We start from the raw sequence: 57,671 nt of genomic DNA on the forward strand, positions 1-57,671 counted from the left end.
ACTAACCATCGATTTACAATACGGAGATAGCAAACAAACAGAAAACTCTCCCGTAACCGTAAATGGTGCGCCTTCTGAAGACAATTCACAAATTACCAACTCTAAAGAAAAGTTATTACAAATAGATTATGTATTACCAATTGGTGAAAATAGCCAGTTTGAAATCGGGCACAAATCAACTTTACAAGATTTAGATTCAGATTTTAGAGTAAACCTATTAGATCCTCTTGCAACTTTCGATCCTTCAAATGCTATTACTTTTAAGCAAAATGTGTATGCTTTTTATACACAATACGGAAGTAAAATTAATAAGTTCTCTTATTTATTAGGACTTCGTACAGAAATTACTGACATCGATTTAAGTGTATTAACAACCAATCAAAAATCAGACAAAAATTATACTGAATGGTTTCCTACAGTAAACCTTGGTTATGAGTTAAACGACAACGAAAATGTTACTTTAGGCTATAGCAGACGTTTAAGAAGACCACGTCACTGGTTTTTAAATCCGTTTGAAAGTCGTAGTTCTGCTACCAATGTATTTAGAGGAAATCCTGATTTAAACCCAACCTACACAAGTTCATTCGATTTAGGTTACAATACAAAAATCAGAAAATTTAACTTAGGTGCATCTTTGTATTACCAACTTTCAACAGATAAAATTCAACGAGTTTCTATAATTGAAGAACGAAGCGGAACCAATGTATTTGTTAGTCAACCTTTAAATTTAAATGACGAACAACGTTACGGTTTTGAATTTACAAGTAATTACAATCCAACAAAGAAAGTACGTTTATCAGCAAGTTTTAACTACTTTAAGTTTAATACTGATGCTTTTACATACACATTTACTGCACAAGACGGAACACAAGAAATAACTAATTTAAAGGAAGTTAACGAAGACAGTTGGTTTGCACGTTTTAACGCTCGCATTACCTTACCTGCAAAAATTGAATGGCAAACACGTTTAATGTATCGCGAATCGCAAAACAGCGCGCAAAGTGATAGAAGCGGAATGTTTATGGCAAACTTAGCCTTTAGTAAAGATATTTTAAAAGACAAGGCCTCGTTAGTATTAAATGTAAGCGATTTATTAAACTCACGTAAACGAGAAAGCACCACGTATTATGGTGGTAGAGATAACCCATCAACAATTTCTAATGGTGAATTTCAATGGAGAGAACGTCAAATATCATTAAGTTTTACGTATCGTTTTAATCAAAAGAAAAAAAGAGAAAGACCACAAGGCGGAGGTCAAGATGGTGGAGAAGGTTTTGAAGGATAATATTATTTTGGGCGTTCGAGCGGGCTTTCATTACTCGCTTTATACTTTGTGTATATAAAAATACACACAAAGTATAAGAGCTCAAACAAACCATTCAATCCCTAACGCAATTACCGTTATTTTTTTAAAAAATAGTGTAAATTATAAATACAATCAAATTTACTCTATATAGTAACAGACCTCACAGGTTTTAAAAACCTGTGAGGTCTGTTATTATAGGTTAAACTGCGCTACAACTGATATAGCAACTACTTAGCATTTTATAAAAAAAATAGTTCTTTAAAATTGTTTTTAAATAATAGTAGTTCATCGAAAAAAGTAAACTCTTAATTAATAGCCTAGCCCTGATTGTAGCAATTGTTTGAGCTCTTTTTTGATTTTTTTCAAAAAAAGCGAGTGCGGAAAGCAGGAAACAGCTTCAAAAAAATTATAAACACAATAAAAAGCTCGTTCAAATAAATGAACGAGCTTTTTTTTATATTTACTTTAAAAACTACTTACCTTCAGCAGCTCTTTTTGCTTCTCTCTTTAATTTTATGTTCTCTAAGATTGTACCACCGATCCAATAAGGAACCACAAATGTTAATAAGAAAATTAACAACCAAAATCCGGTTGTAAAAATAAACATGAATAATACCAATCCTGAAAATTCTGAAAAATCTAACATTTGTTTCCTATTAATAATTGTTGTGATGCAAAATTATAACTATTTTTCTTTTCAACCAATAAAATCTCATAAAAATCGACACTAAAAACTATAAGAATTTGTAATTTTGAAACTTAGTTAAAATATATACTTTTAAATCATTTTATAATGACAAAGTTCAGAATCGAAAAAGACACCATGGGGAACGTTGAAGTTCCTGCTGATAAATATTGGGGAGCACAAACAGAACGTTCTCGCAACAACTTTAAAATTGGTAGCCATCTGGCTCTATGCCTTTAGAAGTAGTATATGGCTTTGCTTATCTTAAAAAAGCTGCTGCCTATACCAATGCCAAATTAGGTGTTTTATCAAATGAAAAAAGAGATTTAATAGCTCAAGTTTGTGATGAAATTTTAGCTGGTAAACACGATGATCAATTTCCGTTAGTTATTTGGCAAACAGGTTCGGGTACACAAAGTAACATGAATTGTAACGAAGTTATTGCTAACAGAGCTCATGAAATTACTGGAAATGTAATTGGTGAAGGTGAAAAAACCATTCAACCAAATGATGATGTAAACAAATCGCAATCATCAAACGACACTTTTCCTACAGGTATGCACATTGCTGCTTACCAAAAAATTGTAGAAGTAACCATTCCTGGAGTTGAGCAATTACGTGATACTTTACAAGCAAAATCAGAAGCTTTTAAAGATGTTGTAAAAATAGGACGTACGCATTTAATGGATGCTACTCCCCTAACCTTAGGTCAAGAATTTTCTGGTTATGTTGCACAATTAAACTTTGGTTTAAAAGCTTTAAGAAACTCTTTAGCGCATTTATCGCAATTAGCGTTGGGTGGAACTGCTGTAGGAACAGGATTAAACACGCCTGCTGGTTACGACGTATTAGTGGCAAAATATATTGCTGAATTTACAGGTTTACCTTTTATTACTGCTGAAAATAAATTTGAAGCCTTGGCTGCACACGATGCCTTTGTTGAAACACACGGATCTTTAAAGCAATTAGCGGTTTCTATTAATAAAATAGCCAACGATATTCGTATGATGGCTTCAGAGTCACGTAGTGGAATTGGAGAATTAATTATTCCTGCTAACGAACCTGGTTCTTCTATTATGCCTGGAAAAGTGAATCCTACACAAGCAGAAGCTATTACTATGGTTTGTGCACAAGTTATGGGTAACGATGTTGCGGTAACTATTGGTGGTACACAAGGACATTACGAATTAAACGTATTTAAACCAATGATGGCGGCAAACGTATTACAATCTGCTCAGTTAATTGGAGATGCTTGTGTATCTTTTGATGTTAACTGTGCTGCTGGTATTGAACCAAATCACAGTAGAATTACTGAGTTAGTAAACAACTCTTTAATGTTAGTTACTGCTTTAAATACTAAAATAGGATATTATAAAGCTGCTGAAATAGCAAACACTGCACACGCAAACGGAACTACTTTAAAAGTAGAAGCTGTTCGTTTAGGCTACGTTACTGAAGCTGAATATGACGAATGGGTAAAACCTGAAAACATGACTGGCGGGTTAAAATAAAAACTTACTTTTGTAATCACTAAAAAGCTGCATTATTTGCAGCTTTTTTTTAGCTAAAATAACTAATCATATTAAAGAAATGAAGATGAACAAACACGAAGAATATATGAGCGAAGCTGTAAAAGCAGCTTTAAAAGGAATGAGTAATAACGAAGGCGAATCATTTGGTTGTATTGTTGTAAAAGACGGTGAAATTGTTGGTCGTGGTAATAATAAAGTTACCTCAACAAACGATCCTACAGCGCATGCTGAAGTTACTGCAATTAGAGATGCTTGTAAAAACTTAGGTTCTTTTCAGTTAGATGGTTGTATCGTTTATACTTCTTGCGAACCTTGCCCTATGTGTTTAGGTGCAATTTATTGGGCAAGACCAGATAAAGTATATTACGGAAGTAACCAACAAGATGCTGCTAACATAGGTTTTGATGATGAATTTATTTACAAAGAAATTCCGTTACCATACGAAAAAAGAAGTATTCCGTTTGAACAAGTCGGACGTGAAATTGCTTTAGAACCGTTTGAAAAATGGTCAGAAAAGAATGATAAAATTGAATACTAGCAATAAAAAATCCCAAATTAACCTTTGGGATTTTTTATAAATAAGATAAAATTTATCTTTAAATTAAAACATATAAGTTCTAATATTTAATATTAAGTAATTCTTTATAAAATACCTAATTCTAGGTATTGCTCTCGTTATTAATTATTTATAAATTTAAATTCTATTTAATTATAAAATCATACAAGATGAAAACTAGAATTTTATTATTAGTAATTACTATTTTTGGAGCCATTAGTATATCTTTCTCTCAGAACGTTGATGGTTACACATTTCATGAATCAAGTAAAGGAGTTTCTCTTTATTATAAACAACATCAATATGGTGTTACTTTTCGTGCCGTTAATAAAAGAAAAAAATATGTATACGTTAAAGTCTTTAATGTAGTTAGCACCTGGAGTAATGGTAAAACACGAAGAAAAGATGTTAATATTGGCTTTGTAGCAAGTAATAAAGCTTCTAATGGAGGTGGCTTAAATAATGATAATTATGCCAAAATTAAATCTTGGCGTTTTGATAGTTGGAAATGGTCTGAGAAATCTTTTAGCTATTAAATAATTTATATTTAAGTGATTGTATATATATTAAAATAAAAAGCTCCAAGTTTAAAACTTGGAGCTTTTTTGTATCTAAAATCTAATTATTTAGTTTTTCTGAACATCAACCAAAAACCAATTAGTACTAACGGAATACTTAATACTTGTCCGGTGTTTAATGAGTTAAATACCCAGTCTTCTCTTCCTTGAACTTGTGCTTGTTTTAAGAACTCAATAAAGAAACGTAACGACCATAAAACCACCATAAATAATCCGAATAAAAATCCTGATTGATTCTTTTTATCTGTTTTCCAGTAAAAATACCATAAAGCAAAAAACAATGCTAAATAACTAAATGCTTCGTATAATTGTGTTGGGTGTGAAGGAACCGTTTCTCCTGCTCTTTTAAAAATTACTCCGAAACTGCTTCCTGTTGGTTTTCCATAGATCTCTGAGTTAAAAAAGTTTCCTAAACGGATAAAAAATCCTGCTAAGGCAACCATAATTCCTAATCTATCTAAAATAAATAACCATGGTTTTTGTAAATGTTTTTTTGAATAAAAGTATAAAGCTACAGGAATACCAATTGCTGCACCATGACTTGCAAAACCAGTAAATCCTGTGAATTTCCAAGATCCATCTGCCATTTCTTTCATTGGTAAAAATATTTCTAACAAATGATTCTGATAATAATCCCAGCTATAAAAGAAAACATCTCCTAATCGCATTCCTACTAGCATTGCTACAAACACATACATGAATAGAGGATCTAGTTTTTCAACAGGGATCTTGTCATTTATATAAATTTTCTTCATTAAACGAAGTCCCAATACAAAGGCTGCTACAAACATTAAACTGTACCAACGAATACCTAAACTACCAATTTTTAATATTTCAGGATCTAAATCCCATACTATAGATAAAAAATTCATTTATTCTTATTTAATTTGTCCTTCCGAACATAACAAAGTAATCTTAAAAAAAAGAGTACTTCGTCATTCTTCTTCGTAATGACGATTACTATTTCTTTTTTTCTGGCACAGGATCATAACCGCTTCCACCCCATGGGTGACAACTAAATATTCTTTTTGTTGCCAACCAACCTCCATAAAACAAACCATGTTTTTGCAATGCTTCAATTGTGTAACTAGAGCATGTTGGCGAATACCTGCATGTTGCTGGTGTAAATGGTGAAATGGCTGTTTGATAAAACCGCACCAATAGTATAAACGGGTATGTGAGTATTCTTTTCAATTAATTAACAGAAAAACTCGTTCCTTCTTTTCCGTCTTTTAACTGAATTCCTAATGCCAATAATCTATCGCGAATTTCATCTGATAAAGCCCAGTCTTTGTTTTCACGTGCTTCTTTTCTCATTTGAATTAGCATTTCTACTACTCCACTTAATTTATCAGAATTATTTCCATCAGCTATTTCATTCATCAATCCTAAAACATCAAAAACAAAAGCTTTTATTGTTACAATTAATTCCTCTAAATCACTTGAAGTTAAACTTGCTTTTTGTTCTTTTATCTGATTTACAGTTTTAACGGCTTCAAATAAATGAGAAATTAATACAGGTGTATTAAAATCATCATTCATGGCTGCATAACATTCTTGCTTCCATTTCTGAACATCAAAAGTTGAAGTATTTCCTGCTTCAATTTTATCTAAGAAATTTACAGCATCCATTAACTTGCCATGTCCTTTTTCTGATGCTTCTAAAGCTTCGCCAGAAAAATCTAGAATACTTCTGTAATTAGCTTGCATATTAAAAAAACGTACCACACTTGCTGAAAATGCTTTTGGTAAAATTTCGTTTTCACCAGATAAAATTTCGTTTGGTAAAATAAAGTTACCTGTTGATTTTGCCATTTTCTGGCTATTTAGCAACAACATATTGGTATGCATCCAGTAATTTACTGGAGTAACACCACTACAAGTTTGAGATTGTGCTATTTCACATTCGTGATGTGGAAATTTTAAATCCATTCCACCACCATGAATATCAAATTGCTCTCCTAAATATTTTGTACTCATTACTGAACATTCTAAATGCCACCCCGGAAAACCATCACTCCAAGGAGAAGGCCAACGCATAATATGGCGCTCATCTGCTTTTTTCCAAAGGGCAAAATCTTGTGGGTTTTTCTTATCTGATTGTCCGTCTAAAGTTCGTGTATTGTGAATTGCATCTTCTATTTTTCTACCAGATAGGATTCCGTAGTTACCAGTTTCGTTGTACTTTAAAACATCAAAATATACAGAACCGTTAACTTCATATGCGAAACCTTTTTCCATGATTTCTTTAATCATTTCAATTTGTTCAACAATATGACCTGTTGCGGTAGGTTCTATACTCGGTGGTAAAAAATTGTAGTTTTTTAAAACATCATGAAAGTCTACAGTATACTTTTGTACTACTTCCATTGGTTCGATTTCTTCTAAACGTGCTTTTTTAGAAATTCTATCTTCTCCTTCATCTGCATCATTTTCTAAATGACCAGCGTCAGTAATATTACGCACATAACGCACTTTATAACCTAAATGTAGAAAATAACGATACACCACATCAAAAAACATAAATGTACGTACGTTTCCTAAATGGGCATTGCTATATACCGTAGGCTGCACAAACGTACATTCCTACATATCCGTCGTTTACAGTTTTAAAAGGCTCTTTGGTTTTTGATAAAGAGTTGTATACTTTTAATTGATTTTCTTTATATAATTTCATCGAAAAAGTGGCTATTTACAGATGTTAAAGATAGGCACTTTATAAGGAATAATGAAATGGAATTTATTAGGAAAGTAATAAAATTTTAAAAGGTATTTTTTTATTACAATCTATTATTTTTGAAGTACTAACTGACTGTATTTACCAATGATTTTCACCATATTGTCTTCTGTTGAGATACTAAAATTACCATTTACTTCTTTTTTAGAATCGTTAACCGAAAATTTTATTACTGGTTTATTAGGATAATTTCTAGCTTTACCTTCTATAACATAGGCTAATTTTTTATTAATATTAGCTATATTAATCAAAGCTTCTGATGAATTTAAATCAACTTTAAAAGTATGATAATTTGGATGAATTTTATTGATTTTTAAACCTCCAAATTTACTATTTACCTCTACATCATTATAAACGTTAACAAGAACAACTTCTGACGAAGTTGAACTTATTTTGGTATTGGTAACCGATGCTAAATTAGCATCGGTTACGTTATTTAAAAACAAAGTACTCTTATTTAATGAATTGATGGTTACAGGCGAAAACGATAGGTTTAAGTGACTCTCGCTTAAATTATCAGCTTTAAAAGTACCATAACTTACTTTTCCTGAAGCTTTTGTTTTTGGTAATTTAACTTTACAGTGACGTGTATTTAAATCGAATGTTGCATTTTTGGGTACTTTAATAATAATTTTCTTGGTTATTTTCACTTTCTTTCCATCAATTGTAAATTCACCATTTTTAGAAAAAAACATATAATTAGCATGTACTTTTTTTATTTCTTTTTTAGCACTGTGTATTTCTTCTTTTGCGTTAGCTAATTCTCGTTTTATTTCTTCTCTATTTATTTTTTTTATTTCTGCTCTTGCTCTTGCCAATTCTCTTTTTAGCTCTTTATCATGTTTAACACGATTCGCTTCAAGTTTTTTAAGCTCTTTTTTTAGTTTTTTCTGTCTTTGTTCCTGCGTTTCTTTAAACTTTTTATATTTTTTTGTTTTCTTAAATTTTTCCCATTCTTTTTTAGATTTTATGGTGATGTCATTTACACCATCTTTCCATTGAAAAAAGTAGTTTTTACCATCTTTCGTGTATTTATCAAAATCAAATTCAATGTTTTCTAAGCCTGTAACAATTTCTTCAAAATTAATTTCTGGTATTTCAATTTCTGGTATTTCTGGCATTTCAGGAATCTCTGGTATTACAATAACATTATCGTTTGTACCGTATTGATAAACTTTTGGTAAGTTATTTTTAGAGGAATTAAAAAATACAAAATTATTATTATCAAACGAATGAAAATTATTTGTGCTTGCATTAATTTGTACTTTATTCTTATTCCCTAAAGCTTCAAATTGCCAGTTTTTAAAATACTTTTCTGCGGCTTTTTTATCAAGCCCTTCTACTTCAATAACGGCTTCTATAGACACTTGATTTTTGTTCCATGTAGTTACATCAATATCAGCATTTGAGGCATTTATTTTTACAACAACATCTTTATTGGTTGTAAAATTTTCACTAAATTTTTTATCGTATTTCTGAGCAAAAACAACACCTGTTGTTAATAATGAAAAAACGGCTATTTTAAATATTTTGAATATCATTTTGAGTTGGATTTTTAAGTTCTTTTAATTGTTTTTGCATACGTTTTAACAGCTGTAAACGCATTTGCAGGTTTCCAATCAATGCATTGATAGTATTATCATTAATCCCTTTTGTATTGAGCTCTCGGGTTAAGGTTTTATATTCTTTGGTTAACTCGCCTATTTCGGCAAAATAACCATCAAAAAATTCTTTAGTATCGTCTGTTAATTCTAACTGACTTAATTCGTAGTTTATGGTATTTACATAATATGACTCAACCGTTTTTAACTCGGGCGAAATAGTACCTAAACTTATATTATTTTTATATTCTTCTGGTATTTCTTTTATAGGTGTTTCAATTGTATTCGTTGGGTAAAATCGAACTCCTAAACTTACCAATAAAACTATTGAAGCTGCAACATACAGCCATTGATATGATTTTTTAACAGATGGTTTTTCATGTAATTCTTTCATTAACCTATCTTGAAAACGCTGCCTGTGGTTTGTTGATATTTCAACATTTTTTTTGCCCTTATTTTTTAATACTTCTCTAATATCTTTAGACATAGTGTACATTTTTTAATTGTTCTTGCACTTTCTTTTTACCTCTTAATAAATGAGTTCTTGAGGTTACTTCTGAAATCCCTAATATTTCTGAAATTTCTTTATGATCATATCCTTCTAGCAAAAACAAGGTTAATACTACGCTGTATTTATCTTTTAATTTTTGAATACAGTTTACAATTTCTTGGTACGTAATTGTATTCGACACACTCCAGTCATCGTCATCATCTATAAGTATATTTGTTTCTTCATTTATCAAAACTAAATCCAACTTTTTCTTCTTTAAAAAATCGATACTTTGGTTTATAACAATTCGTTTTAACCAAGCACCAAATGCAACTTCTTCGGTATATGAATTTATATTTTTAAAGGCCTTTATAAAAGCTTCTTGCATTATGTCTTCAGCAATAAATGTATCATTTACAAAACGAACAGCAACTAAAAGCATCGCTTTGTAATACAAATCATACAATTGCATTTGTGCCTTTGCATCATTATTTTTACAACCATCTATTATAGGTTGATGTAACTGTTTGGTTAATTTCATTATTGATTTCTTATACTAAAGACGATACTTTTTATACTTCGTTGCAGTTTGCTTACTTTTTATTTTTAAATTTACTTAATATTTAGTTTTTACTTTATAATGATTGATAAAAAAAAATCTGCTCTTACCGAAAAAGACGGGGTTTCTCAACCAGAAACTACCAGTAAATCATCCGCAGAAAAAATAAAATTCAGCCGAAGAAAAAAAACAACTACCCAAGAATATATTACACAAATATTGGCGGGTAACATTCCGTTTTTAAGCAAAGCTATTACTTTGGTTGAAAGCACCAATACCAAGCATCAAAAACAAGCTACCGAAATTATTGAAGCTTGTTTGCCACACGCCAACAAATCTATTAGAATAGGTATTACTGGTGTTCCTGGCGTTGGTAAAAGTACTTTTATTGAGGCTTTAGGAAAACATTTAACATCCTTAGGTAAAAAAGTAGCCGTTTTAGCTGTAGATCCAAGTAGTTCTGTAAATAAAGGAAGTATTTTAGGTGACAAAACACGGATGGAAGAATTAGTTACCGACAAGAATGCCTTTATTCGTCCGTCTCCTTCAGGAACTTCTTTGGGTGGAGTTGCTCAAAAAACTAGAGAATCGATTATTTTATGTGAAGCTGCTGGTTTTGATACCATTATTATTGAAACCGTTGGGGTTGGGCAATCTGAAACTGCTGTACACTCTATGACCGACTTTTTTTTATTACTGAAATTAGCAGGCGCAGGCGATGAATTACAAGGTATTAAACGCGGAATTATTGAAATGGCAGATGCTATAGTTATTAACAAAGCAGATAGCGGAAACGAAAAAAATGCTAAAATTGCTAAAGTTGAATTTAACCGAGCATTGCATTTATATCCGCCAAAAGATAGTGGTTGGCAACCGAAAGTTTTATTAGCTAGTGCTTTGCATCAAAAAGGTGTGGATGACATTTTTTTAATGATTCAAAATTATATTAACACTGTAAAAAACAACGGTTATTTTCAGCAGAAACGTAACGAACAAAACAATTATTGGTTGCTTGAAACTATCAATCAGCAATTAAAAAGTAATTTTTATAACAACCCAAAAATTAAAGAATTACTTAAAAACGAAGTACTTAATTTAAAAAAAGGAAAAACAACTCCGTTTACTGCGGCGCAACGCTTACTAAACATCAATTATGGAACAGAATAAATTAACTTGGAGCGATTTTGAAAAAGTAGAAATGCGAATTGGTACCATCCTTTCTGCGGATATTTTTAAAGAAGTTAAAAATCCTGCGTATAAATTGCAAATCGATTTTGGCGACTTTGGGATAAAAAAAACCTCGGCACAAATAACCAAATTATATACTACTGATGAGTTAATTGGTAAACAAATTATTGCAGTAGTTAATTTTCCTAAAAAACAAATAGCTAATATTATGAGTGAATGTTTAGTATTAGGAGGTTTAGGAAACGATAAAGAAGTTACTTTATTATCCACAGATAAACCTGTAAAAAACGGAACAAGAATTGGATAAGTTTATTTCTTTATCTTTCTTACCTAGAAATGACCTAACAATTAAATACCTTTTATATTCATAACTAACTTTAAATAAAAAAACATGAAAAAAATTTTTATCTTACTTACTGCTTTAATTTATTTATTACCACAAAATATAAATTCTCAAAATAATGGAGCAATAGCTGCAGCAGGTGCATTAGTTGCTATTGGTGCCGGAATTGCCGCTGTTAAACAAATGGAGGAAAGAGCTGAGTTAACAGCTACTCAATGGATATTATCAAATAACCCTGAATTAACTAGTTTTTCTTTAAAAACGCTTTCTTTTAATGGTAAAAAATTAAAAGACATGTCGTCTACCTCTGTTATTACTTATAAAATTCAAGAGTTTACTCCTGCTAATAAACCTGAACTCAATGGAAAAAAACAAGTTTTATTTGGTTTTACAAGTCAGGGATGGATTAATCAATATGGAATTGATTTTGATAAAGTGAAATGGTTTTTAATTGACACTAAAGAATGGATGAATATGATGGTGTCGTATGTAAAAGTGTCTTCTAGCGAAAACGATGAAGAAACACTTAAAAAAACATTAAAAGAAGGTAAAGTTGTAAATAAAGGTGTAAAAGTAAAAAGTAAACTAGTTATTCCTTTTTACAAATTAAAAGGAGATATGTATGTTGTGACTGACTATTCAAATGATTTAAAGCTAGTATATAATGAAAGATCTTTAGGTATATTTTTAAAAGAAACAAAAAATCTTGTACAAATGGGTAGAGGAGATATAATTGATATTCATAATTTCTTTTTTGACGAATAATAAAACTTAGTTTTAACCTTTAACTAAATAATAAAAACAGTTTAAATTCATAAAATTTAAACTGTTTTCTTTTTTGGTATATTTGTTTGTAATCAAAAACAATACCATGAAAAAAATAACCATTCTTTTATTATTGATATCATCAACTATGATAAGTCAAATTCATACTGAAGTTTACTTGTTTGATATTGAACAAAAAAATGACAAATGGGAAGTTACGAATGGAGAAAATATTTCTAAAAATTTAGGCTATGACAATCAACCTCATTTTTATAATGATACTACATTAATATTTGTATCAACAAGAAAAAAACAAACAGATATTGTTAAGTATAATACAAATACTAAGAAAAAATATTTTTTAAACAACAGTATAAACGGAAGTGAATATTCACCTCAAAGAATTCCTGAATCTAATACTATTTCTGCGGTAAGATTAGATGATGATGGCTTACAGCGTTTTTATGAATACGATGAAGTTACCCAAAAAAGCAAAACACTGATTAAAAATTTAGTTATTGCTTATCCATTTTGGTATGATAAAAACACTTTAATATCGTCTGTGATTGTAAATGATACTTTAGAGCTTTTTATAAGTGATTTAAAAAAGAAAACCAATACTTCAATTACAAAAGAAACAGGAAGATCCATTCATAAAATTCCAAATTCTGATTTAATAAGTTTTATAAAAAAAGGTCAAAAAGGGTGGCAAATTTGGTCATTAAACCCGATTAGCAAAGAAATTAAAAAAATTACAGAAATAAATAAAATGCAAGACATGTGCTGGTTACCTAATGGAAACTTGTTACTTTCTAATAAAAAAAATATTATACAATTTTCACCTTCAAATAACAGCTGGACGTATTTTTATCAATTTAAAGATGAAAACATAAATAATATTTCAAGAATTATTGTAAATAAAAAAGGAACAAAACTGGCTTTAGTAGCAGAAAACTCTCCAAAAATTTTAGCTCAACAACAATTAGAAGCTTATAATAAAAGAGACATTAATGCATTTTTAAAACCCTATGCTAAGAATGTGAAAATATATACATTTCCTAACGAATTAAATTATGAAGGTATTGATGAAATGCGAAAAAGATACACTCCAATGTTTAAAAACACAGCTGACTTACATTGTGAAATTGTTAGTAGAATTGTAAAAGGGAATACAATTATAGATGAAGAATTAGTTACAGCTAATGGTAGTACTTTTAAAGCTGTTGCCATTTACACCATTAAAAACAATAAGATAAGTGAAGTAAGATTTCTTCGTTAATTTAAGTTTTTCGTAAAATGATTTTTTAAAAAATGTACTTGAAAAAAGATCATCAATGTAAAAAAGAAACAAGCATATAACATTGTATTGGATACTGTAATGTTTCCAAACAAATTTGGCATTTCAATTGATGACATATAAGATAAATCTATCTTTGGCATTTTCATCCAAGTAACTGAAGTTCCTTTTGAAACATACAAAATACCACCAACTAAAAACATCACTAAAACACTCCACATTTTATTAGAAATTAACGGAGTAGGTTTATAAATTTTAGCATTTTCTTTCTTAAGAATTTCCATTAAATTAGCTGTAAAATCAGCTGATGGTGACTCTATATCTATTTCTTTAATATACTTTTTAGTAAAAGCATCTAATTCTTCAATATGTTTATTTTCTCCCATAATGTTCAATTAATTCGGGTTCTACATTTTGTTTTACTATACCTAACAACCTTTTTCTAGCCCTGTGCAATTTAACTTTTACATTTGCTTCAGAAAAATCGGTAATTTCAATTATCTCTTTTAAACTTAATTCCTGAAAATAAAACATCCATAAAACGGTGCGTTCATCTTCAGGCAAACTTAACATACATTTATTAATTACTAGAGCGCGTTCTTTACGTTCTATTCCATCTAAAATACTCTCGGTACTCGATATTTTATTAATAGTTACTTCGTTAATAGTATCAGTATTGTATTTTTCTTTATTCTTTTTTAAACTATCTAAACAAGCTCTATAACCAATTTTATATAGCCAAGTAGAAAATTTCGATTCTCCTTTAAACTTACTTAAATTTTTATAAGCCTTTATAAAAGTATCTTGGCAAACTTCTTCGGCCTCTTCTCTACTCTTTAGCATTTTTAAAGCCAACGTAAAAACCATTGCCTTGTAGTTATCTACTAAAAAAGCAAAAGCATTGGTGTCTCCTTTTAAAACTTTGTTTATGTATAGTTGATCGTTGATAATAGTTGTTTTATCTTAAGACTGTATGCTATTAAAAAAGGTTACACTATTTATAAAATAAATTTATTTTCATTTTTTTTGTAACCTTTATTTAAAAACTAAAGTCATACTTGCAAACACAATAAAAATAATCATTTAAATTTTAAAATATGGAAGTAGCAATTGTATTTATGTTCTTATTCGCAGTAATTTTCGGAATCTTTTATTTATTCTATTCAACACGTAACAAAGAACGTTTAGCGTTAATAGAAAAAGGTGTAGATGCAAAAATATTTATGCAAGGAGAACGAAAAAAATCAACATTAACAGGTAGAATCATCGTTTTAAACTTAGCTTTATTATTAATGGGTATTGGCTTAGGTATTTTCTTAGGGTTAGTAATCGATACTTACACATCTATGCAAGAAGAAGCAATTTACCCTGCAATGATTTTCTTAATGGCTGGTTTAGGTTTATTTACAGGATTTAGCTTAACTAAAAAGTTAGACAACGAGTAATCCATATACCAATTCAATTTTAAAAGAGAATGAAACTTTGTTTCATTCTCTTTTTGTTTTGTAAATTAGGCATTTGTTTTTTTGATATAATTCAATCAGAAAAAAATCACAGAACTGAAAGCCTTGTACTTTCCTTTAAAAAAATTATGAGATAGTGTTAGAGAAACCTGAATTATATTTTAAAAATGATATAGAATGGCGGGATTGGTTATTCGAGAATCATAATTCATCCGAAGGAATATATTTAATCTTTTATAAGGTTGAAAATATAGAGGAATCTATGCGCTGGGAAGAAGCAGTTAAAGTTGCTCTTTGTTTTGGCTGGATAGATGCGACTGTAAAAAGTTTAGGCAACGGAAAACGGAAACAATATTTTTGTAAACGAAAACCTAAAAGTATTTGGAGTGCCGTAAACAAAAAACACATTGAAAATTTAATTGCTAATAATTTAATGCACAAAAGCGGGTTAGAAGTTATTAAAATTGGAAAACAAAACGGTTCATGGAATACTTTAGATGTTATTGATAAATTAATAATTCCGGTAGATTTACAAGCAGAATTTGATAAAAATGAAATTGCTTTTCTTAACTACAAAAAATTTGCTCCTAGTTATAAAAAAAACTATTTGTATTGGTTACTGCAAGCTAAAAGAGAAACTACACGCTTAAAACGTATTAAAGAAATTATTGAATATTGTAGTAAAAATATAAAATCAAGATAACATTAAACAATCAATTAAATGCTAAAAAAAATACTTAAATATTTAGGAGTACTTTTAATTTTACTACTTGTTATATATGCTATTGGTCCTAAAGCTAAACAACCAAACCTAACAACTAAAATTTCTAAAAACACAAATAGTTTATTAGAAATAGATGATACCTTTTTACAAGAAAATAAGAATACAAATATACGAGAAGGAAATCATTCTCGATTAATTTGGGCTGATAGTATTCCTAAAAAAACAAAATACTCTGTTGTTTATTTACATGGGTTTTCTGCAAGTCCTGCCGAAACAGAAGTTATTTATACCAATTTTGCTAAACGATATGGAGTAAATTTATATGCACCAAGATTATTTAAACACGGTTTAAAAGATAAGGAACCATTGCTAGAATTTACTGCGGAAGGATATTTAGAATCTGCTAAAAAAGCAATTGCAATAGGTAAACAACTAGGAGAAAAAGTAATTTTATTTTGTGTAAGTACAGGTGCAACTGCTGGGTTATTTTTAGCTTCTGAAAATCCTGAAATTGAAGCTTTAATTTTATCATCACCAAATATTGATGTTTATGATACCAACTCTAACTTAGTAACAAAACCTTGGGGCAAACAATTGTTAAAAATTATTATGGGAGGCGATTATCAAAGTTGGACACCTCCTAATGGTGCAGAAAAGTATTGGTATTCCAAGTATAGGATTGAAGCAATAATTCAATTAAAATCATTGATACAAGCTACAATGAAACAAGAAGTTTTTGAAAAAATAAAACAACCTTTATTTATGGCATACTACTACAAAAATGAAGAAAAACAAGACAAAACTGTTTCTGTTAAACGTATGAAAGAAATGTTTAACCAAATTTCTACTACTGATAAAAACAAATATCAAGTAGCAATTCCAGAAGCTAAAAATCATTCTATTGCTTCTAGCTTCTTTACTGAAGAATATAAAACGGTAGAAAAAGAAATATATCATTTTGCTGATACTGTTTTAAAACTAAAACCAATTTTAAAAAATGAGTAAAATTCTTATAACTGGGGGAACAGGATTAATTGGAAAAGAGCTTCAAAAAAAATTAATTTCTAAAAACCATGAAGTTGTTATACTTTCAAGAAATCCGAAGAAAAAAAATGAGTTCCTTTGGAATATTTCTGATGGATTTATTGATGATAACGCCTTTAAAGATATTACACATATTATCCATTTAGCTGGAGCTGGTATTGCAAATAAAAAATGGACTAACAAAAGAAAACAAGAACTTATTAATAGCCGTGTGAAATCTGCTAATTTGCTTTTTACCAAAATTAAAGAACTGAAAACTGAGTTAAAAGGTTTCATATCTGCTTCAGGAATTGGCTATTATGGCGCGCTCACTTCTGAGGAAATATTTTCTGAGGATCATATTTCAGGTAATGATTTTATTGCTAAAGTTTGCATTGAATGGGAAAAAGCTACTCATAAATTTAGCCAACTAAATATTCCTGTAACTATTTTACGAACAGGTATTGTACTCGCTAAATCAGGTGGTGCTTTACCAAAGATAAATACACCTTTATTTTTAGCTACTTTAGGTAATGGAAAACAATACATGCCATGGATTCATATTGATGATTTATGCAATATTTATTTAAAGGCTGTTGAAAACATTCATTTTACGGGAGTTTATAATGCTATTGCTCCCGAACATGAAACGAATAAAAGTTTTACTGAAAAATTATCAAAAACTATAGCTAAACCTATATTTCCACTTAATGCTCCGTCATTTATTTTAAAAATGGTTTTAGGTGAAATGTCTTCTATATTACTAAAAGGTAGCAGAGTATCTTCTGTAAAAACATCTGCTATTTATTCTTTTATATTTCCTGATTTAAAATCAGCTTTAAAAAACATTTATCATAATGAATGATAAACTAAAAAATCCGGTTTGGTATTCTTTAAATGAAACTCATAAAAACATAGCCATTAAATATGATGGCGTACAATTTTACGATTCTGAAATTTGTCCTTTTGGAGCTTTTATTGATACATCAAAAACAGCAGAGGCTTTAAACGAATATGCAAAATTTACGGATAGTTTCTTCTTAGTTACAGAAAATAAAATTCCAATTCACGATACCAATTTCGTTACTTTAGATAGAAAAATAGAAGGTTGTCAAATGGTGTTACAAGATCTAATTGAGGTAGAAATCAAAGAAGAAATTATACCACTTACTTCTAAACACATCAATGAAATATATGATTTAGTTTGGTTAGTTATGCCTGGATATTTTAAAAAAAGAACTTTTGAAATGGGTAAATACTTCGGTGTTTTTAAAGATAATAAACTCGTTTCAATAGCCGGACAAAGAATGCAAACCAACGATTTTATTGAAGTAAGCGCTGTCGTTACACATCCTGATTACACTGGTAGAGGTTTTGCAAAACAACTAACTACTCATGTTACTAAAGAAATATTAAAAGCAAACAAACATCCTATTTTACATACCACAAAGGGAAACACTGCCATTAGCCTGTATGAAAAGTTAGGCTATAAATTAACAAGAGAAATGAATTGGTGGCTTTTTCATAAAAAATAAAAAACTCAGACAGTACTGTCTGAGCTTTTCTTAGGATAGTGGCAGAAAATAGTGTTTACTTTTTAGTAATACTCATATTCATACTTGTTGTTAAATCCTGTCCTTGAACTTTCATTAACATCTCTATTTTAGAGGTTAAAGCGACACCTGTTTTTTTATCAATATTCATGGTTCCTTTAATATTACCTGTTCCAACTCCTTCTACATTACCAGAAATATCTAACAACACATTTTTAGCTGTAATTGAATTTACTTTATAAACGAAATTCAATTTCATTCCGTTTGCATCTTTATTCATAGACCAAGTATCACCAACTGAAACTGCTTTTTCAGGATAAACTACATTACTAGATTGTTGTGTTAAATTATTTGCATTAGGAATATTAGGCTCAACTTTTGTTTCGATAATCTTACCTAAATTGTCTCCTTTCGTTGTTATTAATACTTTCATCATTGGTGCCATTTGAGCCTTCATAACTTCATCTGTAGGACTTAACTCTTCCTCTTTTTTACTAGAGTCATATGACATTAATTGACCTCCTTGTGAAACATTTATTACCATATTAGTAATTTTCATATCACTTTCGTATGTATCATCAGAAACGACTTTAATTTCTTGATGCATTGTCATTTTTGTATTCATAGACATTAAACCTGCACCCATTTTTTGAGACATTTCCATTTTCATCTCATAAACATCGCCTTTTTCATAATTTAAACGAAGTAATACTTTCTCTTGAGCTACACTTACCATTGTTACTCCTAATAACAATGCAACTAATAAATTTTTCATTTTTAAATTTTTATTTTTAATTATTCTTGTAGCGAATATACACAAAAACAGAAAAGGCTTAGAAAAATTTCCTAAGCCTTTGTTTATTATACTATGTTGTTATTTAAAAATCTTGATTTACATCCCAAGATTCTAATATTTCTTTTAATGTTTTAATAAACATTCCACCTAAAGCTCCATTTACAACTCTATGATCGTAAGAGTGAGCAACAATCATTCTTTGACGAATTCCTATAAAATCACCGTCTGGAGTTTCAATAACTGCAGGTTTCTTAACAATTGCTCCTAAGGCTAAAATGGCTACTTGAGGTTGGTTTATAATTGGTGTTCCTGTAATACTTCCAAAACTACCTACATTTGTAACGGTGTAAGTACCTCCTTGAATATCGTCTGGTTTTAATTTATTTCCACGAGAACGACCTGCTAAATCATTTACTTGTTTAGTCATTCCTACCAAACTTAACTGATCTGCGTTTTTAATTACTGGTACAATTAAATTACCATCAGGTAAAGCTGCTGCCATACCTAAATTAATATTTCCTCTTTTAATAATCTTATCGCCATCAACAGCAATATTAATCATCGGGTGTTTTTTTATTGTTTGTGCAACGGCTTGCATAAAGATTGGCGTAAAGGTTAACTTCTCTCCTTCTCTTTGTTGATATGCGTTCTTTACTTTATTTCTCCAATTAACAATATTGGTAACATCTATTTCTATAAACGACTGCACATGTGCAGATGTTTGAACAGAATCTACCATATGTTTGGCAACTAATTTACCCATACGTGTCATTTCAATAACCTCGTCTTGACCGCTTAAAGTAACTGGTGCTGCTTGCGCTTTTGTTTTCGGCTTTTCGGCTTTAGCAGGAGAAACAACATCTTTAGGTTGATTTCCTCTATTTTCTAAATAAGATAAAATATCTGTTTTAGTAACTCTACCTTCTTTTCCTGTTCCTTTTATAGTTTCTAATTCAGAGAAAGAAATCCCTTCTGTTTTTGCTATATTTTTTACTAAAGGAGAATAAAAACGATCGCTAGATGAAGTATCAATAGTCCCTGAAACTTCTTCCTTTGCAGCTTCTACTGTTTTCTCTACTGCTACCACAGCTTCTTTTATTTCAGCTTTTTTAGGGGTATCGTTTGAAGGGGTATCACCTCCTTCAGTTTCAATAATGGCAATAGTCTGACCTACTTGAATAACATCATCCTTATCAAATAATATTTCTACTAAGGTTCCTTCAACTTCACTAGGCACCTCACTATCTACTTTATCTGTAGCTACTTCAACAACTGTTTCATCAATTTCAATAGTCTCTCCTATTTCTTTAACCCAAGAAGTAATCGTTGCTTCTGCAACACTTTCGCCCATTTTAGGCAACTTTAGTTCAAATCTAGCCATTGTATCTTTTTTAATCTTTCGCGAAATTACTAAAAAACATGCATTTTTCAATATTTTAAGCATTAAAATATTCACAAAAAAACACACCAATTTTAAATTATTCACAATAATAAAGCGTTTTATCAAAGTATTTTATTATTTAACCCCAATAGCCTCTTGTAAAATTATGGATTTATCAAAACAATAATGAATTTATTTATTTTTATCAATAGCTGTATCCTTTAATGAATTAAAGAATAGAAATAGTATTAAAACTTATTTTATTATTTTTACTTTCATAAATAATTTTACTTTTATAAACAACCACTGCGTTACTTGTCAACCTCAATTAAACAACTTAAATTTTTACACACTTGGCGTCCTTACCAAGACAAAATATTATCTAACTTTTCTAAGCACATAGAAGATAATCATTTTCATATTGTTGCTCCGCCTGGCTCTGGAAAAACTATTTTAGGTATTGAAATTTTAAAAAGAATAGGTAAAAAGACTATCGTATTAGCGCCAACTTTAACAATTCGTAATCAATGGAAAAATAGATTGCAAGAGTTTTTTACGGAAGATTGTGATTTTAAAGAATTCTCTTTTGATATAAAAAAACCTGCTGATATTACCTTCTCTACTTACCAAGGTTTATATTCTTTTTACAAAACATTTGATAATAAAGAAGATTATTTTTTATTCTTCACCAAAAATAATATTGAGGTATTACTGCTAGATGAAGCACATCATTTAAAAAATGAATGGTGGAAATGTTTATTTGAGTTAAAACAACAACATTTACAAACAATAATTGCACTTACCGCAACGCCACCATACGATAGTGAGATTTCTGAAATTCAAAAATATTTTAATTTATGTGGTGAAATTGATGATGAAATTCTGGTACCAGATTTAGTTAAAGAAAATAATTTATGTCCGCACCAAGATATCGTTTACTTTTCTAAACCTGAAAATAAAGAAATTAATACTATTGTTGATTTTAGGTTAAAAATTGCCAATTTTATAACTGATCTATTAAAAGATAAAGAATTTATCAATTTTATAAAACAGCATCGATTTTATACCAAAACAGAACAAAATATAAACGAAATTTATAAGTTTTCTACTTTTTTTCTGCAATACTTATTTTTTTAAATGAAGCTGGCATCGTTATTTCAAGAGAAAAATTATCAATATTAGGTTTTGAAAAAGATGAGTTTGTTGAGTTCCCTAAAATAACACATCAATGGATTGAAATTCTATTTCAGCATATTCTTGTTATTGATAGAAACGAATTAATTGTACATGAAACTTACGTTAATTCTTTAGAAAAAAAGCTAAGAAAACTATCTCTATACAGTAATAAAAAAGTTAACTTAATTGGAAATACTTTTTTATATAAATCACTTAGCAATAGTCCGAGTAAATTAAAGAGTATCGTTGCTATTGTAAAACAAGAACAAATCAATTTAAAGGAGCAACTACGCTGCGTTGTATTATCTGATTATATAAGAAAAGAATATCTTGATGTTACTGCTACCGAGGTAAAAAATATTGATAAATTAGGTGTCGTGCCTATTTTTCATCATATAAGAATAAGTACAAAAAATAAACAAAACTTAGCTGTACTGTCTGGTAGTTTGGTAATTATTCATTGTAGTTGTATTGCTAAATTAGATTTAATTGATTCGATAACAAACTACACACAAACTCCTTTAAATTCTGATACCGAGTTTGTACTTATACAATCAAAATCATCTTCTAAAAACACGCTAGTAGCAACTATTACAAAATTATTTGAATTAGGTCATATTAAAATTTTAGTGGGAACTAAATCTTTATTAGGCGAAGGATGGGATGCGCCCGCTATTAATAGTTTAATTTTAGCATCTGTAGTAGGTTCTTTTGTTACTTCAAATCAAATGCGTGGTAGAGCTATCAGAATTGATAATAACGTGCCTGATAAAACCGGAATTATTTGGCATTTGGCATGTATTGATACTTCTGATATTTATGGCGGAAAAGATTTAGAGGTACTTAAAAAACGTTTTGATGCTTTTATAGGGATTTCAAACAATGATGAAAATATTATTTCTAACGGAATTGAACGCTTAGGGTTGCCCAATGTTATTCTTGATGAAAACATAAATATACTAAATGATAACGCTAAGGCTATCTCTAAAAACAGGTCTTTAATATCAGAAAAATGGAAAAACACAGTCCGTTTTAAAAAAGAAGTTTCTCACGAAATAAAGCTGTATCATAAAAAAGATCAAGCTTTTTTAAAACAAAAAAAAACCTATTTAAACGATTTTGTTAAGTATTCAATTCTTGAACTTTTAATTAGTCTCGCCTTATTTTTTCCTCAATTTATCTTCAAAAACTTTAATTTAATAGTGTATAAAGGTTTTTACTATTTTTTATATTCTTTACTAACTACCCTAGGTTTGTCTTTTGGTTATAAACTTTATAAAACCTTTAAAATGTATTTTCACTATGGTCTTGTTCATAAAAAAATACGTAAAATGGCTTATGCAATTTTAAACTCTTTATATGAATTAGAAGAAATAACCACTCCTAAAAAAGAAATTAACATCGTTGTAGATTTACTGTCTATGGGCGATGTTACTTGTACTATTAATGGTGCTAATAGATATGAAAGCAATTTATTTATTAAGACCTTAGAGGAACTGTTACAACCTATTGACAATCCCAAATATTTAATAATTAAAACCAATTGGTTTCGTAAAAAATTAAACACTCAAAATTTTTATCCTGTTCCTGATATTTTAAGCAAAAGAAAAGAACAAGCGTTACTATTTCAAAAACATTGGAATCATCAACTTGGCAAATCTAAACTTATTTACACTAGAAGTATTCGTGGACGAAAACATCTTTTAAGAGCACGATTATTTCATGTTCATAACATACATAATGAAATTACAAGGAAAAATATAATTTGGAAATAACCTTAACCTTTAAGTTATTTAAACCCAATTTTTAGGTTTTTCTAAAACTTCTAATAATTTAGCTTCCTCACTTCCTTTTTCTGGCTCCTGATTATAAACCCACTGAACTACAGGCGGTAAACTCATTAAGATACTTTCGATACGACCGTTTGTTTTTAATCCAAACAAAGTACCTCTATCATGTACTAAATTAAACTCAACATAGCGCCCTCTTCTAACTTCTTGCCAATCTTTTTGTTCTTTAGTATATGTTATATCTTTCCTTTTTTCAACAATAGGCACATATGAGTTTAAGAAACTATTACCTACCTCTGTTACAAAGTTGTAACGATCTTGCATTGAAAACTCTTCCGTTTGCTTTAAATAATCAAAAAACAAACCTCCAATTCCACGAGCTTCATTTCTATGAGCATTCCAAAAATAATTATCACAAGTTTCTTTAAACTTCGGATGAAACTCTTTGCTATGTTTATCGCAAGCATCTTTACAAACCGAATGAAAATGTATCGCATCTTCATCAAACAAATAATAAGGTGTTAAATCCTGTCCTCCACCAAACCACTGTGTAACTATATTTCCATCGCCATCATACATTTCAAAATAACGCCAATTTGCGTGTACTGTTGGTACAAACGGATTTTTAGGATGCAATACTAAACTTAATCCACAAGCAAAAAAATCACCACTTTCAACACCAAATTGCTTACGTAATGCTTCTGGTAATTCTCCAAAAACCTTAGAAATATTTACGCCTCCTTTTTCAAAAATGTTTCCATTTTCTATTACACGAGTTCTTCCACCGCCACCCTCTGTACGTTTCCAATTATCTTCTTTAAATTTTACTCCTCCATCTACAGCTTCTAATTTAGCAGTAATTGTATCTTGTAATTGTTGAATATATGCGTAAAACTGATCTTTCATTTCTTTAATTCTTGAGAAGCAAAAATACTTATTCTATTGCTTTTTTTAGTTGAATATTCTTAATAGTTTCGGTCGTAGCCGCTGTTACCGATAATGGCAATACAAGTATAACTCCAATAACAGGCACTAATAAAAACAGCATAAATATAAGTCCGTTTCCTATTGCTGTACCTTTATTTTTCTTTACAAAACTGATACTCTCTTTGTACTTAAAATGACGTTCTAAGGTATAATCCATATTCCCAAAACCGGCATAATATGCTTGCATAATAAATAACAAAATTGCAGAGAAAAAGCCTATAATAGGTATAAAACTAACAAGTAAAATAGGTATCGTAAAAAACAGTTCTCTTAAAAGATTCCTTACATTTATTCGAACACCTCTTATCAATTGTTCTTGAAAAGAAGTTTTTCTATGTTGATGTGTTTCTCCTGTTAAATAATGTTCTATTTTTTCTGAAACCGGACTCATAAAAGGTGCCGATAATGCCATTACAATATGCTTGTATAAAAGCAAACCAATTACAACTATTAACAGTCCGCTAAAAAAAGTACTAATCATTTCAAATGTTTGCTTCCCAAATTCCCATTTCCAAATTCCAGCAATGTAATGACCTATGTTATCTGATAAAGCATACGCTGAAACTCCAATTAAAAAGGCAGTTAAAACACTAATAATTATTGGAACAATAAAATATTGCCACAGTTTAAGTTTTGATATTAATTGAAACGCACCGAAATAAGCTTGTATTCCCTTTAGTATATTCTGAATCATTTTTATTTTTTTACTAAAATAAAAAACCTCTTTCTGATAAGAAAGAGGTTTTCATACTATATTTTTGTTTTTTATTTAAAGACAGGTTTAATAAAACTATCTAATTCTTTTTCGTTAATTTTATTTACTTCATCCCAACCCATACTTTTAGTTGGTGATACCGCGCCTCTTTTAAAATCTAAAATTCTTTTACTATCAGTTATTAAATATGCTGATGGATAATCTAACTTATGAATAAAACCTGAAGTTCTTATAGTAGCTCTATTCTTTGTTAATTCTTTAGATGCTACCAAGAAAATTCTTTTATCTAGTTTTTTAGCCATTCTTTTTACACCTTTTTCAGTGTCCCAAAACAACATTATAAACTTTACTTTACCATCATACTTTTCAACCATCTTATTTAATGCTGGTATTTCTCCCCAACAAGGTGCACACCACGTAGCTGCAGCCAACAAAACAATAGGTATATCAATAGCGTCTGTACTAATTGTTTCTCCATCTACTGATGTGAAATCATAATTAGAGATATGCTTATCTTTTATACAATTATACACAATATCGTCTAACATTGCTGCATCATTTCCTGAAACAGTAATACAATCATCAACAATATCTTTATAATATATCTTCTTTTGTGAGAAACTTTGTGTGCCTACTAACAGGGTTAATAAAAGTAGTAATTTTTTCATTTTCAATTATTTATGGGGGTTAAATTTTATACACTATACTCTTTCACCGCATCAACAAATGCCTTCGCATTTTCAAGCGGAATGTTAGGTAAAATTCCGTGCCCTAAGTTAACAATATATTTATCTTTACCAAAATCATTTATCATTTGGTGTACCATTCTTTTTATTTCGGCTGGTGGAGATAATAATCTAGAGGGATCAAAATTACCTTGCAAGGTTATATTTCCTCCTGATAAATAACGCGCATTTCTTGCTGAACACGTCCAATCTACACCTAAAGCAGCAGCTCCTGATTTTGCCATTTTATCTAAAGCAAACCAACAACCTTTTCCGAAAGCAATTACTGGTGCTTCGTCTTTTAAAGCATCAATAATTTGTTGAATGTATTGCCATGAAAATTCTTGATAATCTGTTGGAGACAACATTCCTCCCCAAGAATCAAAAACCTGAACAGCATTTACACCTGCTTCTACTTTTGCTTTTAAATAAGCAATTGTGGTATCTGTTATCTTCTGAAGCAATTGGTGTGCCAAAACTGGTTTTGTAAAACAAAATTCTTTTGCTTTGTCGAAATTTTTAGATCCCTGACCCTGTACTACATAACATAAAATTGTCCATGGAGACCCTGCAAAACCTATTAAAGGAACTTCATCATTCAACTTTTCTTTAGTAGCTTTTATCGCTTCCATCACATAACCTAATTCTTGATGAACATCAGGAATGATTACAGTATCTAATCCTTTTTGATCTCTAATCGGATTTGGTAAATAAGGTCCGAAATCAGGTTTCATTTGTACCTCAATGTTCATTGCTTGTGGAATTACCAAGATGTCTGAAAACAAAATAGCCGCGTCCATTCCGTATCTACGAATTGGCTGCACAGTAATTTCCGAAGCTAATTCTGGAGTTTGACAGCGTGTAAAGAAATCATATTTCTTTTTTATTACTTGAAATTCTGGTAAATATCTTCCTGCTTGACGCATCATCCATACTGGTGGACGATCAACAGTTTCTCCTTTTAATGCTCTTAAAAATAAGTCGTTTTTTATCATGAGTATGCTATTGCTATTATTTGTAAGATAAATCCTACTGTAAACATTAATGCTGCCGTTTTTAACAAGGTAAAACGAAAGCTATCATTTATAATTAATTTCTCTAGTAATGGTGTTGAAATTTTTTCATTTAGTAAGGTTCTCATTTTTTTTGAAAAAACTAAAACAAAGACAAAGATAATTCCAAAAAAAATGACAGTTCTAATTTCATATTTATGAATTCCATTTGCAAAAAAATGCCCTATAATTAAACTAATAAACATGAGAATAATATTTGGGATTTTCATAATGGTCCTTTTTATAATTGCTTCCGCTTTTTGTAACCATGCAGTACCCAAAATCTCTGGAGCAGCTAACCAAAAGGAAAGAAATTGCAAACAAAGTGACACAATATTTATCGTTTTAATCCAATCCATTTCTACATTTTAGCCACCGCTTCCATTCCTTTATCAATTGCCTTAGCAATCTTTTGAATATCTTTTTCTGTTAAAGCTGATGATAAAAACCATGCTTCGAACTGAGATGGAGGTAAGAAAACACCGTTATGCATCATTTCCCAAAAGAAAGTAGCAAACTTTTTAGTATCCGAAGTTTGTGCTTCTTCAAAATTAGTTACGGTAACATTCGTGAAAAATGGATTGATCATAGATCCAAATCTATTTACCGTAATTTCTACACCGTGTTTCTTTGCTTTTTCTAATAAGAATACTTCAATAATTTGAGCAATCTCATTAAATTTCTCATACGGATTTTGTTTCTTTAACTCTGTTAAGGTAGCTATTCCTCCTGCCATAGCAATCGGATTACCACTTAAAGTTCCTGCTTGATACATTCCTCCTAAAGGTGCCACTTCTTGCATAATTTCATTACGTGCTCCGTAAGCTCCTACCGGAAAACCACCTCCAACAACTTTACCTAAACATGTAATATCTGCTTCTACACCTAATAATTCTTGTGCTCCACCAAATTTAGAACGAAAACCTGTCATTACCTCATCAACAATTAACAAAGCTCCTTTAGACTCTAAATATGTTTTTAACTCTTTTAAGAAATCATTTTGTGGAATTACAACTCCCATATTACCTGCAATTGGCTCTAAAATAACCCCAGCAATATCGTCGTGTTCTTCAAAATGTGCTTTTACACTTTCTAAATCGTTATACTTTGCTATTAACGTATTTCTAACCGCTCCTTCAGGAACTCCTTTAGAACCAGGCAAACTTAAGGTTGCTAAACCAGAACCTGCTGCTACTAATAAAGCATCTTGATGCCCATGATAACAACCTGCAAATTTTATAATTTTATCTTTCCCTGTAAATGCTCTTGCCAAACGGATTCCGCTTAAAACGGCTTCTGTTCCTGAATTAACAAAACGGACTTTATCCATTCCTGGAAAAGCATCACAAACTATTTTTGCTAATTTAATTTCGTTTTCTGTTGATGCACCAAAAGTATAACCGTTCTTTAAAGCTTTATCTATTGCTTTCTGAACTTTTTTATGACGGTGACCTAAAATCATTGGCTCATAAGACAATACTAAATCTACAAACGTATTACCATCAACATCTGTAATTTTGCTTCCTTTTGCCTTTTTGATAAACAACGGATTCCCTCCTACTGAAGAAAATGCTCTTACCGGAGAATTTACTGCTCCAACAAGGTGCTTTAATCCTTTTTTATATAACTTTTGTGATTTTTTAAATTCCATCTTTTAAAATATTCTGTCATTCCTGCCTTGGCAGGAATGACACAATTAATAATCTTTATTTGTTTTGTAATACTCTTGCTGCTTCTTTTGCAAAATAGGTAATAATAATATCAGCTCCTGCTCTTTTCATTGACAGTAAACTTTCCATCATTACTTTTTCGCCATCAATCCAACCTTTTTCAGCTGCGGCTTTAACCATTGCATATTCTCCACTTACGTTATAACATGCAATTGGTCGGTCGAAATTATTTTTTAAATCTCTAATGATATCTAAATACGATAACGCTGGTTTTACCATTAAAATATCTGCTCCTTCTTGATCATCAAAAGTAGCTTCACGCATTCCTTCATCTCTATTAGAAGGATCCATTTGATAGGTTCTTCTATCTCCAAAAGTTGGTGCAGAATCTGCCGCATCTCTAAATGGTCCGTAAAAAGCTGAAGCATATTTTACTGAATACGCCATAATTGGCAAGTTTACAAAACCTGTATTATCTAAAGATTGGCGAACCATATCTATCGTTCCATCCATCATTCCTGATGGTGCAACCATATCTACTCCTGCTTTTGCGTGAGAAATAACTTGTTTTGCTAAATTTACCAACGTTGCATCGTTATCAACATCGTTGTCATGAATAATTCCGCAATGCCCGTGTGAAGTATACTCGCAAAAACAAACATCAGTAATTACGTATAAATCTGGATAGTTCTTTTTAATAAAACGGATTGCTTGTTGCATAATTCCGTTATCATTCCAAGTTTCAGTTCCTTCTTCATCTTTTTCAGATGGAATTCCGAATAATAAAACAGCGGGAATATTTAATGCAACAACCTCATCTAATTCTTTAGAAATTGTATCTAAAGAAAAACGTTTAATACCAGGCATTGAAACTATTTCTTTTTCAATTCCCGTTCCTTCTTCTATAAATAAAGGATAAACAAAATCGTCTACAGATAATTTGGTTTCTCTTACCAATCTTCTGATTCCTTCTGTTTTTCTTAACCTACGTGTTCTAAACATCAATTTTAGTTAAAAGTGAAAAATTGAAAAAATGTTCTCTATTGACAACTTTTTTCAATTTTTTTTAGATTATAAATATTATTTTACAAAATGTAATTTTACTAATTCGACTACACTTTCTACTGTTGGTAAATTAGCAACTTGTACATCATCAAAATGTTTTCTTGCTTCTTTTGCGGTGCTTTCGCCAATACAAAAAGCTACTTTACCAGCAACATTTTCTTGCATATAGCTTTCAACCCCTGATGGACTATAAAACAAAACTCCGTTTACTTTCTCATCAACTTTAGACGGACTGTACATTGTTTTGTATGCTTCTACTTCGTTTACCGATATTTCGTTTACTTTTAAAGCATTTGGTAAAGTATCTAAACGTAAATCACTACAGAAATAAGTTACTTCTTGTCCTTTTATTTCGTTAGCTAAATAAGCTGCTAACTTAACAGCATTTCTTTCAGATTTTACTACTTTTCCTATTTTTTGTTCGATTAACTTTTTTGTTCTTCGACCAACACAGTAAATATTTTTGAATTTTAATTCATCCGAAGTAAAAGAGTTTGCGATTGCTTCTACACCGTTTTGACTGGTAATAATTACATTTTCAATCTCATTCTTAATTACCTTAGGTGCAATTCTATTAAAACGAATTTTAATAAAATCACTATCTGTAATACTTACAGATGCTGGTAATAATTCTTTTTGAATTTCTGATAATTTCTTCGTTGAGTAGATAGAAAACTCTTTTTCTACCTCAACATCATCAGTCATTAATTCTTTTCCTCCTCTATTAATTACATAATCAGCACAATCTTTCGCTAAATAACGATGACGTCCTACTTTGGCGTTTTTTGTTACTGATATTTTCTTTTTACCGTCTTTACTTAATAATAAACCTTTAAAGTTTATTTCTTCTGTTTTAGCGTCAACATATGCCAAGGCTCCTATTGGCGCTGTACATCCGCCTTCTAATAAGTTTAAGAATTCACGCTCAATCCCCACACAAACTTGTGTTTCGTAATGGTTTAATTGCTCACACGCATCTATAGAAAAATCATCATTCGCTAAAGCAGTAATCATAATTGCACCTTGTGCTGGCGCAGGAATCATCCAAGAAAGATTAATTGCTCCTTCTGGTCTTTTTCCTAACCTCTCTAATCCGGCTGCTGCAAAAATAGCACCGTCCCATTCGTTATTTTCTAACTTTTCTAAACGTGTATTTACATTTCCTCGTAAACCAACAACTTCGTGTGTAGGGTAACGATTTAACCATTGTGCTTTTCTTCGTAAACTACCTGTTGCAATTATACCGTTAGGTTGCCCAAAAAACTCTTCGTTGTCTTTTAATACTAAAATATCGTTGTAGTTAGCTCGTTTTAAAACTGCTGCTTGAATAATTCCTTCAGGCAAAACTGTAGGCACATCTTTTAAAGAATGTACTGCAACATCAATATCGCCATTTAACATTGCGATATCTAAATTTTTAGTAAAAATTCCTGTGATTCCTAATTCATACAAAGGCTTGTCTAAAACAAGATCTCCAGTAGATTTAATCGGCACTATTTCACATTTATACTCTAATTCTTCCAGCTCTTTACGAACTTTGTTTGCTTGCCACATAGCCAATTGGCTATCACGTGTACCTATTCTAATTGTCTTCTGCATGGATAGTTTCTAAATTTGCACCAAACACTTTTGCCATTACCTCTATACTATTGCTTACAGAGGTTTCTTCAGCTTTTAAGTGCTTTACAAATTGTGTAGTTATTTTTTGAATAAATCTCGAAGTAATTACTTCTGCCTGAGATTCATCAAAGTCTTTTATTTTTTTCTTATGAAAAGCTATTTCGTCTTGTTGAATTGTTTTTAACGATTCTTTTAACGCCGTAATAGCTGGTGTAAATTTTCTGTGATGTAGCCATTCACCAAACTCTTCTTTATGAGTTTCTATGATGGCTTCGGCTGTTGGTATTTCTTGCTGACGAATTGCTAATGTTTCATCTGTAATTTTAGATAACTCATCAACATTTATCAACGTAACGTTTTCTAATGCTGCTACTTCTTTCGAAACATTTGCTGGCATTGATAAATCTAAAATCAGCAATTCTTTAGTTGTTAAGATATGTTCTCTTTTGATAGTCGCTTCAGAAGCTCCTGTAGAAACGATTAAAATATCTGTATTTGCTACTTCTTTCGTTAAATTATTATACTTAACTTTTTTTATAGATGGATGCTCTTTTACAAACTCCTCCGCTTTTTCTTCGGTTCTATTAATTAAACTTACTGTTTTATTTTGAGTATATTCAGCTAAGTTCTTGCAAGTATGTTTTCCCATTTTTCCCAATCCAAAAACTAAAATATTTTTCGAATTGTAATTTTGCGAATTTTTAATGATGTATTGAACCGCGGCATAAGAAACCGATGTGGTTCCTGAGCTTAACTTAGTTTCATTCTTTACACGCTTACTTGCTTGCATTACATGATTTAACAAACGCTCGAAATATGCATTGGTAGTTCCTACCTCTTTTGCTAATTTAAAAGCTTGACGCAATTGACCAACAATTTCGTAATCTCCTAAAATTTGGCTATCCAAACCAGTACCCATCCTAAAAAGGTGCGTAATTGCTTCGTTGTTTTTATATACGTTAGAAACTTCTGCAAACTCTTCAACCGCTCCGTTCGAATATTTACAAAGCATGCTAATTAATTGAAAAGGGTGTTCTGCAAAACCAGTAATTTCGGTTCTATTACAGGTTGATAACACAAAAATACCATCAACTCCACTCTGCTTTGCTTCTTCTAAAAGTTGTATTTGATTTTCCTTAGAAATACTAAACTTTCCTCTAATAGTAGCATCCGCTTTTTTGTAACTAACACCTATGTTATATAAATTCTTATTATGTGTATCCGCTGTCATTCAGTCTTCTTCAATAAGGTGCGTCAAAAATATAAAGATTAAATATAAAAAAATGTCGCTGAAAGAACTTTTAATGTCGTTATCAGTTTTTTAAACTAAAAACATCTCTAAAACACAGATAAAGTGTATTTTTGCAATGAAATCAGCTATTGGCAGTATTTCAATTTAGAGTCATTCTAAATAAATTATTTTTAAATCTATTTTGATCTATGTCAAAAAACATCGCAGAAAGTACGTTTAGAGAAGTATTGTTAGAAAAAGGTTTTTTTGTCTTAAAATTTCAAAATAACTCTAACAAAACAGAAGTTTACAAAAGAGACATCGATAACTCTTATATACAGCTACATTATTGTGTAAAAGGAAATTGTAAATTTCATTTTAATGAAAACAGTTATACTTTTAACGTATTAGATAAACACGCTATATTTTTATACAATCCACAGCAAAACCTACCAATAAATTTAGAGATTTTACCAAAAACATCTTTGGTATCTGTTTTAATCACTATCGAAAAATTTCATGCGCTATTCTCTAAAGAAGCTAGCTACATTCCTTTTTTAAGTGATGATAATAAGAATAAAAAATATTACGACAATACCGAAATAAGCTCAAACACCTTAATGGCTTTGCAGCAAATTTTAACAGCACAAAATCATAGCTCAATGAAAGACCTTTATATTAAAGGAAAAACATACGAGCTACTGAGTCTTCATTTTGATACTGGTGAAAATACAGAAAATGAATACTGCCCGTTTTTAGTTGATGATCGTGAAATATTAAAAATAAGGCAAGCTAAAGATATTATTATCGCAAGAATGAGCGAGCCACCAACCTTACAAGAATTAGCAAACGAAGTTGGCTTAAACTTAAAGAAGTTAAAAGAAGGTTTTAAACAAATATATGGTGACACTGTTTACAGTTTTTTGTTTGATTATAAAATAGAACATGCTCGTAAACTTTTAGAAAGTAATCAATACAATGTAAATGAAGTTGGCTTACAAGTTGGCTACAGTACTTCTAGCCATTTTATCGCAGCCTTTAAAAAGAAGTTTGGTACCACACCAAAACAATATGTAATGAGCTTACAAAACAACTAAATGAAACAACTTACACATTACGACATCGAAAACAAACAGCAACTGTTTCCTATTACTATTGTTTGCGACGCTATAAGAACTCCCGAGAATATTGGTATGTGTTTTCGTATTTCTGAAAGCTTTGGAGTGCAAAAAATATTTTTACATGATAGTTCGCCCTCTATAAAGAACAGAAATGTATCTCGTACTGCTAGAAACACCATAAATCAAATTGAACACGATACCTATAGTGATTTCAACTTGCTAATAAATCAATTAAAAAAAGAAGGAAATACTATTATCGGTATTGAAATTACTGATGATAGTATAAATATTCAGGATTTTGATTTCACTTCAACAGAAAAAATAGTTTTACTTTTGGGTAGCGAAAGAAACGGAATTGAAAACACAGACTTGTTAGACGCAACAGTTGCGATACCAATGTACGGACGCAATTCATCTATGAACGTAATACACAGTTTAAGTATTGCTTTATATGAAACAACAAACCAGATAAATAAAAACAGCTTAATAGATAAATAAAATGAAAGGAGCTTTATTAGTAAACCTAGGATCACCAGAAAGCACAGATCCGAAGGATGTAAAAAAATATTTAGGCGAATTTTTAATGGACGAACGTGTTATTGATGTTCCTTATTGGTTTCGTTCGTTTTTAGTGAAAGGAATTATTTTAAATACGAGGCCTAAAAAATCTGCAGCAGCTTATAAAAAAATTTGGTGGAAAGAAGGTTCGCCTTTAATTGTACTTTCTGAACGCCTACAAAAAAAAGTGCAACAAAAAACGGAACTTCCTGTTGCCTTAGCAATGCGTTATGGTACGATGACCATAAAAAAAGGATTACAAGAATTACACGATAAAGGTGTCACCGAAGTTATGCTGGTTCCACTATATCCGCAGTTTGCCATGGCAACTACCGAAACTATTGTGGTTTTGGCTGAAGAAATTCGCAAAGAGTTCTTTCCCGAAATGAAAATAACAGATATTCCTGCGTTTTATAATAAACCTGAATATATTAAAGCTTTATCAAACAGTATTAAAAATTATTTAGCTGATAAAGATTACGACCACTTATTATTCTCTTACCACGGAGTTCCAGAACGCCATATTGGTAAATCAGACATTACAAAAAGTCATTGTAAAATAGATGGTAGCTGTTGCAACACACCATCAAAAGCACATGAGTTTTGTTACCGCCATCAATGTTATCAGACAACCAAAAATGTGATTTCAGCATTAGGTTTAGACGAAAACATGGTTTCTACTTCTTTTCAATCTCGCTTAGGTGTTGACCCTTGGCTACAACCTTATACTGATAGAACGATTGTAAAAAAAGCCGAAAAAGACGGAGTTAAAAAATTAGCTATCGTTACCCCTGCTTTTGTTTCTGATTGCTTAGAAACATTAGAAGAAATTGCCATGGAAGGAAAACATGAGTTTTTAGAAGCCGGTGGAGAAGAATTTTACACCGTACCTTGTATTAATGATAATGATGAATGGACAGATGTTTTAGCCGGTTGGATTAATAAATTTTAACTCTTAGTTCATAAAAACATAAATTGTCTGGTCGACTGTGCTCGAAATGACATATAATTATAATTTAGAGTATTTTTCTAAATAAAAAAAAACGTCAGTTCGAGTAAATTTTTGAGGAACGAAAAAAAATGTATCGAGAACTTTGTTTAATTAGTTTTTTTATCCGTCTCTAAACTATAACAGTTAATAAATTTAAATAGAAAAAATGGATTTTTTATACGTAAAAGCATTACATATTATTTTTGTAGTCACTTGGTTTGCTGGTTTATTTTATATTGGTCGCTTATTTATCTACCATGTAGAAGCCGAAAAAAAAGACGAACCCGCTAAAACTATTTTACAAACGCAGTATAAATTAATGACAAAACGCTTGTGGTATATTATTACATGGCCTCTTTAGTTTTAGCTAGTTTTTCTGCTTTTTGGATGCTTTATAAAAACCCCGCTTATCTAGAAATGCCTTGGATGCATGTAAAGCTAGCATTTGTTTTAGCCTTGTATTTTTACCACGGATTTTGCCAAAAAATATACAAAGAGTTACAACGCGATGAAATTAATTATTCTCCTACAAAACTTAGAATATTTAACGAAGCTCCAACTGTAATTTTGTTTGCAGTAGTGTTTTTAGTCGTGTTAAAAAGCGCTATTAATTGGATTTGGGGAGTTGTAGGTATTGTTCTTTTTGGAGTTTTATTGATGATAGGTATCCGTTTTTACAAAAAAATAAGAGCAAAAAAATCTTGGGATAAGTTTGAAAAGGAATTGATTGAAAAGGATGAAGAATTAGAGTTGTAAAAAAAAGGTTGCTTTTACAGCAACCTTTTTTTTATCCTTTTATAGATTGCTCAAAAGGTATTCTATTAACAATACTCCTACCAAGCGTAACTTCATCTGCATATTCTAACTCATCACCCACTGAAATTCCGCGAGCAATTGTTGAAGTAGTAATATTACATTTTTCTATCTGTTTATAAATATAAAAATTAGTGGTATCACCTTCCATTGTAGAGCTTAAAGCAAAAATCAATTCCTTAATCTCCCCTTCTTTTACTTTATTCACTAAAGAATCTATTTGTAAATTTTGCGGTTCAATTCCTTCGATAGGAGAAATTTTTCCTCCCAACACATGATATATACCTCTAAACTGAGCTGTATTTTCAATTGCCATTACATCACGAATATCTTCAACAACACATACTATTTCAGCATTTCTATTCGGATTATTGCAAATTTCACACAAAACAGTATCAGAAATATTATGGCATTTACTACATGATTTTACATCAGTACGTAAATGAGTTAAAGCATCTGTTAAATATTTAGTATTCTCTGTAGGTTGTTTTAATAAATGCAACACCAAACGAAGCGCAGTTCGTTTACCAATACCCGGTAACCTACTCACTTCATCTACTGCTCTTTCTAATAATTTTGATGAAAAATCCATTTTGCAAATTTACAATTTTCAAACACAGCCAACTAACATATATCACTTTAAAAAAGTATCTTCGTACTTTAAATTTAAACAAACATTTATCAATGAATTCAGATATAAAAAACATAGAACCTAAAGCAGTTTGGAAAAATTTTGCACTTTTAAACGCGGTACCTCGTCCATCTAAAAAAGAAGAAAGAGTTATTCAGTTTATGGTAGATTTTGGCAAAAACCTAAATCTTGAAACAATGGTTGATAAAGTTGGCAACGTAATTATTCGCAAACCAGCTTCTGTAGGAATGGAAAACCGTAAAACTATCGTGATGCAAAGTCACTTAGATATGGTACACCAAAAAAATTCTGATACAGTTTTTGATTTCGATACTGAAGGTATTAAAATGTTTATTGATGGAGATTGGGTAAAAGCAGACGGAACTACCTTAGGCGCAGATAATGGTTTAGGTGTAGCGTCTATTATGGGAGTTTTAGAAGCTACCGATATTGTACACCCTGCTATTGAAGCTTTGTTTACTATTGATGAAGAAACTGGTATGACGGGTGCAATGGGATTAGAAGGCGGAATTTTAGAAGGTGAAATTTTATTAAACCTAGATACCGAAGAAGATGATGAAATTGGTATGGGTTGTGCAGGTGGCGTAGATGTTACTGCTAGAAGAACATACGAACAAGAAATTACTCCAGACAACACAACAGCTTTTTCTATTTCTATTACAGGTTTAAATGGTGGTCATTCTGGAATGGATATTATTAAAGGCCTAGGTAATGCTAATAAAATAATGAATCGTTTATTATTTGATGGTTTTACAAATTTTGGATTACGTGTTGCTGAAATAAACGGAGGTAGCTTGCGAAATGCAATACCTCGCGAAAGCTTTTCTACAGTAGTAATAGATACCGTATCTAAAGAACCTTTCTTATTTGAAATTCACGAATTAATAAACAATATTAAAACTGAATTTTTAACATTAGAGCCTAATTTATCAATTGAATTAACAGCAATTGAAACTCCTAAAAAAGTAATGAATTTAGGTGTTCAAGAAGGATTGATAAAATCTTTATACACTGCATTAAACGGAGTATACAAAATGAGTCCGGATATTGAAGGATTGGTAGAAACCTCAAACAATATCGCCCGTGTTATTGTAAAAGATGGCGCTATTAAAATCGGGTGTTTAACACGCTCTTCTTCTGAAACTAATAAATGGGATTTAGCAAACTCATTACGTGCAGCTTTCGAATTAGCTGGTTTTGACGTGGAGTTCTCTGGTACGTATCCTGGTTGGTTGCCTAATGTAAACTCTGAAATCTTAAAAATCGTAGATAAATTATACGAAGATCTACATGGTGAAAAAGCAAACGTTGCCGCTTGTCATGCTGGTTTAGAATGCGGGATTTTAGGTCAGAATTATCCAGAGATGGACATGGTTTCTTTCGATCCTAATATTAAAGGAGCACACTCACCTGATGAGCGTGCACAAATTTCATCTACTCAAAAATATTGGAAATTTTTATTAGAAATTTTAAAGAATATTCCTAGTAAAAATTAATAGTTATCTTAATAACTTAAAAACCACGACTTAACGGTTGTGGTTTTTTGTTTACTTTTATCAAATGAATTTTTTAGCACATTTATATTTATCGGGAAATAATACAGACTTAATGATTGGTAATTTTATTGCGGATCATATTAAAGGAAATAAGTTTTCTCATTTTAAAGAAGAAATTCAAAAAGGAATTCTTTTACATCGTCAAATAGATACTTTTACAGATGCGCATCCCATTGTTAGAAAAAGCAAAAGAAGATTACATGAACGTTATCGACATTATGACGGCGTAATTATCGATATTTTTTACGATCATTTTTTAGCTAAAAACTGGAATACTTATTCTGAAATACCTTTAGATGTTTATGTAAAATCTGTTTATAAACTTTTAGAAGATAATTTTGACATTCTTCCAGAAAAAACGCAAGAAATCCTTCCATATTTAACTAAATATAATTGGCTATACAATTATCAATTTGCAAAAGGAATTCAAGAGGTTTTAAATGGCATGAACAAACGTACTAAAGGAATTTCTCAAATGAATTTAGCTTCTGAAGATTTATTAATTCACTATCAATTATTTGAAGAAGACTTTACCTTATTCTTTAAAGAATTACGCGAGTATTGCAATTCAGAAATTAACACTACAATTTAAAAAAATGAAAAATATATTCTTATTTATTTTCTTTTCAGTTATTATATCAAGTTGTAAGACAGCAACTCAAAAAGAAAAAATTACGGGATTAATCACAACTAAAGCAATGGTAGTTTCTGCCAGAGAAGAAGCTTCTAAAATCGGAGTAGATATTCTTAAAAAAGGCGGAAATGCTTTCGATGCAATGGCAGCTACAGAATTAGCTTTAGCAGTAGCATATCCGTATGCTGGTAATATTGGTGGTGGCGGATTTATGGTATATCGTAAAAATACAGGAGAAATTGGCGCCTTAGATTATCGTGAAAAAGCACCGCTCGCTTCTTCTAAAAACATGTTTTTAGATAGTCTTGGTAACGTTGTTAAAAATAAAAGTACACTTGGCGCAATGGCTGTTGGAATCCCTGGTACAGTTGCCGGAGTTTTCGCTGCTCATAAAAAATTCGGAACTTTGCCTATTGCTGATATTCTAACGCCAGTTATTGCTTTGGCTAAAAAAGGCGTTATCGTTACTCAAAAACAAGAAAATCGCATAAAAAAACACCAACCTTCATTTTTAAAAGCAAATAAAGACACGATTCTTTTTAATAAACCTTGGAAAAAGAACGACACCATTAAATATCCTGCGCTAGCAGTAACTTTACAACGTATTTTAGAAAACGGTAGAGATGAGTTTTACAAAGGAGAAACAGCAAAGCGTTTGGTAAAATTTATGCAAGCTAACGGCGGAATTATGACCGAAGAAGATTTAGCGAAATACGAAGCAAAATGGCGAACTCCTATTACCTTTAAATACGATGATTTACGTGTAATATCTATGTCGCCACCATCTAGCGGCGGCGTTTGTTTAGCCCAAATAATGAATGCGATTGAGCCTTATGAATTAGATAAACTTGGCCATAACACTACAAAAACGATTCAGGTTATTACCGAAGCTGAAAGACGTGCTTATGCAGATAGAAGTTTCTTTTTAGGAGATCCTGATTTCGTAAATATATTATTAGATACATTAATCAGTAAAAGATATACCAAATACCGAATGAGGGATTTTTCTTTTGATAAAGCAACTTTGTCTGAAGACGTTTCTCATGGTAATGTTGAAATGATTGAAAGTGATGAAACAACGCATTACTCTATTGTTGATAAATTCGGAAATGCAGTTTCCGTTACCACTACAATTAATGGTGCTTATGGCTCTAAATTATATTGTGCTGATTTAGGTTTCTTTTTAAACAATGAAATGGACGATTTTAGCAGCAAACCTGGTGAACCAAATATGTTTGGATTGATTGGCGCAAAAGCAAATGAAATTGCTCCAGAAAAACGTATGCTAAGCTCAATGACACCAACTATTCTTGAAAAAAACGGAAAACTATGGATGGTTGTTGGTACGCCCGGCGGATCTACAATTATAACTTCTGTATTACAAACTATTTTAAATGTACATGAATTTAAAATGGGCATGCAAGAAGCTGTTAATCAACCACGATTCCACCATCAATGGTTGCCCGATGTTATTATGATGGAACCTAATAAGTTTGATACCACTGTTAAACAAGATTTACAAAAATTAGGATACCTATTAAATGAAGAAGACAGTCCTGTTATTGGTAAAGTAGCCGGTATTTTAGTGTTACCTAATGGAAATTTAGAAGGTGGTGCTGATCCTAGAGGTGATGATAAAGCTGATGGATTTTAATAGCCTTTAATTAAAAACATTCTTTCAAAATAACACTTACAACATGAGTTTACAACCATTTCACTTAGCAATTCCTGTTCAGAACTTAGAAAAAAGTAGAACTTTTTATAGAGATATTTTACAATGCGAAGAAGGTAGAAGTTCGGATTATTGGGTAGATTTTAATTTCTTCGGACATCAATTAGTTATCCATCAAAAGGAAGATTATCAACCAACAAATTCAATTACAAATCCTGTTGATGGCCACGATGTTCCTGTTCCGCATTTTGGAGTTGTTTTAAAATGGAATGATTGGATAGCTCTTTCAGAACGATTAAAAGCAAATAATACAACATTCATTATAGCTCCAACCATTCGCTTTAAAGGATTGGTTGGCGAACAAGCAACAATGTTTTTTAATGATCCTGAAAACAATGCTTTAGAATTTAAAGCTTTTAAAGACATGTCGCAACTATTTGCCAAATAATCAACAAGATGTTTAATGACAATTACCAACCAATTTCGTCAACCTGAACTTGTTTCAGGTTCACATAATAAATGATTCATATCGATTAAAATAGCATTCTGATATATTAAAGTAAATTTAGAATGATGCTAAAAAAAAGGATTTTCAAAAGATAATGACCATATCAGAAACTCATAAAGTTCCCTCACTAGAAAAATCGATTCGATTACAAGAATACGGAGTTGGTATTTTTAAAACAATTCCGACTAAATCTGGTTTAAAAAAAGCAATTAAAAAAGAATTGATTTTAGTAGATGGTAAAATTGCCACTACTGCCCTATTTATAAATGGTAATGAGCTTATAGAATTATATAAAAGAGAAAACGATACTACGTTTAAACAATTTGAGTTTGACTTAGAAGTTCTTTTTGAAGACGATTATTTAGCTATTATTTACAAACCTTCGGGGATTTTAGTAAGCGGAAATTCGTTTGCTACGATAGACAACGCTTTGCTGCAAAACATAACAAAAAGCACCCTTTTTGATGCTGTACGACCAAGACCCGTGCATCGATTAGATTATCCAACAAGTGGATTATTACTAATCGGAAAAACAAGTTCAAGTATTATTGCTTTGAATCAGTTATTTGAAAATAAGGAAATTCAAAAAACGTATCATGCCATAAGCATTGGTAAAATGGACGAAAAAGGAGAAATTAACTTCCCTGTTGATACCAAAAAAGCGTTTACTTCTTTTAAAGTTTTAAAAACCGTTATTTCTGAGCGTTTTAATATTTTAAACTTAGTTGAATTAACACCAAAAACAGGAAGAAAACATCAATTAAGAAAACATTTATTGGCTATTAAAAATCCGATATTAGGTGATAAAGAACATTTTATAGATGGTTTAATTTTAAACGGAAAAGGATTGTATTTACACGCATCTACTTTAAAATTTGAGCATCCGTTTACCAAAGAAATTATTAACGTAACAAAAGAGCTTCCGAAGAAATTCAAAAAAATATTTCCCTCATAAGTATCCTTTAAAAAATATATCTTTGCCATTATGCGAATAGATATTATTACCCTAGCACCAGATTTACTAAAAAGCCCGTTTGAACATTCTATGATGAAACGTGCCATTGATAAAGGTTTAGCTGAAATCCATTTTCACAATTTACGTGATTACGGAATCGGCTCTTACAAAAAACTAGACGACACACAATTTGGTGGTGGCGCTGGAATGGTTTTAATGATTGAACCTATTGATAATTGTATTTCTAAATTACAATCAGAAAGAACGTATGATGAGATTATTTATATGACTCCTGATGCAAAAACGCTAAATCAATCTATCGCAAACACACTTTCGTTAAAAGAAAATATTATTATTTTAACGGGTCATTATAAAGGAGTCGATCAGCGTGTTAGAGACCGATTTATTACAAAAGAAATTTCTATTGGCGATTATGTTTTAACAGGTGGCGAATTAGCGGCAGCAATTTTATGTGATGCTGTTGTTCGTTTAATTCCGGGTGTTTTAGGTGATGAGCAATCTGCTTTAACAGATTCTTTTCAAGACGGCTTATTATCTCCGCCAGTTTATACAAGACCTGCAGAATATGACGGAATGAAAGTTCCGGAAGTATTATTATCTGGTAATTTTCCAAAAATTGATGCATGGAGAAATGAAAAAGCATATCAACATACAAAGAATATAAGACCCGATTTATTAGATGACTAATCAAAAATCACATCACGATTTAATTATTGTTATTCCTTGCTATAATGAGGAAAACCGATTGCCTGTAAATCAGTTTAAACAGTTTTTAGATACAACTACTGATGTGCTGTTGTTTTTTGTAAACGATGGCTCTTCGGATAAAACGGATGACGTTATAGAGAAATTAGCGACTATTTATCCTAAAAATGTAAAATTACTTTCTTTAGATAAAAACGTAGGAAAAGCAGGAGCTGTTAAAGCTGGTTTTAATTTTTGTGAAGTCAATAATTCTTTTTTAAAAATTGCTTATTTAGATGCTGATTTAGCAACCACTTTAGAGGAATGCCATAGTATAAGTAAAGAAATAAACACAACAGTTCAATTTGCTTTCGGATCTAGAATTGCAAAAATAGATACTAATATTCAACGCAAACAACATCGTTTTTTTATTGGTAGATTTATAGCCACTTTAATCTCTAAACAATTAGATTTAAAGGTTTATGATACGCAATGCGGATGTAAAATTTTCAACAAAGAAATCGCTTCAAAAGTTTTTAAAGAAGATTTCATCTCTAAATGGCTATTTGATGTAGAAATTTTTCATCGTTTAATTTTCATTTTCAAAAAAGAAAACATGAAAGATATCGCTCGAGAAATCCCTTTAAAATCTTGGATTGATGCGGATGATAGTCGTGTAAAAATGACTTATTTCTTTAAACTTTGGTTTGATTTACTGTCTATAAAAAAACGATACAAATCTTAAATACAAATGCGTAAACTAATCAATAAGAAAAACTTTTTTTCAATAGCTGTTCTTCTCTTAATATTATGGAGAGCGTTTTTAAATGCAGTTGTTCCTTTGATGGACAAAACAGAAGCTCGTTATGCAGAGATTGCCAGAATAATGGCAGAAACAAACGACTACATAACACCGCAAATAGATTACGGAGTTCCGTTTTGGGCAAAACCACCACTTTCTACTTGGTTATCGGCTTTAAGTTTTGATGTTTTCGGAGTTTCTGAGTTTACAGCAAGATTGCCATACTTATTATTAAGTATTTTAATGATATTCTTGATAGGTAAATATGCTAAAAGAGAAAAACTTCCGTTTTTTTTACCAGGATTTATTGCGCTTACTATTCCTGAATTTTTAATTCATGCCGGCGTAGTTTCTACCGATACTTCTTTAGCTTTTTGCGTAGCCTTAGTAATGCTTTCTTTTTGGGAAGCCATGCACCATCCTGAAAAACCTATTTGGAAATATTTAATTTTTGTTGGTTTCGGATTAGGATTATTAGCAAAAGGACCTATTATTTTTATTTTAACCTTGCCTCCTATTTTTATGTGGACGCTAATTTCAAAATCATTTAAAAAGGTATTTAAAACATTTCCTTATCTCTTGGGAATACTAGTAATGGCACTAATTGCAATTCCTTGGTATTATTTAGCAGAACAAAAAACGCCTGGATTTATCGACTATTTTATCGTTGGTGAACACTTTAGTCGATTTTTTGATAGTAGTTGGTCTGGTGATAAATACGGATTTCCAAAACAACAACCTTTAGGAATGATTTGGATTTTTCTTTTATTATTTGCCCTACCTTGGATTCAAGTAATCATTGGGAAATTATGGAAAAACAGAACAACGTTCTTTTCTAACAAATGGATATTATTTTTAAGTGCTTGGTTAATATGGACACCTTTATTCTTTACTGTCTCTAAAAGTTTAATTCACCCATATATATTACCTGTATTAATTCCGATTGCTCTTTTAGCTGTTCATTTTTGGAAAAACATCAAACAAAAAACTACAATAATAACCATTAGTTTAATCGTACCAATTGCTACTATTTTGGTTTATAGTTTTAGCTTGATGAATAACAATATGGAAACCTATGCTAATTCTGATAAATATTTCATTCAGGATTCTTGTAAAAAAGACATTCAGATTTATCATTACAAAACAAAAAGTTACTCTAGTCAGTTTTATTCTAAAGGAAAAGTAAAATCTATAAAATCAGAAGAACTTGAGCATATTTTAAAAAGCGAAATTCCGTTTTATTTAATAATATCAAAAAAGAATTCTAAAAAAACAACCATAGATAGCAACCTAAATTACAGCCTAATAGACAGTAATAAAAAGAAAAACATCTATCTTTTCAGTCCAAAAAATAATTAATCATAAAATGGTTTTATAAAGTGATAAATATTATGGAACAAAAGTTCGTATTTTATAATATTTTCATTAATTTCGCAGCCATAAATTAACCTCTGACGAAAATATCGTGAATGTTGTTTTATAAAATCATATAAATATCATTACAATGGATTTAGTAAAGTTTGTTCAAGACGAATTTGTAACAAGAAACGAATTACCAGAATTTTCAGCTGGAGACACAATTACAGTGTTTTACGAAATTAGAGAAGGTGAAAAAGTACGTACGCAGTTCTTTAGAGGTGTTGTTATACAAAAAAGAGGTGTTGGTGCTTCTGAAACTTTTACAATCAGAAAAATGTCTGGTACAGTAGGAGTTGAACGTATCTTCCCTGTAAACTTACCTGCTATTCAGAAAATTGAAGTAAACAAAAAAGGTATTGTACGTAGAGCACGTATCTTTTACTTTAGAGGTCTTACTGGTAAAAAAGCAAGAATTAAAGAAAGAAGAGGTTAAGATTTACTTCTTAATTCGATTTATAAAAAAGCATTGTGATTTTCACAATGCTTTTTTTATTCACATTTGTCAACAACTACAGTTCATATAGTGTTGATATCTAAATCGTTAAATATTATAAAACTAATATATAAAAATATATCTTTACGAAGAGTTTATAATACTAGTACAATCTCAATATATTGTGATAATTAGTAAAAAGTAAATTCACTTAAAGAAATGTTCTTTATATATTGTTTTTAAACATTTTAAATTGATGCTTTAATCAAAATTAAAAAGTGATTGAAATTATTTTATAATTTAAAATTACTTACTATAGATTGATTATTGATACAACAACAGTTATTCGTTTAAAAACAACGAAACATTCTTTTTAAGAACAACATGTCTTAAAAAATGTTTCAATTTTAAAATAGGAAAGTAGTTTTTCATAAAGAAAAACGTAAAACACTGTTTTATTTGAAAATGCAGCAATACAAATCAATGCAACTACTATTTTAAAGAAAGCCATGTTATTACAAGCAATTGTATAATATGGCTTTTATTTTAATAATAAAAACCCAATAAATCTTCTTTTTTTTGTCAAATTCACAATAAAACACCCTAATTAATAATGTTTTAGCAGCAAAAAACTCATCGGTAATTCTTAAATTTGCAGTACTTCAAAATTAAAATTATTAATGATTACGGTGTGTGTTTTAAGTAATACTACCATAAAAAAACTAATATATGAGCAAAACTGCTAAAATCATGTACACAAAAACGGATGAAGCTCCAGCGTTAGCTACACGTTCGTTTTTACCTATTGTAAAAGCTTTTACAAAATCATCTAATATAGCAATAGAAACAAAAGATATTTCTCTTGCAGGACGTATTCTTGCAAACTTCTCAGATTTCTTAACCAAAGAGCAACAAGTAGAAGATGCCTTGGCTTTCTTAGGTGACTTAGCAAAGAAACCAGAAGCTAATATTATTAAATTACCAAATATTTCTGCTTCGGTACCTCAATTAAAAGCTGCTATAAAAGAATTACAAGCTTTAGGATATGCATTACCAAATTTTCCTGAAGAAGCTAATTCTGATGAAGAAAAAGCAATTTTAGCACGTTATAATAAAATTAAAGGATCTGCTGTAAATCCTGTTTTACGTGAAGGAAACTCTGATCGTAGAGCACCAAAAGCAGTAAAAAATTACGCAAAAAAGAATCCACATTCAATGGGTGCTTGGGCTTCTAATTCAGAAACACATGTATCAACAATGACTGGCGGAGATTTTGCACATACCGAAAAATCAGTTACTGTAAACAATGCCACAGATGTTAAAATTGTACATACAGACGCTAACGGGACAAAAACTACTTTAAAAGAAAAAGTTTCTTTACTAAATGGTGAAGTAATCGACGGATCTGTAATGAATAAAAAAGCTTTATTAGCCTTTTTAGCAGAACAAATTGCTGATGCGAAAGACAAAGGATTGTTATTTTCATTACATATGAAGGCAACAATGATGAAGGTTTCTGACCCTATCATTTTCGGACATGCAGTTCGTGTTTTCTTTAAAGATTTATTCGCTAAACACAACGCTACTTTCGAAGAAATAGGAGTTGATGTTAATAACGGATTCGGAAACTTATTAAGTAACTTAGATGAATTATCAGCTGACAAAAAAGACGCTATTTTAGCAGATATTGAAGCGATTTACGCAAACAGCCCTGATGTTGCCATGGTAAATTCTGATAAAGGAATTACCAACTTACACGTTCCTTCGGATGTAATTATTGATGCTTCTATGCCCGCAATGATTCGTACCTCAGGACAAATGTGGAATAAAGCAGGAAAACAACAAGATACAAAAGCTGTAATTCCTGATAGTTCTTACGCTTCATTATACCAAGCTACGATAGATTTCTGTAAAGAAAATGGTGCTTTCGATCCTACCACAATGGGAACGGTTCCTAATGTTGGTTTAATGGCTCAAAAAGCTGAAGAATACGGATCACATGATAAAACTTTCGAAATCACATCAAACGGAACAGTGGATGTAATTGACGCAAACGGAACAACCTTAATTTCTCACGAAGTAGCACAAGGTGATATCTGGAGAATGTGTCAAACAAAAGACGCTCCAATTCAAGATTGGGTTAAATTAGCTGTTACCAGAGCTAGAGCTACTAAAGCTCCTGCTGTTTTCTGGTTAGACGAAAATAGAGCTCACGATGCTGAAATCATTAAAAAAGTAGAAAAATACTTAGCAGATCACGATACGAACGGTTTAGATATTTTTGTGATGTCTATTCCTGAAGCAACTACTTTTACTTTAGAAAGAGTTAAACAAGGTGAAGAAACCATTTCTGTAACAGGAAATGTATTACGTGATTATTTAACTGATTTATTTCCTATTTTAGAATTAGGTACTTCAGCAAAAATGTTATCAATCGTTCCTTTAATGAATGGTGGTGGTTTATTTGAAACTGGTGCTGGTGGTTCTGCTCCAAAACACGTTGAGCAATTAGTTAACGAAAATCATTTACGTTGGGATTCTTTAGGTGAATTTTTAGCTTTAGCTGTTTCTTTAGAGCATTTAGGTGAAACAAATAGTAATAGCAAAGCAAAAATATTAGCTGAAACTTTAGATGATGCTACTGATAAATTATTAGACAATAAAAAAGGCTCTTCTAGAAGAACTGGTGAGTTAGATAATAGAGGTTCTCATTTTTATTTAGCAATGTATTGGGCACAGGCGTTAGCTTCTCAAACTAAAGATGCTGATTTAAAAGCGCAGTTTACTCCTATTGCAAATAAAATGGCAGCAAACGAAACTGCTATTGTTTCTGAATTAAATTCAGTACAAGGAAAAGAAGCTTTAATTGGTGGTTATTATGAACCAACTGATAATTTAGCTGATGCAATTATGAAACCAAGTACTACTTTGAATACTATTTTACAAAGTATTTAATTTTTAAAGTAATATATTATAAAAGCAGGTGATAAATCACCTGCTTTTTTTTGTGATACAAAATATAAAATTCATTAAATTTGATTTATGAGCTTTACTAAAACTACAGAACAATCTTCAAAATACAATCATTTAGACAAAATGAGTATTTCTGAATTATTATCAAACATAAATACCGAAGACAAAGCAGTTCCTTTAGCTGTTGAAAAGGCATTGCCTCAGATAGAAGAGTTAACGAAACAAATCGTTATCAAATTAAAAGAAGGTGGTCGATTATTTTATATTGGCGCTGGTACAAGTGGTCGTTTAGGTATTTTAGATGCTAGCGAGTGCCCTCCTACTTTTGGAGTTCCGCATGAGTTAGTTGTCGGACTTATTGCTGGTGGAGATATTGCCATAAGAAAAGCTGTTGAAAATGCTGAAGACTCAATAAGTCAGGGCTGGATAGATTTACAAGAACATAAAATAACAAACAAAGATGTAGTTATTGGTATTGCAGCCTCAGGTACCACTCCGTATGTGATTGCTGCTTTAAAAAACTGTAATAAAAACAATATTATTACAGGATGTATTACCTGTAATGAAGGTAGTCCGTTAGCTTTAACAGCTCTATTTCCGATTGAAGTAGTCGTTGGTCCAGAATTTGTAACCGGAAGCTCACGTATGAAAGCTGGTACTGCTCAAAAACTGGTATTAAATATGATTTCTACTGCTTCAATGATTCAGTTAGGAAAAATAAAGGGAAATAAAATGGTTGACATGCAACTATCAAACAAAAAATTAGTGGATAGAGGAGAAAAAATGTTAGTTTCAGAATTAAATATCGACCAAGAAACCGCCAGCCAATTATTAAAAAAATACGGAAACGTTCGCGAAGTAATTAAAAACTATACCAATGCATAAAACAAAAACATTTGATACCGTTGTAAAAAAGTTTGTATTCTTATTAGGACTTTTAATCATATCTCCAATTGTATTAAGTATAGGTTTTAAAGCGTTAAGGATTTATAAAGAAAATCCTGAAAATTATATTGCGTATGTTTTATTAACTTTAGGTACTTTCTTAATTTTATTTACTGTATACTTCGGGTTTAAAACAGTAAAAGCATTTTTAGACTATTTATTTCAAAAATAATTTGAGAAAAAATAACACCATAAAAAAAATTACAAATTGGGAACATTGGCCAGCAGCCATGTTTTACATTCCTAATTTACCTTATGCTTTTTACTTATCTTATAAGGCAAGGCATTTAGCGTTTTATACTGCTACAAACCCTTCAATTCAAAATTCTGGCATTGGTACTGAATCTAAATTTGAAACAATGCTTTTGGTTCCCGAAAAATACAGGGCAAAATCAATACTAGTAAAACCTACTACAAGTTTCAGTGATGTATTAATTAAGGTTAAGCAACAACAAATTCAATTCCCTTTAATCGCAAAACCAGATATTGGTTTTAGAGGATTATTGGTAAAAAAAATAAATTCAGAAAACGAACTAAAAGTATATCTAGAAAAGTATCAAATAAACATTATTGTTCAAGAATTTCTTGACTTTGAAAATGAATGCGGGGTACTTTATCATCGAAATCCTGAAAATAATACTGGTAATATTACTTCCTTAACTTTAAAACGTTTTTTAGCAGTTACCGGAAACGGAAAATCAACTTTAAAAACACTAATTTTAAACGACGAAAGAGCTAAATTATACCTCGATTTATTTACAGAGATTCATCAAGATAAATTAAATACAATTCCAAAAAAAGATGAAGTTGTAAAATTGACCGCTATCGGAAATCACTCTAAAGGAACACAGTTTATAAACGGAAATCATTTAATAAATAAAACATTAATTAACACTTTTGATAAACTAAGCAAAACCATTCCTGGTTGGTATTATGGTAGAGTTGATGTAAAATACAACTCATTTGAAGCTTTAGAAAATGGTATCGACTTTAAAATTCTTGAAATAAATGGTATTTTGGCAGAGCCTACCCATATATATGATGCCGAAAATTACACTTACTTTAAAGCCCTTAAGTGCATCAGAAATCATTGGAAGAGCATTTACGAAATAGCAACCATCAATAATAAAAAATTTAATACCCCATATAAGAATTCTAAGCTTTTTACTGCTGAAATATTAGCTTTAAAAACCTATGTTTCAAACATTAAAAAACTAAGTTAAGAAGTAATTAACAATAAAAAACAAGTTCTAAAATTATAATTATTTTTTATTAAAATTTTTACTTTATAAAAAAAAGACTTAATATTGCAACACTAATCCCCTAGTTAGTATGAAGATAAAATTATTGTTTTTACTTCTTGTTTTTATAAACATCTCTCTTTACTCGCAAGTAAAGATAGGAGATAACCCTTCCGCGATTCATCCAAACTCAATTTTAGAACTAGAAAGTACAGACAAGGCTTTAGTTATTAGTCGCATGTCAGCAGCTCAAATGAATGCTATTGTACCTTTACCTGGTGCGTTGGTATTTAATACTGATGCAAATTGTGTTTTTATGTATAATGGCACTACTTGGAGAAGTTTATGCAACACAGGCGCAGGAATTGCTGTTACAACAGATTCGACTGCACCAGTAAATAATAATTTAGGCGATTTCTGGATTAACGATACTCAAAATAACACCACAAGTATTTGGGATGGTACCAATTGGATTTCTATAGACAACAACCCAAGAAGAGGTAACGGAGTTCCTAATACAACAACTGCACCTAACGCAACACCTGGTGATGTATATGTTGACAGTACTACCGGAATAATTTATGCTTATGATGGTACTGGCTGGGTAAGTTCTAACACTACTCCATTGGCTAATAACGGACTTTTGGTAGACGCAAGTAACACTATTCAACTTGGTGGGTTGTTAATTAAACCCACAATCATACAAACCGACATTATAAATACGCTTGCAATTACAGGTTTGCAAAACGGAGACACTACTCAAGATGCTATTGTAACTGTAAATAATACTACTGGCCAATTACGAAAAGTAAGTGCCTCTAACCTTTTAACAGAAGAAGTAATTAATTTAATCGCAACAGATAATCAATTAATTTTTAATAGTGGCTTTACATTACAAACTACTGATAAAATAAACGTATTCAGAAACGGTGTACGCATCGACTTTACAGTAGTAAGCCCTACAATCATAGAAATAGAACCCGATGCTATTTGCTATGCAGGTGATCAAATAAAAATAATACAACTATATTAATAACAAAAACCCCTATTATAAATTTTAAAATAACTAATTATGAAAACAATTACAAACAAATTTAAATTCGCACTAGTTGCCGTTGGTATGTTAGCCGTTGGAACTGTTAGTGCACAGACAACACCTGATCCAGCTGTTAACATCGCTAAATCAGCTAACGCAACTCCTGGAACAAATAACACATCTGTTAGAGTTATAGATAATAAAGGTACTATTAAATACTTACAATCTAATAACGGAATCACTTCTTTTACTAACACCACAGCAAATGTAACTACTACAACCTTTCAATTAGGTGGAGCTCTAACTGAAGACACATTTATTGATGCTAATGGAAATATATTTGCTTTAAATGGAATTGCAACAGCTACAAATGCAGCTGCTACTTCTATTACATCAGAGGGCGATGGAGTTGCAGGTGCTGCTGAAACTGGTTTTGCTCTTTTAGTAAGAGAAGAAGCAACAGGTGAAACTAAAAAATTACTTTTAAGTGATTTGATAGAAAGTGGACATGAAGTATTTAATGGTAATATTGGTACTAACCCAATACTTATTGCAACAGCAATAGATATAAATAGTTCTCCAGCAGGTTTAAATTTTAGAAACGTAAGCATATATCGTAACGGTGCTAAATTACAAGCTAATCTTGATTATACAATAGCTGATAATGGAGGTGGAACCCTATCTCAATTAACATTAGTTGATAGAAGTGCTATTGCTAATGACCCTAATGATTGGACTTTATATGATAATGATATTATTGAGGTTCACTGGGAAAAATAATAACTCAATAAATATTCTTAATGTCTAAAAAACATTAAGCATACAATCCAATAATTACTATTAACTTCTGCATTGGTGCTATTTTTTATAGTTACCAATGCACAAGAAGTTAAATAAATCATTTAAAACTGATTACAATCATTAATAACATTAAATTAAATACTTATTTTATAGTATCAATTACACTTATAGCTTAATCTACTAGCATTATTTTAAAGTTATAAATAAAAAATCACCTACTAAATTAAAGACAGAAGAACTACTTCTTTATTTACAAATTTAGTATGAATCATTATAATTAAAAGTTGTCCTAATCAATAACTGCAATACTTATATCGTAAAAATGGCACCATATAATAAGCATATATTAACACTGTTTTTAACCTTGATTTTTATCTCTGTGAAAATCAATGCACAAGAAGTTAGAGTTATTGATAACAAAGGTACTATACAAACAGTTAATAACACACGTGTTTTTACTGGTGCAATTAACAAACCTTCAAATGCTGATGCTATTATTGGTGACATTTATTTTGACCAATACCCTAACCCTAACTCTGTTGAAATTTGGGATGGCGCATTATGGAAAGTAATAAAAAATAATACAACACATACAGGTACTTCTGGTTCTGTCTTTTTTGCAGATATTTTTGGTAACCCAACTGAAAATAATAGTCAACTTTTTTGGGATGATGGAAATAATAGATTAGGTATTGGTACTCCATCACCAGATAATAAACTTCATGTTACAGGTGCTATTAAGTCTGAAGGTATATTAAATTCTGATGGTACTGTAGGTGAACCGTCGTATCGCTTTAGTGATGATACTGATACAGGTATTTATAGCCCTTTACAAGATGAAATAGGCCTTACTGTTGGTGGTATTGAAGCAATTCATATTGATGAAACATCTAATAATACAACTGTTGCCATAAATGAAACACTTGAGTTAAACGGCAAATTACTAGACATTACTAATTCAGAAGGTACTTCTGGTCAAATATTGTCATCTACAAATACTGGTACAAATTGGATTGACAACACAAAAAACAGTGTAACAACAAACAATGCAGCCCCTTTATTCCCTATAGAAAACGATGTTTGGTTTGACACTTTAAATAGTGAAATTAAAATTTACGATACTATAGACGGATGGAAATTAATTACATCTACTAGTGCATCTGGTAATATATATACCACTAATGGCACACTTACAACTGATAGAACTGTTACGGGAGCAGGTTTAGGTGTTGCTTTAACCTTTAGTAATATTAATGGCTTTACATTAAACTCTATTAATTCTAATATTTATAATGCTGCAGGTTCAAATGTATTTAGTGCTGGCAGTTCAACAACAATAACTAGTGCTGCATCAAATGTATTTACGAGTGCTGCAGCAACACAGTTACGATCGACTAGTGGAATTGTTGAAATCTTTGGGGCAACTGGAATTGATTTAGTAAGTAACACTAACGTAACTGGAAACATATCTGTAACCGGAACTTACGCTGATAGTTCTGGTGATACTGGTACTGATGGTCAAATACTCTCTTCTATTGGAGCTGGAGCTGGTACAAATTGGATTGACCCACCCACCATTAAAGCAATGGGTAAAATTGCAGCTAATGGAAATGAAATAAAAATTACTACTGATTATACTGTAACAAAAGCTGGTCTAGGAAATGGAAGATATCAAATTAACATACCTGCTGCAATGCAAACGAATGCTAATTACATTATACAACTAACCGCTTTTGCTAATGGTAATGGTAACGATGACTATATAGTTATTAGTTATTATGATCAAACAACAGCTAATTTTAAAGTAGAAATAAAAAATTATAATGGAGGTAGACGTAATAAACCATTCATGTTTACCATTTTAGACTTTTAAAACCCATATCATGAAAAAATACAATTTTTTATTTTTTTCTTGGTGTCATTATTAATCTTTATTCCCAAACAGCGTTTTATAACGAAGGCAATATCCAACTACATACTGATGCCAAAATAGGTTTTCATACTGATGTAATAAACGATGGGTTGTTAGATAACTATACCGGTTTTGCTGGCTTTTATGCCGATACTGAAACTCGTATTATTTCTGGTGCAAACCGCATTACTTTTTTTGATGTTGAAATTGATGCTGTAAATAATTTAGAACTACAAAACTCTTTAGGAATAAGAAACGATTTAGATTTTATAAACGGATCTGTAATTACTCCTAGAAATGATGTAAATATTTCACTCGACTTTATAGATTATAATATCTATGCTGGTGAAGATGATTTAAGACATGTTAATGGCTATGCTGCTGTACAAGGAAACGGAAGTGACAACTTTACTTTTCCTATTGGAGATGGTGATCTATTTCGACCAATGAAAATTGATAATCAAAGCAATTACAATCTTTATAAAGGTGCTTATTTTTATGAAGACCCAAATGCCCCAAGTACTTTTCCTACAAACTTCTTAACCAGTCAGAAACAAGTATTACTCGAAAATATTAGCACTGTTGAATACTGGGATTTAAACGGTACCAAAGAAACAAGAACCACTTTAACATGGGATGATAGAAGTGATATTATGGCAATTACTGATAACATTGCATTATTAACCGTTGTTGGTTGGAACATAGCTGAAAACAGATGGAATAACTTAAATGTTTTAAATGTTACAGGTGATTTAAATAGCGGAGAAATTACATCCGCAGTATTTATACCAAATAACTACGAAGTAATTACCATAGGTACAATTTATGATGATGAAATTACTCCAGACGACAGTAATAACATCTTAATATCGCCAAATGGAGATAGCAATAACGAGTTTTTAGTTTTTGATGAAGTTAATGAATACACTAACAATAAATTAGTTATTTATAACAGGTGGGGGAATATCGTCTATCAAACAGAAAATTATAAGAACGATTGGAATGGTACTTCTGAAGGAAGAGCGACTTATAAAAAAGAAACCAAACTTCCTGCTGCTACTTATTTTTATTACCTAGAACTTGGTAATGATCCTAACGCCCTTACCGAACTTAAAAAAGGATGGGTTTATATTCATAGATAATAGTATTTTTTTTAAGCAGTCGTTAAAAATTTACAAAATAAACGTATTGTCACCTCGAGCATTATTTTCAACAGAAATATTTTTTGTTAAAAATAGAAACGTATTTTTCAAGAGATCAGGGCATAATAACTAATTAAAATATCGACTGCGCTCGACCAGGCAATCAGGTGCTACTTTTTTATACGAAATTAACACTCCAAAAGAACTAGACTAAAACAGATTTACACCTCTAACCCTGTAGATATCATAAAATAAACCCTTTAATCAACAATCTAAAATTTACTTATCTACACAATAAACACAAAACGTAGAACTATTAAAATCAATACATTAACTAACTACAAGTATAATTACAAACTCTAAATTATTTTTTTGGCACGCTATTTGAAAATTACTAATCAAACGCGGAAGCCGAAAAGCATATAGAGTAAGCATAACCCTAAATTTATCAATTATGAAAAAAGGGATACTTTTATTAGCAGCAATAATGTCATTAACATTTGTAAATGCTGAAAACACAAATAAGTCAACTAGTAAAATTGGGGTTACCAATCGTTACAACGATGCTGTTACCTTTATTGAAAGAGATGTACAATTCCATGTATTTTTAAATGGGGATTTCGATTTTAATACACACTATAAAAACACCAGATATGTTGATTATAATGGAAGACGTTTTAAAACCAACAAAGGAGTTCGTATAGAAAGAGATCGCAGAGGTCGAGTAAGACGAGTTGGAAACACTTTTATCAACTACGATACTAGAGGAAATGTAAAACGAATTGGTAGTATATATATAGATTATAGATATGGAAAACTATCAAAAGTAGGAAATTTAAATATTACTTATGATCGTTGGAACAACCCTCGTTTTTATGGACATGTAAGATATAACGATCATTATGAAGATGATGTATACTATAACAATGGAGGTATAGATATTGATATTAACATTGGAAGCATATTTAATTATGATGATGCTTATTTTTACAAAAGAGACTTTAGAAAGAATTACAGAAAGTACAGAGAAGATAAAAAATTCTTTTATTACAGAGCTGTTCCTAATGCAAAAACAGGAAAAAGAGGTAAGCTTTTAAAAAGACGTAAAAATAAAAATTACTCAAAAAAATACCATAAAAAAAGAACAACTTCTGAGCAAAAAGGAAGATCTAAAAGAAATAGATAGCATAAAAAATCCTCATCAAAATTGATGAGGATTTTTTTATAATATTAATTACTATTACTTAGCAACATTAACAGCTCTTGTTTCACGAATCACAGTAACTTTTACTTGCCCTGGATACGTCATATCATTCTGTATTTTTTGTGAAATATTAAATGATAATTCCGCTGCTTTCGTGTCATTTACCTTAGCACTTTCTACCATTACTCTTAATTCTCTACCTGCCTGAATAGCATATGCTTTTTGTACACCACTAAATCCGAAGGCGATATCTTCTAAATCTTTTAAACGCTGTATGTAAGAATCTAATACCTGACGACGTGCGCCTGGTCTTGCCCCTGAAATAGCATCACAAACCTGAACAATAGGAGATAATAAACTCTTCATTTCAATCTCGTCGTGGTGAGCTCCAATGGCGTTACAAACATCTGGCTTTTCACCAAACTTCTCTGCCCATTGCATTCCTAATAAAGCATGTGGTAATTCACTTTCTGTTTCTGGCACTTTACCAATATCATGTAGTAAACCAGCACGTTTAGCCGCTTTAGCATTTAAGCCCATTTCTGATGCCATAATACCACAAAGATTTGCTACTTCACGCGAGTGTTGTAATAAATTCTGACCATAAGAAGAACGATATTTCATACGCCCTACTATTTTAATCAATTCAGGATGTAAACCATGAATTCCTAAATCGATAACAGTACGTTTTCCAACTTCTATAATTTCTTGACTAATTTGTTTTTCTGTTTTCTTAACAACTTCTTCAATTCTCGCTGGGTGAATTCTTCCGTCCGTTACTAATTTATGCATTGATAAACGAGCAATTTCTCTACGAACAGGATCAAAACAAGATAAAATAATTGCTTCAGGTGTATCATCAACAATAATTTCTACTCCGGTAGCGGCTTCTAAAGCACGAATATTACGTCCTTCACGACCAATAATTCTACCTTTAACATCGTCAGACTCTAAATTAAAAACAGAAACACAGTTTTCAACAGCTTGCTC

The 57,671-nt window shown here is 30.8% G+C and carries 56 protein-coding genes and 3 pseudogenes (2 of these 59 running past the window's edge); 37 read left to right on the top strand and 22 right to left on the bottom strand.

Annotated elements, in window-relative coordinates; genetic code table 11:
- Nucleotides 1-1,285 carry the 3' portion of a TonB-dependent receptor domain-containing protein gene (locus PG912_RS08300; protein WP_275687162.1) on the top strand. It extends 1,157 nt beyond the left edge of the window, so the window shows 1,285 of its 2,442 coding nt (coding positions 1,158-2,442); the start codon falls outside the window, past its left edge; its stop codon occupies nt 1,283-1,285.
- A gap of 493 nt (nt 1,286-1,778) precedes the next feature.
- On the opposite strand, the gene PG912_RS08305 is transcribed toward PG912_RS08300, so the two are convergent.
- On the bottom strand, nt 1,779-1,952 hold the full coding sequence (locus PG912_RS08305; RefSeq protein ID WP_260585439.1) for a hypothetical protein: 174 nt from the start codon (nt 1,950-1,952) through the stop codon (nt 1,779-1,781).
- A gap of 147 nt (nt 1,953-2,099) precedes the next feature.
- Here PG912_RS08305 and fumC point away from each other — a divergent pair.
- The 3 genes and pseudogenes from fumC (at nt 2,100) to PG912_RS08320 (ending at nt 4,615) form a co-directional block, all read left to right on the top strand.
- Nucleotides 2,100-3,502, top strand: a pseudogene (gene fumC / locus PG912_RS08310) (class II fumarate hydratase).
- Nucleotides 3,503-3,587: 85 nt separating this feature from the next.
- On the top strand, nt 3,588-4,061 hold the full coding sequence (locus tag PG912_RS08315) for a nucleoside deaminase (protein ID WP_275687163.1): 474 nt from the start codon (nt 3,588-3,590) through the stop codon (nt 4,059-4,061).
- Between the two features lie 188 nt (nt 4,062-4,249).
- Nucleotides 4,250-4,615, top strand: a complete 366-nt coding sequence (locus PG912_RS08320; RefSeq protein WP_260585436.1) for a hypothetical protein — start codon at nt 4,250-4,252, stop codon at nt 4,613-4,615.
- Nucleotides 4,616-4,701: 86 nt separating this feature from the next.
- Here PG912_RS08320 and lgt read toward each other — a convergent pair whose 3' ends face one another.
- The 6 genes and pseudogenes from lgt to PG912_RS08350 all read right to left on the bottom strand — a co-directional run bounded on the left by lgt (nt 4,702) and on the right by PG912_RS08350 (nt 10,026).
- Nucleotides 4,702-5,529, bottom strand: a complete 828-nt coding sequence (lgt, locus tag PG912_RS08325; RefSeq protein WP_260585435.1) for a prolipoprotein diacylglyceryl transferase — start codon at nt 5,527-5,529, stop codon at nt 4,702-4,704.
- Between the two features lie 88 nt (nt 5,530-5,617).
- Nucleotides 5,618-5,851 carry a membrane protein insertion efficiency factor YidD gene (yidD, locus tag PG912_RS08330; protein ID WP_275687164.1) on the bottom strand — a complete coding sequence of 78 codons (234 nt, stop codon included), beginning with the start codon at nt 5,849-5,851 and terminating at the stop codon, nt 5,618-5,620.
- Nucleotides 5,852-7,334, bottom strand: a pseudogene (cysS, locus tag PG912_RS08335) (cysteine--tRNA ligase).
- Nucleotides 7,335-7,447: 113 nt separating this feature from the next.
- Nucleotides 7,448-8,935 carry a hypothetical protein gene (locus tag PG912_RS08340; protein ID WP_275687165.1) on the bottom strand — a complete coding sequence of 496 codons (1,488 nt, stop codon included), beginning with the start codon at nt 8,933-8,935 and terminating at the stop codon, nt 7,448-7,450.
- Nucleotides 8,916-9,482 carry a hypothetical protein gene (locus tag PG912_RS08345; protein ID WP_275687166.1) on the bottom strand — a complete coding sequence of 189 codons (567 nt, stop codon included), beginning with the start codon at nt 9,480-9,482 and terminating at the stop codon, nt 8,916-8,918. The genes PG912_RS08340 and PG912_RS08345 overlap by 20 nt, the downstream gene beginning before the upstream one ends.
- Complete coding sequence (locus tag PG912_RS08350; RefSeq protein ID WP_260585431.1) at nt 9,475-10,026, bottom strand: RNA polymerase sigma factor; 552 nt, start codon at nt 10,024-10,026, stop codon at nt 9,475-9,477. The genes PG912_RS08345 and PG912_RS08350 overlap by 8 nt, the downstream gene beginning before the upstream one ends.
- Nucleotides 10,027-10,128: 102 nt before the next feature.
- On the opposite strand from PG912_RS08350, the gene meaB reads away from it, so the two are divergent.
- From meaB to PG912_RS08370, 4 genes are all read left to right on the top strand, one after another.
- Entirely contained in the window at nt 10,129-11,211 is a 1,083-nt protein-coding gene (meaB, locus tag PG912_RS08355; RefSeq protein WP_408648415.1) for a methylmalonyl Co-A mutase-associated GTPase MeaB, read from the top strand.
- The gene (locus PG912_RS08360; protein ID WP_275687168.1) at nt 11,198-11,539 is read left to right on the top strand and encodes a tRNA-binding protein; all 342 of its coding nucleotides are present in this window, start codon (nt 11,198-11,200) and stop codon (nt 11,537-11,539) included. The genes meaB and PG912_RS08360 overlap by 14 nt, the downstream gene beginning before the upstream one ends.
- Nucleotides 11,540-11,623: 84 nt before the next feature.
- Complete coding sequence (locus tag PG912_RS08365; RefSeq protein ID WP_275687169.1) at nt 11,624-12,340, top strand: hypothetical protein; 717 nt, start codon at nt 11,624-11,626, stop codon at nt 12,338-12,340.
- A 106-nt stretch (nt 12,341-12,446) separates the two neighbouring features.
- Nucleotides 12,447-13,619 carry a nuclear transport factor 2 family protein gene (locus PG912_RS08370; protein WP_275687170.1) on the top strand — a complete coding sequence of 391 codons (1,173 nt, stop codon included), beginning with the start codon at nt 12,447-12,449 and terminating at the stop codon, nt 13,617-13,619.
- On the opposite strand, the gene PG912_RS08375 is transcribed toward PG912_RS08370, so the two are convergent.
- Both PG912_RS08375 and PG912_RS08380 read right to left on the bottom strand, forming a co-directional pair.
- A complete protein-coding gene (locus PG912_RS08375; protein WP_275687171.1) occupies nt 13,616-14,023 on the bottom strand; it encodes a hypothetical protein in 408 nt (135 codons plus the stop codon). The two genes, PG912_RS08370 and PG912_RS08375, sit on opposite strands and share 4 nt — an antisense overlap.
- On the bottom strand, nt 14,010-14,588 hold the full coding sequence (locus tag PG912_RS08380) for an RNA polymerase sigma factor (protein WP_260585468.1): 579 nt from the start codon (nt 14,586-14,588) through the stop codon (nt 14,010-14,012). The genes PG912_RS08375 and PG912_RS08380 overlap by 14 nt, the downstream gene beginning before the upstream one ends.
- Nucleotides 14,589-14,734: 146 nt before the next feature.
- Here PG912_RS08380 and PG912_RS08385 point away from each other — a divergent pair, with 146 nt between their 5' ends.
- The 5 genes from PG912_RS08385 (at nt 14,735) to PG912_RS08405 (ending at nt 18,382) form a co-directional block, all read left to right on the top strand.
- Complete coding sequence (locus PG912_RS08385; RefSeq protein WP_260585425.1) at nt 14,735-15,082, top strand: DUF6249 domain-containing protein; 348 nt, start codon at nt 14,735-14,737, stop codon at nt 15,080-15,082.
- A 154-nt stretch (nt 15,083-15,236) separates the two neighbouring features.
- Nucleotides 15,237-15,803: a YdeI/OmpD-associated family protein gene (locus PG912_RS08390; RefSeq protein WP_275687172.1), complete on the top strand. Its 567-nt coding sequence runs from the start codon at nt 15,237-15,239 to the stop codon at nt 15,801-15,803.
- A gap of 18 nt (nt 15,804-15,821) precedes the next feature.
- A complete protein-coding gene (locus PG912_RS08395; protein ID WP_275687173.1) occupies nt 15,822-16,829 on the top strand; it encodes an alpha/beta hydrolase in 1,008 nt (335 codons plus the stop codon).
- Nucleotides 16,822-17,712, top strand: coding sequence for a TIGR01777 family oxidoreductase (locus tag PG912_RS08400; protein ID WP_275687174.1), 891 nt, complete (start codon nt 16,822-16,824; stop codon nt 17,710-17,712). Before PG912_RS08395 ends, PG912_RS08400 begins: the two co-directional genes overlap by 8 nt.
- Entirely contained in the window at nt 17,705-18,382 is a 678-nt protein-coding gene (locus PG912_RS08405; RefSeq protein ID WP_275687175.1) for a GNAT family N-acetyltransferase, read from the top strand. Before PG912_RS08400 ends, PG912_RS08405 begins: the two co-directional genes overlap by 8 nt.
- Before the next feature lie 55 nt (nt 18,383-18,437).
- Here PG912_RS08405 and PG912_RS08410 read toward each other — a convergent pair whose 3' ends face one another.
- Together PG912_RS08410 and PG912_RS08415 are read right to left on the bottom strand one after the other, a co-directional pair.
- Complete coding sequence (locus tag PG912_RS08410) at nt 18,438-19,175, bottom strand: DUF6263 family protein (RefSeq protein WP_275687176.1); 738 nt, start codon at nt 19,173-19,175, stop codon at nt 18,438-18,440.
- Between the two features lie 103 nt (nt 19,176-19,278).
- A complete protein-coding gene (locus PG912_RS08415) occupies nt 19,279-20,577 on the bottom strand; it encodes a dihydrolipoamide acetyltransferase family protein (RefSeq protein WP_275687177.1) in 1,299 nt (432 codons plus the stop codon).
- 315 nt (nt 20,578-20,892) lie between these two features.
- Here PG912_RS08415 and PG912_RS08420 point away from each other — a divergent pair, with 315 nt between their 5' ends.
- Together PG912_RS08420 and PG912_RS08425 are read left to right on the top strand one after the other, a co-directional pair.
- Nucleotides 20,893-21,714, top strand: a complete 822-nt coding sequence (locus tag PG912_RS08420) for a DEAD/DEAH box helicase (RefSeq protein WP_275687178.1) — start codon at nt 20,893-20,895, stop codon at nt 21,712-21,714.
- Nucleotides 21,715-22,130: 416 nt separating this feature from the next.
- On the top strand, nt 22,131-23,528 hold the full coding sequence (locus tag PG912_RS08425) for a DEAD/DEAH box helicase family protein (RefSeq protein WP_275687179.1): 1,398 nt from the start codon (nt 22,131-22,133) through the stop codon (nt 23,526-23,528).
- 18 nt (nt 23,529-23,546) lie between these two features.
- Here the strand turns inward: PG912_RS08425 and hemF are convergent, their stop codons facing one another.
- The 9 genes from hemF to hemA all read right to left on the bottom strand — a co-directional run bounded on the left by hemF (nt 23,547) and on the right by hemA (nt 32,608).
- The gene (gene hemF / locus PG912_RS08430) at nt 23,547-24,449 is read right to left on the bottom strand and encodes an oxygen-dependent coproporphyrinogen oxidase (protein WP_275687180.1); all 903 of its coding nucleotides are present in this window, start codon (nt 24,447-24,449) and stop codon (nt 23,547-23,549) included.
- A gap of 28 nt (nt 24,450-24,477) precedes the next feature.
- Nucleotides 24,478-25,224: an EI24 domain-containing protein gene (locus PG912_RS08435; protein WP_275687181.1), complete on the bottom strand. Its 747-nt coding sequence runs from the start codon at nt 25,222-25,224 to the stop codon at nt 24,478-24,480.
- Nucleotides 25,225-25,295: 71 nt separating this feature from the next.
- Nucleotides 25,296-25,913 (bottom strand): TlpA family protein disulfide reductase, encoded by a 618-nt coding sequence (locus tag PG912_RS08440; RefSeq protein WP_275687182.1) that lies wholly within the window; start codon nt 25,911-25,913, stop codon nt 25,296-25,298.
- Nucleotides 25,914-25,939: 26 nt separating this feature from the next.
- Nucleotides 25,940-26,965 carry a uroporphyrinogen decarboxylase gene (hemE, locus tag PG912_RS08445; protein ID WP_260585414.1) on the bottom strand — a complete coding sequence of 342 codons (1,026 nt, stop codon included), beginning with the start codon at nt 26,963-26,965 and terminating at the stop codon, nt 25,940-25,942.
- Nucleotides 26,962-27,381, bottom strand: coding sequence for a hypothetical protein (locus PG912_RS08450; RefSeq protein ID WP_275687183.1), 420 nt, complete (start codon nt 27,379-27,381; stop codon nt 26,962-26,964). Before PG912_RS08450 ends, hemE begins: the two co-directional genes overlap by 4 nt.
- A 2-nt stretch (nt 27,382-27,383) precedes the next feature.
- On the bottom strand, nt 27,384-28,673 hold the full coding sequence (gene hemL / locus PG912_RS08455; protein ID WP_275687184.1) for a glutamate-1-semialdehyde 2,1-aminomutase: 1,290 nt from the start codon (nt 28,671-28,673) through the stop codon (nt 27,384-27,386).
- A gap of 55 nt (nt 28,674-28,728) precedes the next feature.
- Complete coding sequence (gene hemB / locus PG912_RS08460; protein WP_275687185.1) at nt 28,729-29,694, bottom strand: porphobilinogen synthase; 966 nt, start codon at nt 29,692-29,694, stop codon at nt 28,729-28,731.
- Nucleotides 29,695-29,772: 78 nt separating this feature from the next.
- Nucleotides 29,773-31,356, bottom strand: a complete 1,584-nt coding sequence (hemC, locus tag PG912_RS08465; RefSeq protein WP_275687186.1) for a hydroxymethylbilane synthase — start codon at nt 31,354-31,356, stop codon at nt 29,773-29,775.
- On the bottom strand, nt 31,340-32,608 hold the full coding sequence (gene hemA, locus PG912_RS08470; protein WP_275687187.1) for a glutamyl-tRNA reductase: 1,269 nt from the start codon (nt 32,606-32,608) through the stop codon (nt 31,340-31,342). Before hemA ends, hemC begins: the two co-directional genes overlap by 17 nt.
- 209 nt (nt 32,609-32,817) lie before the next feature.
- On the opposite strand from hemA, the gene PG912_RS08475 reads away from it, so the two are divergent.
- From PG912_RS08475 to PG912_RS08490, 4 genes and pseudogenes are all read left to right on the top strand, one after another.
- Nucleotides 32,818-33,705, top strand: a complete 888-nt coding sequence (locus PG912_RS08475) for a helix-turn-helix domain-containing protein (RefSeq protein WP_275687188.1) — start codon at nt 32,818-32,820, stop codon at nt 33,703-33,705.
- Entirely contained in the window at nt 33,706-34,227 is a 522-nt protein-coding gene (locus tag PG912_RS08480; protein ID WP_260585406.1) for a TrmH family RNA methyltransferase, read from the top strand.
- A 1-nt stretch (nt 34,228) separates the two neighbouring features.
- Nucleotides 34,229-35,239, top strand: coding sequence for a ferrochelatase (gene hemH / locus PG912_RS08485; RefSeq protein ID WP_275687189.1), 1,011 nt, complete (start codon nt 34,229-34,231; stop codon nt 35,237-35,239).
- A 205-nt stretch (nt 35,240-35,444) separates the two neighbouring features.
- A pseudogene (locus tag PG912_RS08490) lies at nt 35,445-36,034 on the top strand (CopD family protein).
- Nucleotides 36,035-36,065: 31 nt separating this feature from the next.
- Here PG912_RS08490 and recR read toward each other — a convergent pair.
- A complete protein-coding gene (recR, locus tag PG912_RS08495; protein WP_275687190.1) occupies nt 36,066-36,683 on the bottom strand; it encodes a recombination mediator RecR in 618 nt (205 codons plus the stop codon).
- 92 nt (nt 36,684-36,775) lie between these two features.
- Here recR and PG912_RS08500 point away from each other — a divergent pair, with 92 nt between their 5' ends.
- The 18 genes from PG912_RS08500 (at nt 36,776) to PG912_RS08585 (ending at nt 56,663) form a co-directional block, all read left to right on the top strand.
- Nucleotides 36,776-38,239 (top strand): aminoacyl-histidine dipeptidase, encoded by a 1,464-nt coding sequence (locus PG912_RS08500; protein WP_275687191.1) that lies wholly within the window; start codon nt 36,776-36,778, stop codon nt 38,237-38,239.
- A gap of 64 nt (nt 38,240-38,303) precedes the next feature.
- Nucleotides 38,304-38,891, top strand: coding sequence for an acyl carrier protein phosphodiesterase (locus PG912_RS08505; RefSeq protein ID WP_275687192.1), 588 nt, complete (start codon nt 38,304-38,306; stop codon nt 38,889-38,891).
- Nucleotides 38,892-38,895: 4 nt separating this feature from the next.
- The gene (gene ggt / locus PG912_RS08510) at nt 38,896-40,587 is read left to right on the top strand and encodes a gamma-glutamyltransferase (protein WP_275687193.1); all 1,692 of its coding nucleotides are present in this window, start codon (nt 38,896-38,898) and stop codon (nt 40,585-40,587) included.
- Nucleotides 40,588-40,630: 43 nt separating this feature from the next.
- A complete protein-coding gene (locus tag PG912_RS08515; protein WP_275687194.1) occupies nt 40,631-41,053 on the top strand; it encodes a VOC family protein in 423 nt (140 codons plus the stop codon).
- Nucleotides 41,054-41,207: 154 nt separating this feature from the next.
- A complete protein-coding gene (locus tag PG912_RS08520) occupies nt 41,208-42,068 on the top strand; it encodes an RluA family pseudouridine synthase (RefSeq protein WP_275687195.1) in 861 nt (286 codons plus the stop codon).
- Nucleotides 42,069-42,098: 30 nt separating this feature from the next.
- Nucleotides 42,099-42,776: a tRNA (guanosine(37)-N1)-methyltransferase TrmD gene (trmD, locus tag PG912_RS08525; protein ID WP_275687196.1), complete on the top strand. Its 678-nt coding sequence runs from the start codon at nt 42,099-42,101 to the stop codon at nt 42,774-42,776.
- Nucleotides 42,769-43,518 carry a glycosyltransferase gene (locus tag PG912_RS08530; protein ID WP_275687197.1) on the top strand — a complete coding sequence of 250 codons (750 nt, stop codon included), beginning with the start codon at nt 42,769-42,771 and terminating at the stop codon, nt 43,516-43,518. The genes trmD and PG912_RS08530 overlap by 8 nt, the downstream gene beginning before the upstream one ends.
- A gap of 6 nt (nt 43,519-43,524) precedes the next feature.
- Nucleotides 43,525-44,934 (top strand): ArnT family glycosyltransferase, encoded by a 1,410-nt coding sequence (locus PG912_RS08535; RefSeq protein ID WP_275687198.1) that lies wholly within the window; start codon nt 43,525-43,527, stop codon nt 44,932-44,934.
- A 145-nt stretch (nt 44,935-45,079) separates the two neighbouring features.
- Nucleotides 45,080-45,427 (top strand): 50S ribosomal protein L19, encoded by a 348-nt coding sequence (gene rplS, locus PG912_RS08540; protein ID WP_275687199.1) that lies wholly within the window; start codon nt 45,080-45,082, stop codon nt 45,425-45,427.
- Between the two features lie 729 nt (nt 45,428-46,156).
- Nucleotides 46,157-48,382 (top strand): NADP-dependent isocitrate dehydrogenase, encoded by a 2,226-nt coding sequence (locus tag PG912_RS08545; protein ID WP_275687200.1) that lies wholly within the window; start codon nt 46,157-46,159, stop codon nt 48,380-48,382.
- A gap of 87 nt (nt 48,383-48,469) precedes the next feature.
- Entirely contained in the window at nt 48,470-49,285 is an 816-nt protein-coding gene (gene murQ / locus PG912_RS08550) for an N-acetylmuramic acid 6-phosphate etherase (RefSeq protein WP_275687201.1), read from the top strand.
- A complete protein-coding gene (locus PG912_RS08555) occupies nt 49,278-49,517 on the top strand; it encodes a DUF6095 family protein (RefSeq protein WP_275687202.1) in 240 nt (79 codons plus the stop codon). Before murQ ends, PG912_RS08555 begins: the two co-directional genes overlap by 8 nt.
- 1 nt (nt 49,518) lies before the next feature.
- The gene (locus tag PG912_RS08560; protein WP_275687203.1) at nt 49,519-50,568 is read left to right on the top strand and encodes an ATP-grasp domain-containing protein; all 1,050 of its coding nucleotides are present in this window, start codon (nt 49,519-49,521) and stop codon (nt 50,566-50,568) included.
- 109 nt (nt 50,569-50,677) lie between these two features.
- A complete protein-coding gene (locus PG912_RS08565; protein ID WP_275687204.1) occupies nt 50,678-51,619 on the top strand; it encodes a hypothetical protein in 942 nt (313 codons plus the stop codon).
- 39 nt (nt 51,620-51,658) lie between these two features.
- Nucleotides 51,659-52,402 (top strand): hypothetical protein, encoded by a 744-nt coding sequence (locus PG912_RS08570; protein WP_275687205.1) that lies wholly within the window; start codon nt 51,659-51,661, stop codon nt 52,400-52,402.
- A 343-nt stretch (nt 52,403-52,745) separates the two neighbouring features.
- On the top strand, nt 52,746-54,296 hold the full coding sequence (locus PG912_RS08575; RefSeq protein ID WP_275687206.1) for a hypothetical protein: 1,551 nt from the start codon (nt 52,746-52,748) through the stop codon (nt 54,294-54,296).
- Nucleotides 54,297-54,445: 149 nt separating this feature from the next.
- Nucleotides 54,446-55,477, top strand: coding sequence for a gliding motility-associated C-terminal domain-containing protein (locus PG912_RS08580; RefSeq protein ID WP_275687207.1), 1,032 nt, complete (start codon nt 54,446-54,448; stop codon nt 55,475-55,477).
- A 454-nt stretch (nt 55,478-55,931) separates the two neighbouring features.
- Nucleotides 55,932-56,663, top strand: coding sequence for a hypothetical protein (locus tag PG912_RS08585; RefSeq protein WP_275687208.1), 732 nt, complete (start codon nt 55,932-55,934; stop codon nt 56,661-56,663).
- Nucleotides 56,664-56,717: 54 nt separating this feature from the next.
- Here the strand turns inward: PG912_RS08585 and rny are convergent, their stop codons facing one another.
- Nucleotides 56,718-57,671, bottom strand: the 3' portion of a protein-coding gene (gene rny, locus PG912_RS08590) for a ribonuclease Y (protein WP_275687209.1). Its footprint extends 612 nt past the window's final position; 954 of the gene's 1,566 nt are visible here — the last part of the coding sequence; its start codon lies beyond the right edge, outside the window; its stop codon occupies nt 56,718-56,720.

The sequence above is a fragment of the Tenacibaculum retecalamus genome (assembly GCF_027941755.1).
GTDB classification, from domain to species: domain Bacteria; phylum Bacteroidota; class Bacteroidia; order Flavobacteriales; family Flavobacteriaceae; genus Polaribacter; species Polaribacter haliotis_B.

Bases quoted from the DNA above. Each gene is read 5' to 3' on its own strand.
- PG912_RS08305 (WP_260585439.1), bottom strand. From the start codon at position 1,952: ATGTTAGATTTTTCAGAATTTTCAGGATTGGTATTATTCATGTTTATT.
- PG912_RS08315 (WP_275687163.1), top strand. From the start codon at position 3,588: ATGAACAAACACGAAGAATATATGAGCGAAGCTGTAAAAGCAGCTTTA.
- PG912_RS08320 (WP_260585436.1), top strand. From the start codon at position 4,250: ATGAAAACTAGAATTTTATTATTAGTAATTACTATTTTTGGAGCCATT.
- lgt (WP_260585435.1), bottom strand. From the start codon at position 5,529: ATGAATTTTTTATCTATAGTATGGGATTTAGATCCTGAAATATTAAAA.
- PG912_RS08340 (WP_275687165.1), bottom strand. From the start codon at position 8,935: ATGATATTCAAAATATTTAAAATAGCCGTTTTTTCATTATTAACAACA.
- PG912_RS08345 (WP_275687166.1), bottom strand. From the start codon at position 9,482: ATGTCTAAAGATATTAGAGAAGTATTAAAAAATAAGGGCAAAAAAAAT.
- PG912_RS08350 (WP_260585431.1), bottom strand. From the start codon at position 10,026: ATGAAATTAACCAAACAGTTACATCAACCTATAATAGATGGTTGTAAA.
- PG912_RS08360 (WP_275687168.1), top strand. From the start codon at position 11,198: ATGGAACAGAATAAATTAACTTGGAGCGATTTTGAAAAAGTAGAAATG.
- PG912_RS08365 (WP_275687169.1), top strand. From the start codon at position 11,624: ATGAAAAAAATTTTTATCTTACTTACTGCTTTAATTTATTTATTACCA.
- PG912_RS08370 (WP_275687170.1), top strand. From the start codon at position 12,447: ATGAAAAAAATAACCATTCTTTTATTATTGATATCATCAACTATGATA.
- PG912_RS08375 (WP_275687171.1), bottom strand. From the start codon at position 14,023: ATGGGAGAAAATAAACATATTGAAGAATTAGATGCTTTTACTAAAAAG.
- PG912_RS08385 (WP_260585425.1), top strand. From the start codon at position 14,735: ATGGAAGTAGCAATTGTATTTATGTTCTTATTCGCAGTAATTTTCGGA.
- PG912_RS08395 (WP_275687173.1), top strand. From the start codon at position 15,822: ATGCTAAAAAAAATACTTAAATATTTAGGAGTACTTTTAATTTTACTA.
- PG912_RS08400 (WP_275687174.1), top strand. From the start codon at position 16,822: ATGAGTAAAATTCTTATAACTGGGGGAACAGGATTAATTGGAAAAGAG.
- PG912_RS08405 (WP_275687175.1), top strand. From the start codon at position 17,705: ATGAATGATAAACTAAAAAATCCGGTTTGGTATTCTTTAAATGAAACT.
- PG912_RS08410 (WP_275687176.1), bottom strand. From the start codon at position 19,175: ATGAAAAATTTATTAGTTGCATTGTTATTAGGAGTAACAATGGTAAGT.
- PG912_RS08415 (WP_275687177.1), bottom strand. From the start codon at position 20,577: ATGGCTAGATTTGAACTAAAGTTGCCTAAAATGGGCGAAAGTGTTGCA.
- hemF (WP_275687180.1), bottom strand. From the start codon at position 24,449: ATGAAAGATCAGTTTTACGCATATATTCAACAATTACAAGATACAATT.
- PG912_RS08435 (WP_275687181.1), bottom strand. From the start codon at position 25,224: ATGATTCAGAATATACTAAAGGGAATACAAGCTTATTTCGGTGCGTTT.
- PG912_RS08440 (WP_275687182.1), bottom strand. From the start codon at position 25,913: ATGAAAAAATTACTACTTTTATTAACCCTGTTAGTAGGCACACAAAGT.
- hemE (WP_260585414.1), bottom strand. From the start codon at position 26,965: ATGATAAAAAACGACTTATTTTTAAGAGCATTAAAAGGAGAAACTGTT.
- PG912_RS08450 (WP_275687183.1), bottom strand. From the start codon at position 27,381: ATGGATTGGATTAAAACGATAAATATTGTGTCACTTTGTTTGCAATTT.
- hemL (WP_275687184.1), bottom strand. From the start codon at position 28,673: ATGGAATTTAAAAAATCACAAAAGTTATATAAAAAAGGATTAAAGCAC.
- hemB (WP_275687185.1), bottom strand. From the start codon at position 29,694: ATGTTTAGAACACGTAGGTTAAGAAAAACAGAAGGAATCAGAAGATTG.
- hemC (WP_275687186.1), bottom strand. From the start codon at position 31,356: ATGCAGAAGACAATTAGAATAGGTACACGTGATAGCCAATTGGCTATG.
- hemA (WP_275687187.1), bottom strand. From the start codon at position 32,608: ATGACAGCGGATACACATAATAAGAATTTATATAACATAGGTGTTAGT.
- PG912_RS08475 (WP_275687188.1), top strand. From the start codon at position 32,818: ATGTCAAAAAACATCGCAGAAAGTACGTTTAGAGAAGTATTGTTAGAA.
- PG912_RS08480 (WP_260585406.1), top strand. From the start codon at position 33,706: ATGAAACAACTTACACATTACGACATCGAAAACAAACAGCAACTGTTT.
- hemH (WP_275687189.1), top strand. From the start codon at position 34,229: ATGAAAGGAGCTTTATTAGTAAACCTAGGATCACCAGAAAGCACAGAT.
- recR (WP_275687190.1), bottom strand. From the start codon at position 36,683: ATGGATTTTTCATCAAAATTATTAGAAAGAGCAGTAGATGAAGTGAGT.
- PG912_RS08500 (WP_275687191.1), top strand. From the start codon at position 36,776: ATGAATTCAGATATAAAAAACATAGAACCTAAAGCAGTTTGGAAAAAT.
- PG912_RS08505 (WP_275687192.1), top strand. From the start codon at position 38,304: ATGAATTTTTTAGCACATTTATATTTATCGGGAAATAATACAGACTTA.
- ggt (WP_275687193.1), top strand. From the start codon at position 38,896: ATGAAAAATATATTCTTATTTATTTTCTTTTCAGTTATTATATCAAGT.
- PG912_RS08515 (WP_275687194.1), top strand. From the start codon at position 40,631: ATGAGTTTACAACCATTTCACTTAGCAATTCCTGTTCAGAACTTAGAA.
- PG912_RS08520 (WP_275687195.1), top strand. From the start codon at position 41,208: ATGACCATATCAGAAACTCATAAAGTTCCCTCACTAGAAAAATCGATT.
- trmD (WP_275687196.1), top strand. From the start codon at position 42,099: ATGCGAATAGATATTATTACCCTAGCACCAGATTTACTAAAAAGCCCG.
- PG912_RS08530 (WP_275687197.1), top strand. From the start codon at position 42,769: ATGACTAATCAAAAATCACATCACGATTTAATTATTGTTATTCCTTGC.
- PG912_RS08535 (WP_275687198.1), top strand. From the start codon at position 43,525: ATGCGTAAACTAATCAATAAGAAAAACTTTTTTTCAATAGCTGTTCTT.
- rplS (WP_275687199.1), top strand. From the start codon at position 45,080: ATGGATTTAGTAAAGTTTGTTCAAGACGAATTTGTAACAAGAAACGAA.
- PG912_RS08545 (WP_275687200.1), top strand. From the start codon at position 46,157: ATGAGCAAAACTGCTAAAATCATGTACACAAAAACGGATGAAGCTCCA.
- murQ (WP_275687201.1), top strand. From the start codon at position 48,470: ATGAGCTTTACTAAAACTACAGAACAATCTTCAAAATACAATCATTTA.
- PG912_RS08555 (WP_275687202.1), top strand. From the start codon at position 49,278: ATGCATAAAACAAAAACATTTGATACCGTTGTAAAAAAGTTTGTATTC.
- PG912_RS08565 (WP_275687204.1), top strand. From the start codon at position 50,678: ATGAAGATAAAATTATTGTTTTTACTTCTTGTTTTTATAAACATCTCT.
- PG912_RS08570 (WP_275687205.1), top strand. From the start codon at position 51,659: ATGAAAACAATTACAAACAAATTTAAATTCGCACTAGTTGCCGTTGGT.
- PG912_RS08575 (WP_275687206.1), top strand. From the start codon at position 52,746: ATGGCACCATATAATAAGCATATATTAACACTGTTTTTAACCTTGATT.
- PG912_RS08585 (WP_275687208.1), top strand. From the start codon at position 55,932: ATGAAAAAAGGGATACTTTTATTAGCAGCAATAATGTCATTAACATTT.